The following is a 57,671-nucleotide window of genomic DNA, read 5'->3' as shown; positions in this document are numbered from 1 at the left end:
CGCGGGCGGCAGGCGGGCCCGGCACCGGGCCGGCGCGCAACGCGGTGCGTGACAACCGCGCGGCGTGCGGCGGGTGTACGACCGCGGCCGTACACCCGCTCGCTCAGCTCCCCGGCAGGCGGGGCCCGGGCCCCTCGTACGCCCCGGGCCCGTCCGGCCGTCCGCCGTGCCGGTTCACCGCCGAGAGCACCGCGTCGGCCAGCGCCCCGGCCGGGTCGGCCGCGATACCGACGCCCCAGCGCGCCACGCCCTCGACCTGGCACGCGGCGTAGACGCAGACCCGCTGACCGGCGCCCGTGCCGAGGAGCTGGCTCACCGTCTCCCGCACCGACACCCGCCGCAGGGGCGCCAGGGCGCGGGTGAGGGCCTCGGAGAGGTCGGTACCCGTACCGGTGAGCGCCGTGGGTGCGCCCTCGGGCCCGGCGGTCAGAGTGACGTGGCAGGTGCCGTCGTCGGCGGTCTCGATGCGGTGCTCCCTGACCGGTGTCCGGCCCGGCGAGGTGTCCTGCCCGGTGAGGTAGACGGCGGAGAACAGCTCCCAGATGCTCTCCGCCGTGACCTCGCCGCCGTGCGCCTCCGTGTGCTCCTGGACGATCCGGGAGAACTCGATCTGGAGCCGGCGGGGCAGGTCGAGCTGGTGGCAGGTCTTGAGCAGATAGGCCACACCGCCCTTCCCCGACTGGGAGTTGACGCGGACCACCGCTTCGTAGGAACGCCCGACGTCCTGGGGGTCGATCGGCAGATACGGGACGTTCCACGGGAGGTCGGAGACGGGCCGTCCCAGGGCGGCGGCCCGCTCGTCGAGCGCGGCGAACCCCTTGTTGATCGCGTCCTGGTGCGACCCGGAGAACGAGGTGTACACCAGGTCTCCCGCGTACGGGTGCCGGGCGGGGACCTCCATCCGTGTGCAGTGCTCCGCCGTGCGCCGGATGTCGTCGATCGAGGAGAAGTCGATCAGCGGGTCCACGCCCTGGCTGAAGAGGTTCATGCCGAGGGTGACGAGGTCGACGTTGCCGGTGCGTTCGCCCTGGCCGAAGAGGCAGCCCTCGATCCGGTCAGCGCCCGCCGGCACGGCGAGTTCGGCCGCCGCGACGGCGGTGCCGCGGTCGTTGTGCGGATGCGCGGAGAGGCACACGTGGGCTCGGCGCGACAGATGGCGGGACATCCACTCGAAGCGGTCCGCGTACGTGGACGGGGTCGAACGCTCGACGGTGGCCGGCAGATTGAGGATGATCTCCCGTCCCTCGTCCGGCTGCCAGATGTCCATCACCGCCTCGCAGACCTCCAGCGCGAAGTCCAGCTCGGTCTCGGTGAAGATCTCCGGGCTGTACTGGAAGCCGAACACCGTGTCGTCGCCGAGGAGTTTGTCGGCGTAGCGCATCACCAGGTCGGTGCCCTCGGTCGCGATCCGCCGTGTGGCCTCCCTGTCGTTGCGGAAGACGATCTCGCGGAAGAGCGGGGCGGTCGCGTTGTACAGGTGCACGGTGGCCCGGTCCGCGCCCACCAGGCTCTCCACGGTCCGCTCGATCAGCTCCTCGCGTGCCTGCGTCAGCACCGAGACCGTCACGTCGTCCGGGATCGCGTCCTGTTCGATGAGCGCGCGCACGAAGTCGAAGTCGGCCTGGCCGGAGGCGGGGAAGCCGATCTCGATCTCCTTGTAGCCCAGCCGGACGAGCAGGTCGAACATGGTCCGTTTGCGGTCGGGCGGCATGGGGTCGATCAGGGCCTGGTTGCCGTCGCGCAGATCGGTCGACAGCCAGCGCGGAGCCGCGGTGATGCGCTTCGACGGCCAGGTGCGGTCGGGCAGGTCCACGGCCTCGTACGGGCGGTACCGGTGCACGGGCATACCGGAGGGGCGCTGCCGGACGCAGGCCGCGGTGAGCGGTGTCGGGCGGCTCTCCCGCCGCACCACGGCCGGGTCGGCGGCGGGGGCCGTCACAGCCGCTCCATGGCGCTGTGGATCCGGTCGACGGCCTCGCGGAGGGTCTGCTCGTCCGTGGCGAACGCCAGCCGGATGTGACGCTCGCCGCCGGGCCCGAAGGCGGAGCCGGGGGTGACGGCCACCTTCGCCTCGCGCAGCAGCCAGGAGGTGAACGCGGTGGGGTCGGCGCAGCCGGTGCCGCCGATGTCGCAGAAGACGTAGAGGGCGGCGTCCGGGCTCGGGCAGACGAGGCCGGGGATGCCGGAGAGGCCCTTCACCAGGAGGTCGCGCCGGAACTCGTACGCCGCGCGCATCTCCTCGACGGGCTCCTGGGGGCCGCGCAGGGCGCCGAGCCCGCCGCGCTGCACGAAGGAGCCCGCACAACCCACCGTGTGCTGCTGGACCTTCAGCATCTGCGCCGAGACGTCCTCGGGCGCCGCCGCGTAGCCGAGGCGCCAGCCGGTCATGGCGTAGCCCTTGGAGAAGCCGTTGACGGTGACGGTGCGGTCTGCCATGCCGGGCAGCGCCGCGATGCTGAGGTGCTCGCCGCGGAAGCGGACCTTCTCGTAGATCTCGTCCGTGATGACGAAGAGGTCGTGGTCCCGGGCGACACCGGCGACCGCTTCGGCCTCGTCGGCGGTGAGGACGTTGCCCGTCGGGTTGTTCGGGTTGTTGATCAGCAGGGCGCGGGTGCGCGGGGTGAGGCGCTGCTCCAGCAGCTGCCGGGTGAGGCGGAAGCCGTTGTCCGCGCTCAGCGGCGCGAGGACGGGCTCGGCTCCGGCGAGCCGGGCCATGGCGGGGTAGCTCACCCAGCTCGGCGTGGGAACGAGCAGTTCGTCGCCCGGGCCGAGCAGCGTCATGACGGAGAGGAACAGGGCGTGCTTGGCGGACGGGGTGACGACGACCTGCCGGGCCGGGTCCACGGCCAGGCCGTTGTCGCGGAGCAGCTTGTCGCCGACGGCGGTCAGCAGCTCGGGCAGGCCGCGGCTGGGCGTGTAGTGGGTGAAGCCGCCGGACAGCGCCTCGATCCCCTCGGCGGTGATGTGGCCGGGGGTGTCGAAGTCGGGCTCACCGCCGTTGAGGTCGAGGATCGACTCGCCCTGGGCACGCAGTTCCGCAGCCAGATCGAGGATCGCGTAGGTGGGGGATTTCTCGATCCCTGCGAAGCGGGAGGCCACGCGAGAGACGGGCACAGTGGTTCTCCTGTCGGTAGCGCACGGGGTGAGGGGCGCGCCGCCCGCCGGGGGGTGAGGCGCGGACGGCGCAGGACCGGGAGCGCCGGCGGAGCCGGGCGGTCCGGTGTCAGTCGGCCACGCGGCCCCGTACGCCGTCGATCCACGCGTCCGCGTAGGAGTCGGCGGTGGCGGCGTCGCGGAAGGCGTAGGTCTTCAGCAGCCAGCGCGACTTGGCCTGCACCGGGTCGTGGATCTCGATCTTCTCCCGGCTGTGCATACCGTCCTGGTTGGCCAGCACGAACAGATCGCCGGTGAGGATGCGGTGGCGCTGCTTGTCGGCCTTGGCCAGCGCGTCCTTGACGGCGATGAGCGCGTCGCGGGCCTCGACGGGAGCGTCGGGGGCGAGCGTGGTCGCCGTGTCCATGTAGCGGAAGCTGTGGTCGTTGTAGAGGATCGCGTGCTTCTCGGACTCGGTCAGGTCAGCGTTGAACTCCCGGGAGAAGACGTCGAAGACCGTGACGAAGTGCGGCTGCCGCAGCGTCTTCTGCGTGTCCGCGTCGAGGTGTTCCAGCAGGGCCGTGCCGTCGACGTAGCCGGTGTAGATGACGTCGTCGGGGCAGCGCATACCGAGCAGCGCGATGTAGTCGGCGCGTACCGGGTGGGCGGTGCGGTCGTTGTGGAAGTACAGCTCGCTGTCGCTGTAGCCGGTGAACATCCCGTCGAAGCGGTTGTAGGCGACGACATCGGTGAAGAAGTCGCCCCGGTTGCGTGCGTAGGTGAGCAGCGGCGTCCCGACGAGCTGGTTGAACAGCTCCAGCAGGGCCTCAGCGACGAACGTCGTCTTCTTCCGGTGCTTGTCGCTGACCGGGTCGTCGTGGTCGAGGACCGGCACCTCGGCGTCGATGGGCACGTTCCGCAGGACGTGCGCCTGCGAGACGCCGGCGCGGCGCTCGTCCCTGACGCGGGCGCACATCTCGGTGAAGAAGCCGGGAACACGGCCCTGGTCGATCAGATCGGTGATCGCCCCGGAAAAGGCCGGGTAGTCCTCGTACGGATGCTTTCCGACGGAGTCGAGGAGGTCGTACAGCTCGTCGTGTTCCGACGTGTCCAGTGCGTGGATGGGTCGCATCGCTCGCTTCCTACTCCTGATCGACAGTCACCACGCGGATATACGGAACAGCGACCGCGTGGGAATTCGGGAAGGAATATCCGACGGGCGCTGCGACGGTGTCAACGGACCTCATCAAAAGGTGGAGGCGCCCATCAGAAAGGTGGAGGAATTCCGCGGGTCCTTCCTTCGTTCTGTGGGTTCCCCGAGAAGATTCCGGGCCGCCGTGATTACCCTGACCGGCGACTCATGAGCGTCCTGCATGATGAATTCCTCTTGAGGAGACCATGAAACTTTCACAGTGTTCCGCATTCGTCGCGGTGGCCGAGACGGAGAGCTTCACCCGGGCCGGACTGCGGCTCGGCATCAGTCAGTCGGCGGTGAGTCACGCGGTGGCGGCGTTGGAGAAGGAGCTGGGGGTGGCGCTGCTGCGCCGCGAACGCGGCGGTGTCGTGCTCACCCCCGAGGGCGGCAGGGCGCTCAAGCACGCCCGGGCCGTGACCCGGCACGCCGAACTGGTGGCCCTGCGGGCGCGCGACGCGCGGGCCGACGACGGTCCGCTGCGGGTGGCGACGGTGCCCACCTTCGCCGCGCAGCTGCTGCCCCGGCTGATGGCCGAACTCGCCGCCACCGGCCGGGGATCCGACCTCACCGTCCGGGAGGCCGACGACAAGCAGATATGCCGCTGGCTGCAAGCGGGCGTCGTGGACGTGGGCATCACCTACTCCGCACCGCCCGGAATGATCACCGCGCCCCTGGTGCGCGAGACGCTGTACGCCCTCGTCTCCCGGGACCATCCGCTGGCCGACGCCCGGGTCGTGCCGTACGAACAGGTCGCGCGGCTACCGCTGATCGTCCCCGCCTGGGATCCGGAGGCGGCGGTGCTGCGCGCCCTGCGCGAGGCCGAGGGCGGCCCGCTGTTCTCCCATCACATCCGGGACACGAACACCGTGCTGTGCATGGTCGGCGAGGGCCTCGGGGCGACGATCCTGCCGGACACCGTCCTGCCGGCGACGCTGCCCGGGCTGCGCGTCCTGCGGCTGGCGCCCGGCCGCTCGCGTCAGCTGTCCCTCAGCACCCGGGCGGCGGAGGGCGGCGAGGGCAGGGGGCGGGCGTTCGCGGCCGCCGCCCGGGAGATCGCCGGACGGCGTCTGCGCGAACTGCGTGATTCCGCCGCTTCTCAGACCGATGTCGTCGTGGGCATGGCCGACCGCCGGGTGCTCTCGTAGGCGGCGATGGCCTCCTCGTGCCGCAGGGTGTCGCCGATGAGGTCGAGGCCCGACAGCAGCCGTCGCCGGGCCCCCTCCTCGATCCGGAAGGAGGCGCCGACGTCCCCGCAGTCGAGGCGCGAGCGCGTCAGATCGACGGTGATCCGACGGGCCGGCTCGGCGGTGACCACATCCCACAGCCGTTCGACCGTCGCCTCGGGCAGCGTGACCGGGAGCAGCCCGTTCATCAGCGCGTTGCCGTGGAAGATGTCGCCGAAGCGCGGCGCCACCACCGCGCGGAATCCGTAGTTCAGCAGGGCCCACACCGCGTACTCGCGGGAGGAGCCGGTGCCGAAGTCCCGGCCGGCGATCAGCACGCTGGCGCCCCGGTACCGGGGCTGGTTGAGCACGAACCCGGGGTCGGTGCGCCAGTCGGCGAACAGCGCGTCGGCATGGCCGGTGCGCTCGGAGTGGTTGAGGAACCGCACCGGGATGATCTGGTCGGTGTCGACGTCGCTGCGCCGCAGCGGTACCGCGGTTCCGTGGTGGACGGTGAACTTCTCCAAGGCGGCTTCCTCACAGGTCGTCGGGGGCGGCCAGCCGCCCGGAGACGGCGGTGGCGGCGGCGACCGCCGGCGAGACGATGTGGGTGCGCGACCCGCGTCCCTGCCGCCCTTCGAAGTTGCGGTTGTTGGTGGAGGCGACCCGCTCCCCCGGGCGCAGCCGGTCCTCGTTGAGGGCCGCGCACATCGAACAGCCGGCGCCCGCCCGGAAGTCGGCGCCCGCGCGGTCGAACACCTCGGCCAGCCCCTCCGCCACCGCCTGCCTGCGCACGGCGGCCGACCCGGGCACGATCATCATCCGCACCCCCGCGGCCACCCTGCGGTCGTCCAGGACCTCGGCGACGGCGCGCAGATCCTCGATCCGGCCGTTGGTGCAGGACCCGACGAACACGGCGTCCACCGGCACGTCCCGCATCGCCGTGCCGGGAGCCAGCGCCATGTACTCCAGCGCGCGCCGGGCCGCCGCGCGCTCCGACGCGGTGGCGAACCCGTCCGGATCGGGGACGGCGCCGTCCAGCGGCACGCTCTGGGCGGGATTGGTGCCCCAGGAGGCGAACGGCCGGACGGCGGCGCCGTCGAGGACGACCTCCCTGTCGAACACCGCGTCCGGGTCGCCGGCCAGCGCCCGCCACCGCGCGGCCTCGGCTTCCCAGGCGGCGCCCCGCGGCATTCCGGGGCGTCCGGCGAGGTACTCCAGCGTCGTGGCGTCCGGGGCGATCATCCCGGCGCGCGAACCCGCCTCCACCGTCATGTTGCACAGCGTCATCCGGCCCTCCATCGACAGGGCGTCGACAGCGGTGCCGCGGTACTCCACGATGTGGCCCTGGCCGCCCGCCGTACCGATCTCCGCGATGAGGGCGAGGACCAGGTCCTTGGCCGTCACACCGGGCCGCAGGACGCCGTCGACGGTGACGGCCATGTCGCGGGGGCGCCTCATCGCCAGGGTCTGGGTGGCCAGTACGTGTTCGACCTGGCTGGTTCCGATGCCGAGGGCGAGCGCGCCGAAGGCGCCCTGCGTGGTGGTGTGCGAGTCGCAGCACACGACCGTCATACCGGGGCGGGTCAGACCGAGTTCGGGGCCGATGACGTGCACGATGCCCTGCTGCGCGTCCCCGATGCGCAGCAGCGGAATGCCGAACTCGGCGCAGTTGGCGCGCATCAGCTCGGACTGGCGGCGGGCCACCGGGTCCTGGATGGGCTTGTCGACGGCGACGGTCGGGATGTTGTGGTCCTCGGTGCCCAGCGTGAGGTCGGGCCGCCGCACCGCCCGCCCCGCGGCCCGCAGGCCGTCGAACGCCTGCGGGGTGTTGACCTCGTGCAGCAGGTGCAGATCGATGTAGAGCAGGTCCTCGCCGCCGTCTCCGCGGCGGACGACGTGTGCGTTCCATACCTTCTCGGCCAGGGTCGAGCCCATGGGCGCTCCTCGTGCGGTGGCGGTCAGCGGGACAGCGCCTGGTCGACGCTGGTCACGGTGGCGGTACGGGCCAGCAGGTCGACGGCGGCCCGGTGGAGCGCCGGGTCCGCGGCGGCGACCGCGTCCTCCAGTACCTCCACGCGGTAGTCGCGGTCGTGCGCCTCGCGGGCTGCCGACAGCACCACGAGGTCGGTGGACACCCCGCACAGCAGCAGCCGGTCCACCCCCTGGGCCCGCAGCAGCACGTCCAGCGCGGTGCCGTGGAAGGGGCTCAGCCGGTGCTTGGCGATCAGCACCTCGCCGGGGTGCGGGCGCACCGTCTCGTGCTGCTCCGTTCCCCAGGTGCCCAGTTGCAGACGCTTCTCGTCGCGGCAGGGCGCGAACACGGGCGAGTGCGCGGGCCATTCCGGATAGCCGGCGGAGAAACCGACGGTCACATGGACGAGCGGAATGTTCCGCTCCCGGGCGAGGCCGGCCGCGGCGGCGGCCCGTTCCAGTACGCCGCGTGCGGCGACCTGTTCCGCGTAGCCCTCCTTGGCATAGCTGCCGTCGGGATGGACGACGTCGTTGATGAGATCCATGAGGATGACTGCGGGGCGTCCCACGATGTGTCTCCACTGTCACTGGGGGCGATTCTCGGTATTCGCCGCTGCGGCGCAGCAATCGAGTGCGCCGCAACAATAGCCGTCCGACCACGGCCCCACCATTTCCATGAAGGCCGCTCATGCCGTCATGAAGGTATTTGTTTGGCCTGCCCGTCGGAATCCGGCTAGCCTGCATTCCGCGAAAGAAATTCGCCTCCCCCCTTCGAGGGCGTATCCAGAATCCCTCGGAGCCTGCCGGGGCCCTTGTATTCAAAAGACCCGGGGGCCCGGGCAGCATCTCGGACGAAAAGCCGAAAGGTCCCACGTGGTGGAAGACTCACATCGCATCGTCATCGTCGGAAGCGGCCCACGAGGGGTGGGGGTACTGGAGCGGCTGGCCGCCCGGCTGGCCGACGGCACATCCCGGAGGACGACCGTCTTCCTGGTGGATGCCGTGGAGGTCGGTTGCGGCCGGATCTGGCGTTCCGACCAGCCCGACTGGTTCCTGATGAACACCGTCTGCGGCGAGGTCACCATGTTCTCCGGCCCGCCCGACGACGGGCCCGACCGCCCCGGCGCCGGCCCCTCGCTGGCCCAGTGGTGGCAGCGCCGGGACCCCGACAACGCCGGGCCCAACGCCTACGCCCCACGCGCCCTGCACGGGCAGTACATGCGCCATGTCGTGGACACCGCGGAGGCGCACCTGCCGCCGTCGGCCACGCTGCACCGCATCACGGCCGCCGTCGAGGACCTCGTCCCCAGCCCCGTGGGATACACCCTGCGGCTGTCCGACGGCACCTGGCTGCGGGCGGACCGGGTCGTCCTCACCACGGGGCATCCGACGCCGGCGCTCACCGGCGTCCACGGCGAGCTGGCCGCATTCGCCGCCGAGCGCCCGCACTTGCGCTACATACGCGGCGACTCCCCCGCCGACATGCCGCTGGAGCGGATACCGGCCACCTCGACCGTCGGGATCGTGGGCATCGGCCTGTCCTTCTACGACATCATGTACGCGCTCACCGTCGGGCGCGGCGGCGAGTTCACCGAGGGCCCGGACGGTGAGGTCCGCTACCGGCCGAGCGGTGACGAGCCCCGGATGGCCGTCGGCTCCCGCAGCGGGGTGCCGCTGCCCGCCCGGGGCCGCAACCAGAAGACGGCGGCGTACAAGGCCGGCAGCACCCTGTTCACGCCCGCCACCGTCCGCGCGCACAGCCCCGCCGGCCCCCTGGACTTCACCCGCGACGTGCTGCCCTGGCTGCTGGCCGAGATCCAACTCACCTACTTCAGCGCGGTGTTGCGCGCCGAGGCCCCCGGGCGGGTGGACGCCTTCCGGGCCGAGGTGGTCGCCCGGTCGCGGCAGGGCGTACCGGACGTGCCCGCCCTCGCGAAGGAGCACGGCGTGCGCGACACCTCGGCGGCGCCGGACCTGTGGCAGCTCAGCCGCCCCTTCGCCCGGCGGACGTTCGCCGGGGTGGCGGACTTCGACCGGGCGCTGGTCGAGGCGATGCGGCGCGACCTCGAACACGCCGAACGCGGCAACGTGGACGACGCCCTGAAGACCTCGCTGGACGTGCTGCGCGACACCCGCTGGGTCATCCGCGAGCTGATGGACTTCGCCGGGTTCCACCCGCGGGCCCACCGCGCGTTCCTGGCCGACTTCGCGCCGCGCCACTCCTTCCTCGCGGCCGGGCCACCGCGGATCCGGGTGCGCTACGCCATGGCCCTCATCGAGGCCGGCCTGCTGCGCGTCGTCGGGCCCGGCACCCGCTTCACCGCGGACGCCGAGGCGGACACCTTCGTCCTCAGCTCCGACGCCGTCCCCGGGTCGGCCGTCCCCGCGGACGTCCTGATCGACGCGCGCATCCCCGACCCGGACGTGACGCGGGACCCCTCGCCGCTCACGGTCAATCTGCTGCGCCGGGGCGTGTGGACGGAGTTCGTCAACGGCGAGGGCGACGACGCCTTCCCGACGGGCGGGGTGGCCGTCACCCGCGCACCCTTCCACCCCCTGACGGCCGACGGCCGCCCGGAGACCGGGCTGACCGTGCTGGGCCTGCCGACCGAGCACACCCGCTGGTTCACGCTCGTCGGCAGCGGCCGGCCGGGCCCGTGGAACGAGTTCATCCGCGACGCCGACGCCGTCGCCGCGGCGGCCCTCGAAACGGCCCCGCGCACCGGCGCCGACACCACGCCAACAGCGCCCGCGGCAGCCACAGCGCCCGCGGCACCCCCTGTCGACCCCGCGCTCCCGGCCGCCGGGGAAGAGACCGCTCCCGCACCGGAACCGGAAGGAGTCCCGGTATGAGTGACACGCTCACCGCCCGGCCCGGAGTCCCCCAGCAGCGCGCCGTCACGGTGCTCCGGGGCCTGCTCACCGCCGAGGGACGCGAAGCCCTCGACTGGCACGGCTGGGACGAACCCGGCCGGGCCGGGGTGCAGATACGCCCGCTGTACACCACCCGGCCGCCGCACGCCGCGACCGCGTTCCTGGTGCGCTTCGGCCCGGGCGCGCACGGGGATCTGCACGAACACCTCGGCCACGAGCTGATGTTCGTCCTCGACGGCGAGCTGATCAACGACAACGGCGACCGCTACACCGCGGGCGACCTGATCGTCGAGGAACCGGGCAGCGTGCACCGGGTGCGCACCGAGACCGGCGTCACCGTGCTCGGCGTCCGCGAGGGGCCCACGGTGCCGCGGGAGGCCGGCTGACCGGCGCGGCCCGCCGCGGCCCCACCCCGGAGCCCGCCCGGCGCCCCATCGGACGGGCTCGGCCGGGCGGGCTCGGTCGGGCGGTCTCCCTGGTGGGCTCGGTCGGACGGCCTCCCGGGCGGGCTCAGTCGGCGGTCTCGATCGCGAACGCGTCCCGCACGCCGGCCTCCCCGGCGTCGGTGAGGTGGACCACGCGCGGTGAGATGCCGTACCGCAGCCAGTCCAGGTCGAAGAAGCGGGCGGCCACCGCGGCGCCCAGCGCGCCGGCGAGATGGTGGCTGCGCTCGCTCCAGTCGACGCAGTAGCGCACCACGGGCCGCCGCCCCCGGGCCAGTTCGTCCACGTCGATGCCGAATCCGGCGAACCGCTCGGTCCCCCGCTCCGTCAGGTGGTACGTCACCTCCCTGCCGTAGGACGCCGGCTGGTCCGCGCGGGCCGGCCGGGCGCCGGGCGGCGCGGTGTTCTCCTGCCGAGCCAGCAGACCCCGGTCGAGGAAGGACCCCATCAGGGCCACGCCCAGGGAGCCCGCGAGGTGGTCGTAACAGGTGCGCGACCGCCGCAGCGCGTTGTGCCTGCTGTGGGCGCGCAGCGTCGTCACCGGGGTGGGATCGGGCGGTGCGATGACGGCCAGGGCCTCCAGCGCGGCCGCGACATCGGGGCTCGCCAGCCGGAAGTAGCGGTGTCTGCCCGCGTGTTCGGCCCGCACCAGCCCCGCTTCGGCCAGCTGTGTGAGGTGCACGCTCGCCGTCGGCACGCTCACGCCGGCCTCGGCGGCCAGCACCGTGACCGACAGCGGGCGGCCGTCCGAGAGCGCCTTGAGCATCCGGGCCCGGGAGGCGCTGGCCAGCAGGCGAGCGGCAGCCGCCAGCTCCGGCTCCGTCCTGTCCACGGGCCGGCCCTCGCTCCGGTCTGAGGCTTCGTCCATGTCCGCCATACAAGCACAGTTTGACGTCCAGCTAACTGTTGAAGACCGAGGATTCCCGCATGAGTACAACGACCGGCACGGCAACAGCAGCCGAGGCGCCGAGCCCCGCGCCCGAGCGGCTCTCGTGGCCCCCGCTCATCGCCCTCAGCCTGGGCTATTTCCTGGTGATGCTGGATGTCACCGTCGTCACCGTCGCCGTGCCCGTCATCCGCGGCTCGGTGCACGCCGGTGCCTCCGAGATGGCCTGGGTCGTCGACGGCTACAGCGCCGTCTTCGGCGGTCTGCTGCTGATGGGCGGCGGCTTCGGCGACCGGCTCGGGCACCGCAAGGTGTTCCTCACCGGTCTCGGCTTCTTCGCCGTCGCCTCCGTCGGCTGCGCGCTGGCCACCACCCCCGCGGCCCTCATCGCCTCCCGCCTCGCCCAGGGCGCCGGCGGGGCCCTGCTGGTCCCCACGTCCCTGGCCCTGCTCACCGCTGCCTATCCGGCAACGGCCGTACGGGCCAAGGCACTCGGCGTCTGGGCCGGCATCTCCGGCATCGCGTTCGCCGCCGGGCCCCTCGTGGGCGGTCTGCTCGTGGCCGGGCTCGACTGGCGTGCCGCGTTCTGGCTGAACGTGCCCGTCGCCCTGCTCGGCGTCTGGCTCACCCTCCGGTACGTGCCCGCACCCGCCGGCCGGGCGGGCGCACGCGGCCTCGACCCGCTCGGCCAGGTGCTCGGCATCGTCGCCGTGCTCGCGCTGGCCGGCATGCTCAACGAGGCCGGCGCACAGGGCTGGACCTCACCGGTGGTGCTGGGCGCCGGAGCCCTCGGCGTGCTCGCGCTCGCCCTGTTCGTCCTGGCCGAGCGGCGGACGGAGACCCGGGGCGACGCGGAGAAGCCGCCGCTGCTGCCCATGTCGCTCTTCCGCTCGCCGGGCTTCTCCTCCACCGCCGCCGTGGGCATCCTGCTCAACCTCGGCTACTACGGCATGCTCTACCTCTCCACGCTCTACTTGCAGAACGAGCGCGGCTACGACGCGCTCGGCGCCGGCCTGGCCCTGCTGCCGACGGTGTGCATGGCCGTCGTCGCGGCCCCGCTGTCCGGCCGGCTCACCGCCCGCTACGGCCCGTACGTCCCGATGACCGCGGCGCTGCTGCTCGGCGCCGCCGGATTCGTCGGCTGGCTGCTCGCCGGTCCCGACACCTCCTACTGGCTGCTGCTGCCGGCCCTCATCGCGACCGGCCTCGCCACCCCCAGCACCGTCCCCGCGGCCACCGCCGCCATCGTGCAGGCCGCCCCCGCCCAGAACGCGGGCGTGGCCTCGGCGGTGTTCAACGTGGCACGCCAGATCGGCAATTCACTCGGCGTCGCCCTCTTCGCCTCCCTCACGGCGGGCCGGCAGCTCGTCTCCGGTCTGCACCTCTCGGCGCTCATCGCCTCGGCCGCCTTCCTGGCCGCGGCGCTGCTCGCCCTGTCCTCCTGGCGGAACGCAAAGGCGCGCGCCGCTGCCTGATCTTCTGGAACAAGGAGTACCGGCACCATGGCAACCCGCATCGCCATCAACGGATTCGGCCGCATCGGACGCACCGTCACCCGCGTCGCGCTCGACAGGCCGGACATCGACATCGTCGCCGTCAACGATCTGACGGACCCCGAACTCCTGGCGAACCTGCTGCGCTACGACTCCGTGCACGGGCGGCTGGCCGAGCCGGTCGCCGTCCGGGACGGCTCGCTCGTCATCGGTGGGCGCACCGTCCCCGTCCTGTCCGAGAAGAACCCCGCCGACCTGCCCTGGGCGGACCTCGGCGTGGACGTCGTCGTCGAGTCCACCGGCGCCTTCACCGACGGCAAGGCCGCCGCGGCCCACCTCGAAGCGGGCGCCGGCCGCGTCCTGATCTCCGCGCCGGCCACCAACACCGACTTCACCGTCGTGTACGGCATCAACGACGGCGCCCTGGACGCCTCGCACCGCATCGTCTCCAACGCGTCCTGCACCACCAACTGCGCCGCCCCGCTCGCCCAGGTCCTGCACCAGGAGTTCGGCGTCCGGCGCGGGCTGATGAACACCTCGCACGCCTACACCAGCGACCAGCGCCTGCACGACTCCCCGCACCGGGACTTCCGCCGGGCCCGGGCGGCCGCCGGCAACATCATCCCCACCACGACGGGCGCCGCGCGCGCCATCGGCGTGGTCCTGCCCGAACTCGCCGGGCTCATGGACGGGCTGTCCATGCGGGTGCCCGTCGTCGACGGCTCGATCGTCGATCTGACGGTCGAACTCCACCGGTCCGTCACGGTGGACGAGGTCAACGCCGCCTTCGCACAGGCCGCACAGGGCTCGCTGAAGGACGTGCTCGTCTACAGCGAGGACCCGCTGGTCTCCACGGACATCATCGGCACCGCGGCCTCCTGCACCTTCGACGCGCCTCTCACGATGGTCGTCGACGACGGCACGGCCGGCTCGCTGGTCAAGGTCGTCGGCTGGTACGACAACGAGGCCGGCTTCTCCCACCGCACCGTCGACGTGGTCCGCCTCCTGGGCGCCCTCGACTGACCCTCCCGGCCGAGCGCTCCCGGGGCCCCGCTCCGGAACCCTCCCCGGCCGCCGCCGTCACGGGCCCACGTTCCCGGCCTCCGGCACGGCCGGGCGAGGCCCCGCACCGGGACGAGGCCCACGTCCACGGTGGCCCCGGACCGGGTTCGGCGCCCTCGCGAGCGCTCGGCCGGCACCCTGCTCCTCGCCCGAGATTGTTTACTCGTACTTTGCCGCCTCCCCTGCGGTGGATGGGAAACTGTTGTGAAGCGCACTCGATGTGACATGCAGTCAGCCGGTCCCGTCCACCGGAAGTGGGGCAACGACGAGGTTGCTCTCTGCTGACTGCTCTTCAGTGCGGACACCACACGGGGGAATCACATGGCGGCGTACACCACGCCCCGCTGCTCTTGCACGGCTGCCCGGAGCCGGTGCGCGAAGACACCGGCCTGCGCGAAGAAACCGGCCGCGGCACCTGCCCGCCGGTCCCGCCGTGCGCGCCGACGCGCGCGCCGGCCACGCGCCAGGGCCCGGCCCGCGCGGCGCGGGGCGTACGACGGCGGCCCGCGTCTGAACCGCGGCCCCGGACCTCCGCCGCCCGGCCGCCGTTCCCCGCGCCGGGGCCCGCGCCCCGCCGCCGTCCTGGCGATCCACGGACTCCCCGGCTGCGACGAAGCAGCCCGGCCGGGGTGGTACGCCCCGGCACGTCCGCCTGTATGCGCAACCCCTCGTTCACGCCGACATGTTGGGGAAACAGACATGGCAGAGAAGTTGCTTCCAGGGATCACTGAGCACCTCCGTACCCTCCACGAGGACACGGCCGGACCCCGGCGTTCACCGGCCCCCAGCGTCCTGGTGGCCGACAGCGATCCGCTCTCCCGGTACATCATCGGCACCACGCTGCGGGACAGCGGCATGGTGCTGGCGGTGACCACCGTCGACGCGGGACGGCCGCTGCGTGAATGGCGGCTCGGCGGCGTGGAGGTGGTGCTGTGGTCGATCGGCCCCGGCACGGACGTGAGCCGTCAGGTACGCGCCCTCGCCTCCCGGAACATCCGGGTCCTGCTGCTGAGCACCCGCTGGACCGCCGGAGGGATACGTGCGGCGCTGGCCGCGGGCGCGGTGGGGCTGCTCAACAAGGACGCCGAACCCGACCGGCTGGTGGTCGCCGTCAGCGCCGCCGTCGCCGGCTACACCCTCGTCAACTCCGGCCTCGACGCCTTCGCTTCCCCGGCCGACCACACGGGACACGACGGAACGGACAGCGATGCGCACCCCTGCCGGCCCGACACCGCGCGCCCCGATCCGGCGCAGGAGTTGCTCAACCTCTCCGACCGCGAGTTCGAGGTGCTGTCCCAACTGGCCTCCGGACGCTCCACCGAAGAGGTGGCGCAGCTGCTGGCCATCAAGACAGCGACCGTCAAGAGCCATATCTCCCATCTGCTGGCCAAGTTGCAGGTGCGCAACCGCGTCGAGGCGGTCCTCCTGTACCAGCGGGTGATCGCCCAGCACACCTCCAGCATCGCCATGGACGCCCGCGCGTCGCCGCCACACCACCCGGGACAGCGGACGGACGACAGACCACGGACCCGCATCGCGTCCTGACCCCTCTCCCGGGGGCAGAACCGGCCGCACCCGGCACGCCGCAGCGGACAGCACCACGGACCGACGGGACAGCCACCGCACGGGCTCCCCGACTCCGAGGTGCTTCCGCCCCACCCCGAAACCGAACCCCTGGCGACCTCCCCCAGGTGCCCCGTGGGGAAGAGTGGAACCCATGCCTGCCTACGAGACGATGCCGGTCCACCTGGCGACCGAACGGCTCATACTGCGCCCGTGGTCGGAGACCGACGCCGCCGACTTCCGCGCCCTCCTCGCCGAACGCGGCAACGGCACCCCCACGCTCGAACGCGCCCGCACCGGCATCGCGGAACTGCTCCACACGGCATCGACCACGGGCATCGCCCTGCTGCCCGTCCAGCGCCGCACCGAGGGCGACTTCATCGGCTACTGCGGCCTGATCACCGGCCGCTGCACCCTGGACGAACCCGAGATCGCCTACGAGCTGTTCCGGCACGTACACGGACAGGGCTACGCCACGGAGGCAGCCGCCGCCGTACTCGACGCCGCCGCCGCGACGGGCCGCAAACGCCTCTGGTCGACCGTCGCCACCTGGAACACCCCCTCCCTCCGCGTCCTGGAAAAACTGGGCTTCACCCACGACCACCTCACCACCGAACCCAACGGCGAAGTGGCCTGGCTCACCCGGACGTTGGACTGAGGCCGAGGACCGGACGGGGCCGTAGCACGGTACGAGCCTCACCCCTCCCAGGCACACAGGTCGGGCCCGTGTGATGGTGCCCGGTACCGGATCGCCTCACAGCCGCGCGGCAACGAGCTCACGAAATCGGCCCGTCGAGGCCGAGGGGCGTGCACGCGGGCCCCTTGGCGTGCCAGGCCGGAAGATGGCGTCGGCCGCGCGGCCACGAATGTCGAACCCCGCCTTCCGTACAGCCGAAATCGTCGGATCCGCGCAGGACGAGCACGCCGGCTCAAGGAAGCGTCCGCGAAAGCGCGAGACTCCCTCGCGGGGATCACCCGGCAGCGCCTCCCGGGGCCGGACATGCCCACGCGGCGCGCCCCTGTCGCTCGGCCGACACCGCCCAGGCGAGAACCCGGCCCCGGCCGACCCCGCCCCACCGGGCCACTCCCCCTCGTGACACAGCACATCTCGGCCTCTCAGGAGTACCACCGTGTCCCACCCCGCCGCCCCGCACGGCCCCCACCACCCGACCAGCCCGTCCTTCCTGCTCGTCCCCGGCGCCTGGCACCGGGCCGCCTGCTGGGACCCGCTGCGCGACGCCCTCGACGCCCGAGGCCGGCGATCCCGCACCGTCGAACTGCCCAGCGCCGGCCCGCAGAGCACTCCCACCGCGGGCATGTACGACGACGCCGAGGCGATAGCCGCACAACTGCGCCGCATGGAAGGCCCCGTGATCGTCGTCGGCCATTCCTACGGCGGCATACCCGTCACGCAGGCAGCCGCCGACCACCCGCACGTCGTCCACCTCGTCTACCTCGCCGCCTATATGACACAGGAGGGCGAATCCCTCCTCAGCGTCCACGGCAAGCCCACCCCCGAGCCCGAGGACGAGGACCTCACCGGCACCTCCCCCACCGTCTTCACCGACCCCCGCACCTCGCTCTACAGCGACCTCACCGACGACCAGGCCGAGCACGCCATCGGCCGGCTCACCGAGCAGAGCCGCCGCTCGTTCCAGCAGCCGGTCACCCACGCGGCCTGGCGGACCGTGCCCTCCACCTACGTACTCTGCGAACGCGACCAGGCGCTCCCGCCGCAGCTCCAGAAGAAGATGTCCGCACACGCCACACACGTCGAACACCTACCCACCGGCCACTGCCCGTTCCTCTCCACACCACCCCGACTGGCCACCCTCCTCACCGACATCGCAACCGCCACCGCAACGGACTCCCCACACCGGGCCTCGGCAGACGAACAACACTGACCGCAGCCTGGACGAGCCGGGTTGTCCGATGCTCGCGCCAACCGGGTCGAGCCGTCACGGCAAGGTGCGCCGGTACCTGGTTTCGGGGAGTGGTGTGCCGCCGTAGGTGTCGCTCTGGATGGCTCCGTCGGTGGTGTAGCCGGTGTAGGCGGTTTGCCGGCCGCGCACCCGTATCGCGGAGACCGCGTCGATGCCGGCCTCGGTCATCTCCTGGACTCGCGCCATCCGGGCACCGTGGACCACGATCTCCTCGCGGTGCGGTGCGGTGCGGTGCGCTCACCAGCATGCCGAGCTGTGCGGGCCCGGTGCGCACACGGACTCGCACCCGGTCGTCACGGTGGCGGTCGGGGTCAACTCCCTTGTGTACGCGCACTGTTGGCTGAATCTCTCGCGGAGATAACACTCTTTCAGGTGGTTTCAGCTGTCGAAGTGGACGGCTCAACGCAGGTTGAGTTCGCATGGGAGAGCCCTCGGCGCTCACGGGGTACGCCACGGTTCGTACGTCACGGCACGCGCCCCGTCCTCGCCACCCTCCGTGCGCCGCTCCCGAAAAACTGGAGGCCCTCTTCTGTGTCGTTAACAAGCTTCGACCTCGCGATCGGGCTCGACGCGACCTCGCTCAACACCGGCATGGCCGAGCTGCACAGCAAGCACCACGACGCGGTGTTCACAGGCCGCGAAAGCACACAGTTCAACGGCGAGCAGGCCGTCCTCACATGGGACGTCAAGGGCGCGCCCACCGTCGTCCTCAGCGCGCCGAGCCAGGACGAATGGGACAAGGCCACGGACGCCGGAGGCAAGAGGCCACCGACGACGCCGCTCCCCAGCGAGAACGTTCTTCGGATCACGCTGACGAACACCGACGCGGCCCTCACCAACGCGGGGCAGACAACGAGCGTCACGGGCAAGGACATCGACGTCTACGGCGCGGTGTCGGCGAAGGACGGAAAGCTCTCCGTCACCGTTCTCGCCGTCCGGTTGGACACCGCGGGTATGGACAGCTGGAAGGCGTTCTTCGTCCAGCACCTGGTGATTCCCCACCTCGTCAAAGCCGGCGGAAACGCACTGTCCCAGCTCACGATCCCCACCCAGGAACTCTTCGGCGAGAAGCTCACCCTCGTCCCCGATCAGGCACTGATCACGGGAACCCACCTCGTACTGGCCACAGCCGCCGACATCGACGGCAACGCCACCCCCGACCCACTGGCCGCCGGATTCACCTGGCCCGACAAGCCACTGTGGGCACTGTTCAGCCGACGGTTGATCGAATGGGTCCTGGACAGGGCGATCCGCGAGAAGGCGCTCGGAAAGCAGCAGCACTTCTCCCAGTCTTCGAAACCCCTGACCATCTCGGCCGACTACCGGCTCCGGGGCTACACGGGTCTCCGGCTGGCGGCGGACTCCCTGACGAACGCCCAGGCCACCTTGGACATGGCGTACGGGGTGAACATCTCGCCCCTCGGTATCGACCCGGACAAGTGCGCGCTGTTCAACGCCACCAAGAGCATGTGACGGGAAGAGACGATGACGTCGTACGACCTCGAAGTGGCCCTGCACGAGGACGCCCTGAACTCCGTGGTGTCCTCCCTGTACGGCAGGGCGTCCCTGAAGGAAAAGCTGTTCCAGGGATCCCGGACTGCCTCCGGGCAAACGGCGACGTGGTCCGTGGAGGAGTGCCCGGTGGTCTCCCTGCGGGCGCCCGACAGCGGATTCTGGACACATGCCATCGCCCGCAAACCGCCCGTTCCGGAGCCGTACACCAATCCCTTCACCGTCACCTTCCCCAAGCTCAGGCTGACCTTCGACGGGGCGCCCTGGGAAAGGGAAGTCACGGCTCTGTGCACGCTCACCGTCTACAGCGGGAATCTCACCGTGGTGCCGGTGGCCGTGGCGATCGATCTGACCGGCGCCGACGCGTGGGCGACGTATTTCTACGAGCATGTGGTGGGCCCGAAGATGCTCGACCTGTCGTCCACCCTGCTCCGCGGTGTCACCGTGCCGCACATCACGTTCGCCGAGGTGGATTTCGGCCCGCCGGCCATCGCCGTGGGCGAAGGCGCCCTCGTGGCCGGCACCAACCTCGCCGACGGGGCAGCGCCTCCGGCTCCCGAACCGGCCGACGCCGCCGCGAAGTTCAGCGGCGGCACGCACTTCTATGTCCTGATCGGTCCGGAGACCGTGCGCCGTGTGGCGCAGGCCCAGATGGACGCGCAGACGGGAAAACGGAACCAGACGTCGGGCGAGGCCGGATTCGGCATCGGAAAAGCCACCTACGAGGCCGACATCACACTGACGTCCGCCACTGCCGCCGTCGACGACGCGGCGCCGGACACGGTCGGCATCTCGGCCGGTTTCACCGCGCACGCGGACGCCGAGCTGGAGCTGTACAGCATCGGCCACGACCTGGAGCAGGTCGGTGACGCCATCGGGCACTTCTTCAAGAGCTACTGACCGAGTGCACGAGCCATCTGCCCATCCGGAATCAACCTAGGACGTCTCTCGTGGAAAACGGCTCGGGCGCCGGCTCCGTCGGCGTCAACTACACCGCGACCCCCCTTCCTTCGCCCGTGCAAGGGCGTATTCGCCTCCAACTGTCCAGCGACTCAGGGCACTCCTGCGTCCAGGCCGTCGTCGAGCACATCGACCCCTTCGCCGTGAAGGTCGAACCGTCCGGCAGCGACGTCGGTCAGGAAGTCCTCTCCGGCCTCGTCTGGCCCCTGGCACAGGCCATCGGTGCCGTTCTGCCGCAGGCGGGCACCGCACTTCTGGCCGGTCACACCTTCAGCCTGTGCACGCTGCCGCCGGTGACCCAGAACGTCGCCGGGGAAACCGTGAAAGCCACCCTCTCCGACCCGTCGCTGGAGAACCACGACGGAGCGCTCATGGTGCGCGCGGCCCTCGAAATCGGCACCTGAAGGAGGACAGCATGCCGGCGCTCTTCCACTACGAGGTGGTGCAGGACCCTTCCGCGGTCACCGTCAAGGCAGGCATCACCGACATCTCCCCCACCGAGGTGAAGGCGGAGGTCACCTGGATCGAGCCCTTCTCCTGCACGCTCCACAGCAGGGACCAGGGCATCATCCAGACGGTCGGCACGGTGGTGGCGGCATTCGGCCTCCTGTTCCTGGAAAAGCCGTACACCTACCTGCGGGACCAGGTGGTCGGCGCGGAGCAGAAATTCTCGTTCGAGAAACCCATCGGATTCAGCTTCACGGCGAACGACGACACCGTCACGGTCAACGCCGCATCGCTGGCCGTCGAAACCCACCACGGCATGCTCATGGCCCACGGCAGCGTCGAGATCGGTTGACGAGCCCGTGCACACGCTCTGCCGCACGCCGCCGGCGTTCCCCTGCCGGACCGAAACACTGCGAGGAGTCTTTCCCTTATGACCGATCCCGGCCGCCCCGTACTGCGCCTCCCGGACACCCCCGGCTATCCGGTCGCCCGGCAGGTGCCGCTTCCGGAAGGGCATGAACACGGACCGACCGGTGCCCTCAGCCTGCGTCTGGGAGACCTGACCGTCGCCCTGGACGGTGAACTCGGAGAAGCCACCGCCGAGACGCTGGAGAACGGCCGCACTCAGTTCCATTACCCGCTTCCGCCACTGGTGCTCAGCGGCCGGTACTCCCTCGATGTGAAACCGGAACAACAGCAGCAGCTCGACACCGCGGGCGATCTCCGCCCCCTGTCCCGGGCGGAACCGTCCCCCGGCGAGCCCCGGCAGCCGGGGCTCCCCGACGAGGAGAGGGAGGGCTTTCTCGACACCGCGCGGGCCCAGCGCGAGCGTCTGGTCAAGGAGAGCGACAACGGCTATCAGCTCGTGAGCACCTTCTACGAGCACAACGAAGTCTTCAACGAGGTGTTCCAGCGTGGCGTCGAGGGCTGGGGCGGCCAGGGCACCCAGGAGATGGCCAGGGACACCGACGCCGCCGTACGGGAAGGCGGCCTGGTGAACGATCCGAACAAGCGGTACCAGCCGAAGTCCGGTAAGCCGGAACTCAGTTACAACGGGCTCGCGTTCACGCACAAGCTCGCCCTGGAGGCGACGCTCACCGTCATCGGCCAGGAGCCTGACCGCGACGCCCTCCAGCCGAAGTACCAGAAGGCCCTCGACGCCAGTGGGCGGTTCGCGAAGACCATCCGGGAGCAGACGCACAACGCCAAGGACGCGCTCCACCCGATGACCGCCGCCGAAGTCCATGCCGCGGTCCAGCAAACGCCCGCTCCCGCAGAGGAGTTCACCGTCGACCCGAGCCCCTATCTCGACCCCGACGCGCACCTGGAGCGCATCACCACCTACGGCGGCACGGCCCCCGGCGGTCTGGACGAGGACGACCTGCGGCACATCCGCTCCTGCCGAGCGAAGGGGCTCGCCAGGCTGGCGGCGGCGGAGGCGGCCGTGGGCTCCGTCCTCCACGAGGGGACCTGCGGCACCCGCATCACCGGCGGCACGATCACCGCGGAGACCGAGCAGGGCGACGACGGGCGCGGCACGGCGGTCGTCCATGTCGACCTCCCCGACCTCTCACTGGAACTCGACGACAGCGCCTGGGAGGCGGAGGCCGGCCGCACGGCGCGCGAGCGCGTCGCGCGTATGCACTTCGTGCGGACCCTGCTCCAGGACGCCCTCGCCGAACGGCTGCGGACGGCCGTACTGGACGGCCGACCGGAGCTGGCCCATCCCGACCTCACCGCATCGGAGTCCTGACCCCGTGCTGCTCTCCGCGCCCCCGCCGGGCCGGCAGCCTGCCGAGCCGGACCCCGTCAGCCGTCTGTCAACGGAACTCCTCGCCGAGGACTGGGACCGGTACGGGGAGGTTCTCGACACCACCCTCGCACCGCAGCGCGGCTATCTGACCGACAACGAACTCGCCCTGTACCGGGGCGGCAAACGGCTGCGGCCCCTCATGCTGCTCCTCAGCGCCCGGCTCGTCCACGGGCCGGGACCGCTGCCCGAGAAGGTGATCAACGGCGCCGTCTCCCTGGAGATGCTGCACGTGGCCACCCTCATCCACGACGACATCGTGGACAGTTCGCCGCTCCGCCGCACGCTGCCCTCGGTCAACGCCGCCCGCGGGACCGGGACCGCCGTGCTGGTCGGCGACATGCAGTTCGTCCAGGCCATCCGCGGCTTCGTGGACGCCATCGACGCACAGCGGGACATCGACCTGGTGAAGGCCGTCCTGGACACGGCGTTCCGCATCTGCTGCGGCGAGCTGGACGAACTGCGCGTCGACCCGGGCTGGGACACCGAGGCGCTGCTGAAGCACTACTGGGAGACCATCGAGCGCAAGACCGCCGTGCTCTTCGGCCTCGCCTGCGAGTCCGGCATCGCGCTCGCCGGCGGACGCTCGGCCGACTCCCGACGCATCGGTTTCCACGGGCGCCGGGTCGGCCGTGCCTTCCAGGTCATGGACGACCTGTTCGACCTGGCGCAGGAGGCGTCCGCCTCCGGCAAGCCCCGCGGGATCGACCTCAGCCGCGGGCGCTTCTCCCTCCCCCTCATCCACGCCATGGCCGAGCTGGGCCCGGACCATCCGGCCACCCGTATCGCCCGGGGCGCGCCCCACGACGCGGCGGAGCTCCACTCGGCCATGCGGGCCGTCCGCGCGACGACCGGATTCAGCCGGAGCTATGCGGACGCCCGGGCCCAGGCCCTGGACGCGCTGGAGTACCTGTCCCCTTTCCCGCCGAGCCCCTACCGGGACGCGCTGTCCGAGATCGCACTCCATGTGGTCGACCGCGCACCCTGACGACCGGATTCCTGGAGACTGCGAGTGAGCGACAACCTGGTCACGTTCCTGCACGCCACGATGCGCCGGCGGCTGAACGACCTGTCGAAACCGCACAATCTGCCGGAGCTGCTCCGGCAGGTGCGGCTGGACAACGGCACGCCGCTGCTGCCGGTGAAGGCCGAGACCTGGCGGCTCGGTGCCATCGGCGGGGACGGCGGCAACACCATCGCCGTGGCCGCGGCCGACAACTGGTACACCCTCGTGAAACTGAGGTACGCGCGGCACGCCCAACCCCCTTTCCACGCCGCGGACTTCTCGGCCATCCCCCTGCCCGAGGCCCCGCTGCCGGTCCTGACCCTCCCGACCGCCGAGCTGACCGGGCTGGACAACGTGCAGCTCGGCCCCCTGGAGAACGTCGAGACGCTGCCGGACGGCTACCGCGTGACGGCGCCGCTGTACTTCGGGAAGCACAGCGGCCTCCCGCAGACCATCACGGTGGACGGACGCTATCTGCTGCAACAGAGTGTGTGCGCGCGTGCGGGGGACGAGGTCCGGCCGACCTCCTTCGCGACCCGGATGCCCTGTGTGCACTGGCCGACGGACCAGATCAACGGGACGGGCGACTTCTCCCTCACCGTCTCCGGGCTGGTCCTCGTCGTCACCCTGCGCATCCAACTGGTCGGGGACGGCGCCGGGCGAAGCCTCGCCCTCGTCGTCGAGGCCGTGCAGCCCCGGGGTGACGGCACGGAGCAGCCCCGGTTCACCCTGGTCGAGGACAAGCTCACCATCGACGACCCCACGGACCCCGGCTGTGTGAAGAACACAGCGCTGAAGCAGGTCTGGCGGCAGAACGCGGTCGACGCCTTCAACTCCGAGTCGGCCCAGGCCGCCCTGCGGCAGCAGTTGCAGAACACGCTCAACCTCGACGACAGCCTCCGGCGGATCGGTACCACCTGCACCGAGCAGCTGGCCCACGTCCTCGATTCCGCGCTGACCGCGGTGCCGCCGGGGAAGCTGCCCGACGGCGGCTCGGAGGGCAACAATCCGGTGGACCAGTACCTCTTCGACCGGCTGCGGCTGGCGATCGCCGACGAGCAGAGCGCGCTGTACCCGCCGAAGATCCTTCAGTCGGTCACGGACCCCAGGATCGAGCCGTACACGCTCGGTGAGGTCAAGCTCGGCGACATCGACCTCGACGGCATGGGCAAGGCCGAGGACGTGACCTTCACGGACGTCACCGTGGTGGGCGCGTCCAACGCCGTCGTGCTGCCCGAGCAGGCGGCTCTCGACGCGGGAACGCTGCGGGCGAAGGTGTCCATGTCCTCCCTCATGGGCCGCCCCGGCATTCCCGGCCCGCCCCTGACGCTGAAGGGGACGTTCCGGTTCACCATGGACGGGGACCCGAGCCCGCTGGGCGGGCTCACCGTCGCGGTGCGCTCCTCGGCCCTCGTGAGCGCCCTCTCGTTCTCCGGCGCGGAGCTCGGCTCGCTGTCCCTCACCGTCGCCTCGCTCACCGTCGAGTTCACCGACCAGGACCTGGAACTCGCGGTCGACATGGGGCAGATGACGTCCTTCGTCAACGCGGCGCTACGGGCCGACTCGGTCAAGGAGGACGTCCGCACGAAGCTGAACGCGGCGCTCGCCAAGGATCTGCCACAGATCGGGGCGGGCCTCAGCGACGTCGTCCGCCGGGCGGTGGAGGAGCAGCTGGACCGCCCGGACGGCGGCCGGGCACCCGGCAGCGGGGAGGCCCGGGCGGGCGCGTCGCCCTCGGCGGAGTGACCCGCCCGGATGCCCACCCGCGCCTCACCCGGAGGTCAACCCCTGCCGGGCCAGGGAGACTTCCTGCCGCAGACCGGACAGCTCGGCGCGGCCGGCGGCGTCCTCGGCCTCGCGGAGCAGCACGGCGGCACGGTCCCTCAGCCGCGCCGCCGCTGCCCGCAGTTCCTGCTCCGGGACGGCGTCCGCGCGCCCCCGCGTCCACAGCTCACGGCTCCGCTCGCCGAGCGCGTACCAGACCCCGCTGCGTACCCGGTCGGCCGCGTCGTCGGGGAGGTCGGACACATCGTCGGTGAGCCGCCAGGCCACGGCCACGTTCCGGACGACGGCCACCAGCCCGCCGGGGGCGGTGCCCGTCTCCTCCAGGACCCGGGGAACCAGCGTCCACACCGCCGCCTGCCTCTCGAAGAGGGCGCAGTGGCCGGCCAGTCCCCCGGCCGGGTCGCCGGCGGCCGTGACGGCGTCCAGGTAGGTGTCGCCGTGTTCGCGCACCCGGTCCTCGGGGGCGCCCAGTCCGGCACAGAGGGCCCGCGCGGACGCCGTGAACGCGTTCCACACCGCACCGCGCAGATGGAGCCGCGCGAAGGTCAGCGGCAGCTGTCCGTCGACGAGGTGGTCGTCCCACAGGTGCAGCAGCAGGGCGAGGGCGTGCGCGCGCTCGGCGTGTGCACGCGGCGCCCCGTCCGGCAGCGCCCAGTGCAGGAAGGACCAGAGCGGAACGGGGAACAGACGGACGAAGTCCCGTGCCTCGCCTGCGAGATAGGGCCGCAGTGCGGCACGGACGTCCTCGGCGGCGGAGGCCGGGAGGCCGTCGGCGGCTCCGAGGACCACCTGATTCAGCCGGGCGCGCAGAGCCGCGACGTCCGGAGTCTGCAGAACGACACCGAAGCCGTGCGGGCCGGCCGTCCGCGTGGCCGTTCCGGAAAGGAGAGTTGAGCCACCATGGATGTCGCGGGACTCCAGCAACTGATCGCCTCCAGAATCACAGGGAAGGTCCTGACACTCCATACCCGGGACCTCGGCGGAGGGAAGGCCGCCGAACTCGTCGACACCTGGCTGAAAGGCACCTTCTCCCTGTGGAACGTGAGAGCGCGGAACGTCGATACGGGCGTTCTCCTCTCGGGGAAGACCACCGTTTTGGGCGTCGCGGACCGGCAGGTGACCGACGTCGCGCTGGCCGTCGACCCGAAGGACGGCACCCCCTCTCTCCACCTGCCGTTCCCGCTCGGGGACGGCTGGTCGTTCAGCGTCTCCTTCCCCGAGACGAAGGAATCCCCCCTCGCGTCCCTCGCGTTCCCACGGCAGCCCTGGCTCCATCTCAGCTCGGTGCCGCAGCCGGCGACGCCGGACCGGCCGGCGCTCGATGCCGGGCTCACGTTCCACGCGGCGCAGGCCGAGGTCCCCGAAGCGCTGGGCGCCCTGTCCGCGCTGCTGCCGGTCAGCGACGGCACACTCGCGCTGACCGGGCCGATCGGCAGGGCCGAGGGCAAGGCGGACATCCAGCTCTCGTCGGCCGCCCGGGACAGCGGGAGCAGCCTCGGGGCCGCCTTCTTCCTGTGGGCCGGCTCCCGCAAGGAGAACGCGGAGACCTCCTACGGGCTGCGGCTGGGCGCACAGCTCACCCTCGGGCAGGGGACGGGCGCGCAGCTCAGCGCCCCTGTCCGGAGCGGGACGATCGTGCTCGACGCGGACCGGCTGCCCGCGGGCGCCGGGGTCGGGGAGCTGGAGGCGTGGCCGGGGACGGGCGAGGCCGTCGCGCGGTTCGCCAGGCAGGGGTTCGCGCTGGGCGACACCGTGCAGCTCACCGAACTGAGCGTCACACTCGACCCGGCCGGGCTCCCGGACCTCGGGCAGGCCGTGACGAAGGTGACGGGCAAGGCCGTGGCGAAGCCGGAGGTCGCCTGGGAGATCGCCGGCGGCCGACTGAAGGTGACGGAGGTCGGCGGAGAGCTGGAGGTCGACAACCCGCTGACGTCCGGCCGTTCCGCGTCCGCTGTCGCCTACGGCGATTTCACCGTCGCGCAGAGCGTGCGGATGACGGCCAAGGGCCGGGTTCCGCCGGGAACGCTCACCCTCTCGCCGGCGGACGGAACCACCGCCGAACTGGCCGACGTCGTACGGAATTTCCTGCCCCGGGCCGACCTCACCGGGGTGCCGGAGATCACGCTGAAGAAGTTCGCCGGCGAAGCCACCCCCACCAAGGGCGAGTTCTCACTCGACGCCGAGGCCGAAGGCGAGGTGCCGCTGAATCTGGGCGCCGCCAGGATCACGCTCACCGACGCGGCGTTGGAGCTGTCCCGGAAGACCGAGGAAGACGGGAAGTCCGACACCGAGAGCGGGAAATCGGACGGGGCCCACGAGGCAGAAAAGGGCAAGGAGCTCAAGAAGGCCGAGGAGCCCCAGGGTGTCCGGGAGACCGAGGCGGGCACGGAGGGCCAGGAGACCGGCGAGAGCCGGAAATCCGGAAAATCCTCCCACGAGACGAGTGCCAAGCTTTCGGCGACCGCGCAGCTCGCCCCCGTCACCGATCTCAAGAACAGCATCAGCTTCGATGTGGTCTGGGAGATCCCCGGCAGGTTCAGCCTGACCGGGAAGCTCCCCGACGTCCGGCTCACCTCGCTTGTCCAGCAGTTGACGGCCGACGCCGGAGTCCCTCTGCCGGACGGGCTCCCCACCATCGTGCTCAAGCAGCCCAAGGCCACGGTGGGCGTGGGACACGGGTACGAACTCCTCCTCAGCACCGACGTCGATTTCGACGGCAAGGCGCTGGGCCTCCTCGGAAAGGCCGCCAAGAGCGGCGAGGACGAGGCGAAGACCGTTTTCGTGGCCGCCATCTGGCAGGACAACTGGTCCTGGTCGCCCGGTGACGTGCCGGGATGGGCGGACCACCTGGAGTTCCTGGCCCACCTCGGATTCCGCAACTCGGGGCTGGCCGTGTGCACGGCGGACGACCAGAAACTCGTCGACAAGGGACTTCCGTCCACGCTCCCGGAGAAGCTCGACAAGGGCCTGACCTTCTTCACCGAGATCACCTTCGGAAAGGAGCTGGCGTTCCTCACGCATCTCTTTCCCGACGCCCACTCCGTCAAGCTGTCCGCTCTCCTCGCCGCCGACGTGGCACGTTCGCGGTTCCGCGCGGTCATCGGTGAGGAGCAGTCCGCCGCGGGACTCGGCAGCCTGACGTTGACGGTCGTCCCCGCGGATTTCGAGATCGAGCTGGAGACGACGTTCGTCCTCGACCTCACCGAACTCGGCGTGCCGAAGCTCCGGTTCACCGGCGGCGGATCGGTACGCAAGGGCGACACCGGCTGGTCGGTCGCGTTGGCTCTCGTCCTCGCGCCGGCCGCCACGGCGGAAGCGGCTGCCGGGGCGCTGGAGCCGCACCAGACGGCGCTGGCCCTCGACGCTCCGGGCCGCACCCTGCTCACCGCCGACCCCTGGTACGGCCCGGACGGGCGGCTCGTCCACGACGCCACGGGCTCACCGGCGAGGTTCCTCACCGGCGACGGAGCCGTGGCCGGCGAGGCGGTTGCCACCGGTGCGAACCGACCCGCATGGAAGAACGCCTTCGGTATCGAGGGCTTCGACATCCATGCCTTCTACGTCGAGGTGATGCTGTCCGACGGCATCGTCTCCCTGGGCGGCGGCGGATCGGTCACCGTGGGTGAGGCGAATCTGGCGCTGGCGGTGTTCGGGAGTTTCGATCCGCCGTCCGTCTCGGCCTTCTACTTCGAACTCGACACCGGCTCCAAGAACAAGGGGGTCTCGCTGTACGACATCGTGCGGATCGTCGTGCCGGACCCGCCCTCGGTGCTGCACGTCCTCCAGCAGATCGTGCTGAAGGAGTTGCTGCTCTGTGCGGTCCCCGTACCCGGCGGCTGGGAGAACCCCGACACGCACGAGAAATGGGAACAGGGCTTCTACGCCAAGGGTGATGTCGGATTCTTCGGCAACGAATGGCGTTTCGAACTCCGCTTCAGCACCAAGGGGATCTACGCCAAGAGCGATATCGCCAAGCCGATCGAGTTCGGCAGCGTGCTCAAGCTGTCCGATGCCCAGGGCACCAAGGGCCCGCAGTTCCTGCTGGACCTCGCGGACATCAAGAACGGCACCGTTCCCGAGAAGATCCTTGCCCTCTCCGGCAGGGTGAAGTTTCTCGATCTGTCCCTCTCCCTGGACGCGGAACTCGGCCGCGAAGGCTTCCTCTTCGATTTCGACCTCGACCTCGGCTTCCTCAAGGCCACCTTGCAGTGCAGCGTGACCGGCGCCGGTCTTTCGGCGTCCGCCCATGCCTCCCTGTCGTTCAGGATCCCCGCCCCCGCGTGGTCGGCACACAGCGGGGACATGCTGGACGTCAGCGTCTCGGGCGGATTCTCCGTCGAAGCCGGCGCACGCGGCGTGCACGTCGGTATCGAGGCCAGCGGCACCGTCAAGGTCGGCGGCGTCACCCTGGGATCCGTGACGATCGACCCCGGCCCCTTCGGGATCGACACCTGGAACGGCACCACCGGGTACTTCGTCGAGCACCCCGACATCGTCCTGCGGGAGCTGGGCGAAGCCCTCTGGAACACCGCCAAGGACTGCGCCATGAAAACCGCCGCAGGCAAGATGTAGCCGCCTCAGCCCGGAGGCCGGCCCAGCACCGCGTGCGGGTCCAGTGCGGCCCGCACGCGTGCCAGGACCTGCCGGGTTCCCGTGTCCACGGCCTCCTCGGGCCATCCGCCGAGCACGGGCCGGTACGGGAACACCCCGATCCGGGCGCCCTCCTCGACGAGACGGGCATGGCAGCGTGCGCCGCGGGCGTCCGCCCCGGCCTCGTCACGGTCCCAGAACAGGCCGGTCACGCAGTACAGTTCACGCGGCCCGAGGCGCAGGGTGATGCCTGCCTCCTGCCCTTCCTCCGCGCAGATCCGGTCGACCGCCCCGACCACGCGCGCGACGTCCGCACCCCGCATCGGAAGGGCCGGCGCGTACCACAGCACACCGCAGCCGTCCCGGTCCGGGTCGGGCGCGGTGCCCGCTGAGCGTGCCGTGTGCCAGGCGTGGGGCCGGGGCCGGTACGCGCACGCCAGCCCGGCGTACGGGTCGGCGTCCCCGTCCTCGGGCGCGGGTGCGCCCGTCCGCGGGGGCGTCATGTGCCACCGGTCGCCGTGCGCGGCGGCCCAGGCCAGGGCCCTGCGGCGCAGCGACGAGAGGGCGTCCTCGTCCGGGGCCCACAGTTCGGCCCCGCCGGTCCACGCCCCGGTCAGCAGTTCGGGCAGCTCTTCGCCGGTGGCACCGGGCGGACGCTGCGAGGCGACCCGGGCGCGGTCGAGGACGTCCGCGGCCAGGCCCCCGCCGTGGCGCAGCATTTCCCGGGCCCCTTCGATCACCTCCGGCAGAGCCGCCGCATCGGGTACCCGGAACGTGACGCGCTGCCGCAGTGCCGGAGCCGCGCACAGCCGCAGCGTCAGGGAGGTCACCACGGCGGGCCCGCCCTGGAACAGAAGCCCGGCCGGGTCGGGCCCGGGCCGCCCGGTGGCCGCGCCGAACGCCGTCCCGTCCGGGCACAGCCCCGTCAACGCTTCGACGTGGGAGCCCAGTTCACGGTAGGGCCCCTGCCCCAGACCGCGCTGGAGGACGTTGCCGACGACCGACACATCGGGGCCGGCGCCCACCGAGGGCGGCCACCAGCGTCCGCCGTGCGCGCGGAGAAAGGCGGCCAGCCGGCCGAAGGTCACCCCGGGTTGCACCCGCACGAGCCCGCGCTCGTCGTCGAAATCGAGCACCGAGTCGAGCCGGGCGAGCCGCAGCACCACCGCTCCGGCCTCCGGCGGACACCCGGACCCGTAGCCCCAGTTGCGGCCCGTGCTCACGGGGTGGACCCGGATCCGCCGGGTGTGCGCCGCCCGGAGGCAGGCGGCGGCCTCCTCGTCCGTACCGGGCAGCAGGACGGCTTCCGGGGCCGGCGCCCCGGCGAACGTGCACCCACCGGCCGCCGCGGGTGCCGCCGGACCGGCCAGCACGTGCTCAGCGCCGATCAGCGCACGCCACACGTCGAGCGCCGCTTCCCTCATCGAACCCCCGCGGGCCGGTCCCTTACACGGCGGACGGCCGACGGCACCCTCCGCGGGAGGCCCCCGGCCCGGCCGCCGCCTCCCTCAACTCCACTGCCGGGAGGCGTCGTTGGCACCGCCGGACAGCGGCGAACGGTCATCGGGGAGTCTATCCCCGCCCGGCCCGCCGAGGTGCGCCGTTCGGCCATCGGCAAGGAGCGGCAGGAGTCCACGGGGCCACGCACCGGCCCCGGCGGGGCGGCGCGGATGCCGGAACGGAGGGGCCCGCGGACCGGCCCCGGGGGCCCGGCTGCGGGGAGGAACCGCCGCCCAGTCGGCCGGGCCGCGTGCGCTGTGTCGAGGGCGACCGCCCCGTCGGCCGGCACGGCGTCGGCGTGCGCCACGGGCTGGTTCCCCGGTGGCGCACGAAGGGGGTCCCTCGCAGGGGCGCGGGGCCCGCCCTTCGTGCGCCGGGTCGGTGTCAGCGCAGGGCGGCGATCATGTCCTCGGCCAGCCGGGTGCTGGAGGCCGGGTTCTGGCCGGTGAAGAGGTTGCCGTCGACGATGTTGTGCTGCTCGTAGGCCGCCCCCGCGACGTGGTCGGCGCCCAGCTCCCGCAGCCGGGAGGCGAGCAGCCACGGAGCGCCCTCGGCGGTGCCGAACAGCTGCTCCTCCTCGTCGGTGAACGCCGTCATCCTGCGGCCGGCGAAGAGCCAGTTGCCGTCCTCGTCCCTGGCGCTCAGCAGCCCGGCCGGACCGTGGCAGACCGCACCGATGAGCTTCCCTTCCCGGTCCGCCTCGACCAGCAGACGGCCCAGATCGGCGTCCTGGAAGAGGTCGACGACCGGGCCGTGGCCGCCGGGCAGCACCACCGCGGCGTAGTCGGCGCTCTCGACCTCGCCGAGCTTCAGCAGCGGGCCGAACTCCTCCAGCGCCTTCCGGGCGTGCGCCACGTAGCGACCGCACTCCTCCCCCGCGACCGCCGGGTCGGCGCTGTGCTCGTCCAGCGGCTGCAACACCCCGCCCGGAGAGGCGAAGTCGACCGTGTAACCGGCCTCCACGAACTTCTCGTGCGGAGCGGCCAGTTCCTCCGCCCAGTAACCCGTCGGATACTGCGATCCGTCGGTGCGCTCCCACACACGCGCGGCCGACATGACGATGAGAACCTTGCCCTTGATCATGAATCCATTCCTTTTCCATGGAGAGACATCCGGAGCAGACGGCACATCGCTCCGGGAAATCAGCGGCCGGGGCATGACGCAATGGGCACGGAAAACAACAGAGCGCCAACCGTCGGTCCGCTCATCGGCCGCCCGTCCGGAAAACGCCTCGGCCGCTCCTTCGTGCCGTGCGCATGCCGCGTTCCGTCCTCTGCCGCTCGCCCCGAGGACGTACCTCCAGCATGGCCCGCCACCGACCCCCGCGAGCGCCCCCGGCAGGCCCTGCACGACAGCGGACCCGGCAACCTAGGACGCACAGACCCACGCGGGAGAACGCCCCCGTTCGCGATACTGCGCGGCATGGCCGACAACAACCGTGAGCTGGGAAGCTTCCTGCGGAAGGCGCGCAGTCACAGGGATCCCGAGCGGGCCGGTCTGCCGCCGGACAGCCGTGCGCGGCGGGTTCCGGGCCTGCGCCGCGAAGAGGTCGCGCGCCTGGCCGGCGTGTCGACCGACTACTACGCCCGGCTCGAACAAGGACGCCCGATCACCCCGTCGCCCGGGGTCGTGGACGCGCTCTGCCGCGCCCTGGACCTCGACGAGGCGGGACGCGCCTACGTCCACACCCTCGTCGGGGTGACGGACGCGCCGTCACGGCGTCACAGCCGGAGCGTCCCGAGGCTCCGCCCAGGCCTCCACCAGCTCGTCGACGCGCTCGACGGCGAGCCCGTCCTGGTCCTCGGCCGCCGCAGCGACGTCCTGGCGGCCACTTGGATGGCGAAGGCCCTCTTCACCGATTTCGACCAACTGCCCGCCCGGCACCGCAACTACGCCCGCTGGATGTTCCTCGACGAAGAACCCCGGTCCCTGTTCGTCGACTGGGAGGAACAGGCACGCGCCGCCGTGGAAAACCTGCGCCTGGAAGCCGGACGGGCACCGGACGACCGGGCCACGAACGAACTCATCGCCGAACTCCGCGAAAAGAGCACCGCATTCCATTACTGGTGGGAACAACACCGGGTCCACCAGCGCACCCACGGCTCCAAACGCCTCCACCATCCCCTCGTCGGCGAACTGACCGTGGAATACGAGACGCTGACCCTGCCGGAAGACCCCGACAACACCCTTTTCTTCTACACCGCCGAACCGGGCTCCTCGTCCAGACAGGCACTCGACCTCCTGGCCATGTGGACCCTCACCGACACGGCCCGGGAGCCCGGCTGACACGGGGCGCTCGGCTCCCCCGTTCGCGAAGGCGTTCCCCCCAGGACGGCCTCCGGCTTCCGGCTTCCGGCTCCGCTGATGTTCCGTCCATGCCATCGGGCGGTGCGCCGCGTGCTCCGGGGCTGCGGACAGAGCTGATCGACACGGTCGCGTGCGGTGTCCGAGCCCCGGCGGGGGTTGGTCAGCAGTGCCCGCACCCCACCGGACAGAGGGCCGCGCCCCGCACGAAGCGACTGGAGCAGCCCGGGCCTCCTGCCGCCCCGACACGGCCCCGACCGGGTCCCGACCAGCCGGAACCTGCCGGAACCTTCGGAATACACCCCCACACACGCGGGTTGTCAGTGACGCCCATGCCACACCACCCCCGGGAGCACCCGCTCCGGGAAGCACAGCACGCCCCGGGCACGGCCCCTCACGGGCGGGCGAAGGACAGGTGAGAGATGAAATCCGTCATCCGGACAGCTCCCGGCGGCCCCGAAGTGCTCCGGTTCGTCGAGCGACCGCTCCCCGAGCCCGGCCCCGGCGAGGTACGCGTCCGGGTGCACGTCTCGGGCCTCAACCCCACCGACTGGCGCAGCCGCCGACGCGCACTGCCGCCCGGCGTCCACGAACAGGTGCCCCACCAGGACGGTGCCGGCGTGATCGACGCCGTCGGGCCGCAGGTCGATCCGGCGCGCGTCGGACAGCGGGTGTGGATCTGGGAAGCCGCGTGGCAGCGGCCCTGGGGAACGGCCCAGGAGTACACGCTCGTCCCCGACGCGCATGCCGTCGCCCTGCCCGACCACGCCCCGTTCGAACTCGGCGCCGCCCTCGGTATCCCCGCGCTGACGGCACACCGCGCGCTGACCGTCCACGAGTCCGGCCCGGGACGCCTCGCATCCGGCGCTCTGCACGGCACGACCGTGCTGGTGGCGGGCGGCGCGGGCGCGGTCGGCAACGCCGCGGTGCAGCTCGCCCGCTGGGCCGGTGCGCGCGTGATCACCACGGTCAGCAGCCCCGCGAAGGCCGCACTGGCACACGCGGCCGGCGCACATCGGGTGGTCGACTACCGCACGCAGGACGCGGCGACCGAGATCCTCTCGTTCGCGCCATCGGGAGTCGACATCGTCGTGGAGGTCGCACCCGGCGCCAACACCGCGCTCGACCTCGCGGTGGCCGCCCAAGGGGCCGTCATCGCCTACTACTCGGGCGGCGAGACCGAGGAACTGTCCGTCCCCGTCCTCTCCTCACTCTCGGCGAATCTGCGCTGGCAGAGCGTCTTCGTCTACACCGTGCCGCCCGCGGCGAAGCAACAGGCGCTCACCGACGTCACGGCAGCCGTGGACGCGGGCGCCCTGCGCGTGGGCGAGGACGCCGGACTGCCCTTGCACCGCTTCCCCCTGGAACGCACCGCCGACGCCCACACAACACTCGAACAGGGCGTCACAGGAAAGGTCCTGCTCGACATCGTCTGACGCCCGACCCTCCCCTGCACACGTCTCCCAAGCGCTACCGTCAACTCCCGCCCGGCCTCTGTCACTTGTCACCGCGCATCCCTGGAGGAAAATGGCCCAGCACCGCCTACGAGCCGGTCCGGCAGCGGTGGAACGAGGCGGCCACGACGGAAACCGGGAGGACAACGATGAGCCGCGCTGGGCGTGTTCGCCCGACATCACCGAAAAGCCCGAGCTTGGCAAAGTGGGTAAAATCCGTGCACCGCTGAGAAGAAACCCCTGGTCGGCTCCTGTGCTCCCCGCGCACGCGGGGTTGGTCCCTCCTGTAGATCGGCCCCGCTGACCAGCGCTGTGTGCTCCCCGCGCACGCGGGGTTGGTCCCCAGATGGCCTCCGAGCTGGGAGTCTCCCCCAAGTGCTCCCCGCGCACGCGGGGTTGGTCCCGTCACAAGGCTCCGGTTCACATCGCGGTTCACGTGCTCCCCGCGCACGCGGGGTTGGTCCCAGGCGCTTAGCCTCGTCGTCGGCGGTCAGCCGGTGGTCCCCGCGCATGCGGGGTTGGTCCCAGTTCTTCTGCGAGCGTGAAAGGCGCGGCCGAGTGGTCCCCGCACATGCAGGGGTGGTCCCGCGGGCAGGTCTTCTCGCCCTCGTGCGCAGGGGTGGTCCCCGCGTGTGCGGGGTTGGTCCCGTGCACACCTCCCCGCAGATGCACGACGTGGCGGTGGCCCCCGCACGTGCGAGTCAAGCCGGAACTCCCCCGGCCCCCAGAACCCTCCCGAGCCCCCGCCCCTCCCAGCCCCACATGTAAAACGAACGTTGTACACTGGGGAGCATGGCTGGTACGCGAGCAGAGATCGTCTCCTCCGCTGAGCGGGTCTTCGACCGTCACGGCTTCGCCGGGACGGGGATGGACCGGCTGTGCGAGGCGGCGAGTGTGTCGACCCGGACGCTGTACAAGCACGTCGGCAGCAAGACCGGGCTGATGGCAGCGGTGCTGGAGTCGCGGATGTCGAGGTTCTTCGAGCGGTTCGACGTGCACAGCATCGAGGAGCTGTTTGAGGCTCTGGAGACCTGGGTCGCCGCCGAGGGAGCCAGAGGCTGCCTGTTCCTGCGTGCTCAGGGCGAGACCGGCGGGCTGACCCCGGAAGTCTCGGCGGTCGTCGCCGAGTATCACCGGCGCCTGCTGGAGCTGGCTCGCCGCGTGATCGCCGAGGAGACCGGACGCCCCGACGAGGTACTCGCCGAGCAACTGCTGGTGCTGTTCGAGGGCGCCACCTCGGCGGCCCCCTACCTCGGCGCCGGAGCGATCTCTTCCGCTCGGAGCGCAGCCGTCAACCTGACACGGCAGGCGCGATGACCGCCGGCGCATCCCGGTTCCGACCACGCGCGTCGGCCGACACGAACCACACCCACCACCGGATGGAGCCGAAACGCATGCACTTGCTCACCGTCTTCTCCCACCCGCTCACCGACAGGTACCCGGCAGCCGTCATGGATGCCTTCCATGATCCGTTTCGTCAGGCCGGGCACTCCATCGACGTGCTCGACCTGCACCAGGAAGGGTTCGATCCCCGTTTCACCGAAGCCGACCACGCGCACTTCTGGGGCGGCCCGATCCCGCCGGGAATCGGCGAGATGCATCGTCGGGTCGAGGCGGCGGACCGGCTGGCCTTCGTCTTTCCCGTCTACTGGTGGAGCATGCCGGCGATGATGAAGGGCTGGATCGAGCGGGTCTTCACCGGCGGCTGGGCCTACCAGTACGGCAGCGGTGTCGACGATCGCGGGAAGCAGCCTCTCAACGCGCTGCTCCCCGGCATACCGACGGCGCTGATCGGCATCGGCGGGTCCAAGAAGCGCACGTACGACAAGTACGGGTACGACGAGGCGATGCGCACCCAGATCGACGTCGGCGTCTTCGCCTACTGCGGCATCAGCGACGTCGAAAGCCACCTGATCTTCGACGTCGAGGGTGACCACAACGCCCCGAACCGCACCGCAGGACTGAAGCAGGCCCGCGAGATCGGCGCAGCATTCCTGTCCCCTGACCGCCGGCCCCGGAACGCGAAGGAGGAGCACCTGCGCAAGCTGGCCGCATAGAGGTACCGACGGCCGGTGACCCGGCTCCGGGCGCGAGCCGACCTGGCGATCACCCCGGCGGGAGCCCACCCGGCGTGGCCCGCCACGAGGTCTCGGGGTGACCGGGACACAGCTCGGTCACGGTCACGGCCGACCCGTACGGCCGCCTGGCACAGGACGGGCGCGAGCGGTGCCGACAGGTGGTGGGCACCGCGCTCGCGCCGTACGGCCCGGCCCGGAGAGGCTCAGCGCGGACCGTGCTCACGGAGCAACACGCTGCTGGGCCGACGTCAGTCGGCGGGGCGCCGTGCGGTCACGCGCCGTCCGCCGCGTTCCCGGACGGCGCGTACGGACCCTCGGCCTGCGGTTCCTGGTCCAGCGGCGCCCAGGCGAAGGTGTCCCCGTCGCGCCGGACCCTGCCGAAGGGGACGTCGGCGAAGTGGATGCCGAACCCGACGATGTCCTCGTCGGCGAGCCGGGCGAGCACCTGACGCCGCAGCGCGGCCGAGGCGTCGGCCGCCGGTTCCCCGACGATCGCCCAGTCCGGGTGGGCCACTTGGACCGGGGAGTGCAGGACATCGGCGAACGCGAGCAGGCGGGCGTCGCCGGAGGTCACCTCGTACCCCATCTGCCCGGCCGTGTGGCCGGGCAACGCGACGGCGCGTACCCCCGGGAACACCTCGTCACCGTCCGCGACGACACGCACGCGCGGCGCGAGGGCGTCCGCGACCTGCTCGGTCACGCCGAACGTCGTACGGCGGTCCTCCCACTCCCTGGCCGAGACGAGGTACTGCGCGTGTCCGAAGGCGGGGTCGGCGCTGCCCGGTTCCGGGTGCGCGGCCCAGCCCAGGTGCTCGACGTGGAGGTGGGTGATCGCGACCGCCTCGATCTCGTGCGGACGGCGTCCGAGCGCGGCGAGGCTCTCCAGGAGCGAACCGCCGTACATCGACGCCATGCCGTGTTCCTCCATGGAGACCGGCTCGGGGAACGGGCCGTAGCCGGCGTCGACCAGCATGGCACGCTCGCCGTGCTCGATCAGCAGGCCGCCGGCGCTGATCGTCAACCAGCCGGACGCGTCGAGGTATTGACCGTTCCGCTCCCATGTCCCGTCCGACGTGGTCGGGAAGAGGCTGCGCGGAACCATCTTGACCGCCCCGTCCGGCACATAACTCACTCGCAGCTCGCCCACCCGCACGGAGCGGATGCGCGCCGGCCGACGCAGCCGGTCCTCGGAGCCCGTGTCCCGCATTTCTGCTGCCCTTCGTCGCGATTGACTACCCTGCATGAGACTACTAGTCCTACAGAGGGAGCGGGTGCCGTGCCTGTCGTTCGCACCCGCTCCCCCCGACTTCTGGGTCAACAAGGCGCAGAAACCCTGCGGTTCGCGGTATCGTCCACATCCAGGATTGAGGCATACCAGGTTGTGCGCTCATCCTCGGCGGGACTAATAGTCCAAGGAGATGGTGACTCCTCGTGCACGGAGGGCGCAACTGCCGCCTATGCTTCGCGCATGCAGGACCACAACGACACGCCCCGGACGGGAGCCGAAGGCGACGCGGCCACCGGGCACGAGTTGCACGAGGGGCACGACGTGCACGAGCCGCACGACACGCAAGACGCGCACGGCGCGCACGAACCGCCCCGGGCAGCCGAGGAGTTGACCGCCACCGCGTACGCCGTCCTCGGGATCCTGTCCGTCAACGGCGAGAAGCTCTCGGCGGGCGAGATCAAGCAACGGACGGCCTTCGCCCTGCGCTTCTTCTACTCGGCACCGGCCGTCAGCCACATCCGCCGCGAACTACGGCGGCTGCTGGCCCTGGGCCTGGTGCAGGACAGCGAGGTGTCGCTGGGCGGATCGCGCCGCGCCCAGGTGTTCCGCATCACGCCGGAGGGCGAGAGCGCGCTGCGGCAGTGGGTCGTCGAGGGGGGCGACGACACCGTGACGATCAAGGACCCTGTGCTGCTCCGGGTCTTCCTCGGCCGCGGGACGCCGCTGCCGAAGCTGCTCTCCCTCCTCGACGCCCGCCTGCGACGGGTGGACGAGGACATCCGCGACGTGGTCTGGGGGCACCGCCGCGCCGCGGAGATGGGGCTGATCCCGCACGAGGACCGCAGACACACCCTGGCCGTATCCGAGTACACCCTGCGCGCCCTCTACTTCGAGCAGGGCAATCTCCGCCAGCTTCGCGACACCCTCGCCGGCTTCGACGACGAAGCCTTCCAGCGGGACGACAGGTGGTCGCGCGACGAACTCACCTTCCGCCCCGCGGACTTCGCCCAGGAACCGGAGCAGGACCGGGACCCGGAGCAGGACCGGAACCCGGAGCAGGACCGGAACCCGGAGCAAGGGCACCGATAGAACGCGTACGCACCCGGCGCACGCTCCCGAGGAGAGCACGCGCACCGTATGACCAAGGAAGGAAATCAGCCATGCCCACTCTCTTCTCCCGCATCATCGCCGGCGAGCTCCCCGGACGCTTCGTCTGGCGGGACCCCGAGGTCACCGCGTTTCTCAGCATCGCGCCCCTGCGGCCCGGCCACACTCTCGTCGTGCCCCGGCGCGAGATCGACCGGTGGACGGATGCCGACGGCGCGCTTCTGGCGCGGTGCGTGGAGGTCGCCCAGGCCGTTGGGCAAGGGGTGCGGCGGGCCTGGGACGCGCCGCGAGCCGGCCTCGTCATCGCGGGTTTCGAGGTGCCGCACCTCCACATACACGTGGCCCCTGCCTGGGACATGTCCGACTTCGACTTCACCAAGGCCGAGCCGGAGGAGGACCAGTCGGCTCTGGACGACGCCGCGGCGCGACTGCGTGCCGCCTTGCTCGAACTCGGTTACGCACAGGCCCGGGACACCGACCGCGACTGACATCCCAGGGAGACGCCGAGCATGACGCACCGCCCCGAACAGGCCGGGACGACCACGACCAGGCGCTCGCACCGGCTCGCCCTCGCCGACCACATGGTCCAGGGCGCCACGTTCGACTACATCGTCTGCGGCGCCGGTGCGTCCGGTTCGGTGCTCGCGGGCCGGCTCGCGGCCGATCCCGCCGTCACGGTGCTGCTCGTCGAGAGCGGCGGCGACGACGAGGACGAGCGGGTCCGCGATCCCGACCTGTGGCCCGCCAACCTCGGCAGCGAGCGCACCTGGGACCACGTCACGGAGCCGAACCCGCATCTGAACGGGCGCCGGCTCGCCTGTGCCACCGGCCGCGGGCTGGGCGGGGGCAGCGCCGTCAACGCGGGAGTGTGGGCCCGTGGCCACCGCAGCGACTGGGACTCGTACGCCGAGGCAGCGGGCGATCCCGCGTGGGGCTACGCGCACGTCACGGAGCACTACCGCGCCATCGAGGACTGGCAGGGCGCGCCCGACCCCGGGCGCCGGGGCACCGGCGGGCCGATGCGGATACGGCCCTCGCAGGACGTGCACCCGCTCTTCACCGCCTTCCTCGACGGCGCCGAGGCCACCGGCATTCCCCGGTTCGACAGCGCCAACGGCGCCCTCATGCAGGCCGATTCGGCCTGTTCCGTGCGGGACGAGAACATCCACGACGGCGTGCGGCAGACCCCCTTCCGCCGCTACGTCGCCGACCGCGCGGGGCAGCCGAACCTCACGGTGCTGCCGCACACCACGGTCTCCCGCGTCCTGCTCGCCGCGGGCCGGGCCCGCGGCGTCGAGATCGTGCGCGACGGCAAGCCGCTGCGCGTGCACGCGTCGCAGGAGGTGGTGCTGTCGCTGGGTGCGCTCGGCACCCCGGCCGTCCTCATGCGGTCCGGGGTCGGTGACGCGGACGAACTGCGGGACCTGGGCATCCCGTTGGTCCAGCACCTGCCCGGCGTCGGCCGCAACCTCGACGACCACATGCGCCTGCCCTGCATGTGGGAGGCGAAGGACGTGCCGCTGCCGGTGCCCACCCGGAGCCAGGCCGTCTGCTTCTGGGAGGACGGGACACGCCCCGGCGCACCGGAGTTCGTCATGTACGTCTCGCCCGCGCCGTCCGTCTCCCCCGAGAGCGCGGCGCAGTACCCGCCGCCGGAGCGGTGCTTCACCCTGATGCCCGCCATGCGCCCGCGCGGCGGCAGCCGCGGCCGGGTCCGCCTGGCGGGTACGGACCCGACGGCGGGAGTGCGCGTCGAGACGAACTTCCTCGCCGACCCCGACGATGTGCGCTCGGCCCTGTCCGCCGTCGCCACGGCCCGGGAGACCGGCAACTCCGCCGCGCTCCGCCCGTTCGTCGAGCGGGAGGTGTCCCCGGCGTCCACCGCGCCGGACACGGTCGAGAGGTTCGTACGGAACGCCGTGGGAACCTACTGGCACCAGTGCGGTACGTCCCGGATGGGCCAGGACGAGGGAGCCGTGGTGGACGCGCGGCTCAAGGTGCACGGCGTCGAGGGCCTCCGCGTCGCCGACGCCTCGGTGCTGCCCCATGTGACGGTCGCCAACACCATGGCACCTTCGATGGTGGTCGGCGAGCGAGCGGCCGAGATCCTCACGGCCGACCGGGGCTGAGGCGGACCGGGCGCAGGGCCGCCCCCTCGACGACGACACGCGCACCGAGCTGGAAGCCCGGCTCGGCGCGGACTTCTCCCGGGTACAGGTGCACAGCGACGCCACCGCCCGACGCTCGGCGGCAGAGCTGGGAGCCCGTGCCTACACCTCGGGAGAGCACATCGTCATCGGCGCGCAAGGTGCCGACAAACGCACGCTGGCCCATGAGCTGACGCATGTCGTCCAGCAACGGCAGGGCCCGGTCGCGGGCAGGAACAACGGTGACGGACTCCGGGTGAGCGACCCCTCCGACCGCTTCGAGCGGGCGGCGGAGGCGAACGCGGCACGGGCGATGGCGGGACCGGTACCGAAGGACACCGGGCACCCGGACGGGGAGCACCACCACACACACGCGCCCGGACCCCATGGACCGGCCGGCGCCACGGCCGTACAGCGCGCCGTCGGCTTCGAGTTCGAGGCGTCCTGGGTGGGACCGGCTCCGCCGGGAGCCGGTACCGCGGTGGGACCGCCGGTGCGGGTGACGGCCGCGCATCCGGAAGGATCCGGGCGGACCCGGAGCTTCACAGTCGGCAGCATCTCCACGTCTCCACGGGGAGTACGTCCCGCGGAGCAGGCCCTGGTGGGCGGCGGCACGGTCACAGCCAGCCGTTGGCTTCCGCGAGCCGGGCCGCCTCGGCGCGGGTGCGGGCCTGCGTCTTGCCGATCGCCGACGACAGGTGGTTGCGCACGGTGCCCGGGGACAGCTGGAGCGCCCTGGCGATGTCGGCCACGGTGCCGCCCTCCGCGGTGGCGCGCAGCACGTCCGCCTCGCGCTCGGTCAGCGGACTCGCACCGCCGGCCAGCGCTTCCGCGGCGAGGGCCGGATCCACGAACCGCAGGCCGGCGTGGACGCGGCGGATCGCGTCGACCAGTTGTTCCGGCGGGGAGTCCTTCACGACGTACCCGGCCGCGCCCGCGGACATCGCCCGCACGAGGTAGCCGGGCCGGCTGAAGGTCGTGCAGATGATGGTGCGGCAGCCCGGCAGCGCCCGCTGTAGGTCGGCGGCGACGGCCAAGCCGTCCCGGCCGGGCATCTGCACGTCGAGCAGCGCGATGTCGGGCGCGGTCCGCTGCGCGGCGGCCGGCACCTCGGTGCCGGTGCCGACCTCGGCAACCACGTCGATGTCGGGTTCGAGCCGGAGCACGGCCGCGAGGGCGCCGCGTACGAGTGCCTGGTCGTCGGCCAGCAGGACGCGGATCATGCCGACCCGGCTTCCTGTGGCGGTGCGAGGTCGGTCGCCGGGGCCGGCCCGCGGGCGAGGACCCGGAACCCGCCGCCGGGGACAGACCTGTGTTCGAGGGTGCCCGACACGGCGGCCAGCCGTTCGGCGAGGCCGGTGAGTCCGTTCCCGGCGCTCGCCACGCCGGTGGAGCTGCCGTTGTCGGTGACCTCGACCCAGTCGGGCCCGAGGCGGACCGTGCACAGTTCGGCGTCGGAGTGCCGCAGCACGTTGGTGACCGCCTCCCGCACGACGTAGCCGAACACCTCGCGCAGGTCGGCGCGCACAGCGTCGGTCGCGGCGGGCAGATCGGCCCGGATGCCGCCGGCCCGCAGCGCCACCCGGGCGCCGGCGAGCTCGCTGTCCAGGGACAGAGTGCGGTAGTCCGAGATGGTGGCCCGCACATCGGACAGCGCCGTGCGCGCCATGTTCTCCAGCTCGGTGACCTGGCCGACGGCGAGGGCCACATCTCTCGAGGACTCCAGGATGCGCCGCGTCAGACCCAGTTTGACGGTCATGGTGGAGAGGCTGTGGCCGAGGACGTCGTGCATGTCCCGGGCGACCCGTTCCCGTTCCTGGTTCACGGCCAGCCTCTTGATCTGCTCGCGCGCGGCCCGCAGATGGCCGACCGTGAAGCTGAGCGCGAACACGGTGCCGAGTGCCGCGGTGACACCGACGAGGACGGCCACCTGCGCCCAGGCCACCTCGCCCCGCGCGAGACGCATCCAGACGATCTGTCCCAGCACCGTGGCGAGGCCGAGCAGCAGCGCGTGGCGCAGCGGCAGCAGCATGAGTCCGATCGAGAGGGCGAAGGTCAGATCCGTCAGGTAGGACGGCGACGCGAGAAGCACGGCCGGTGCCGCCCCGAGGAGGAACATCACGGCCACGACGGCGACGCGGCCCCGGTGCAGCGCCACCGGCCCGTACCAGGGCGCCAGCACGCAGCCGACGACGTAGCAGGCGAGGAGGCCGAGCGTGAGCGAGGTGAGCAGGGGAGGTGCGGTGCCGTGTGCGATGTCCCTGGCCCGCGCGATCAGGGTGAGGGAGGCCAGCGCCGTGGCCGTGGCGACGGCCACGCGGCCCCTGGGGCCGCCCGGCTGGTTCTTCCAGAAACTCCAGTCCGGCCACTGGTCGGCGGAGAACTCGTCCGGATCGCGTGCGCCCACGTCGCTCATGTTACGGCCCGGCTGCTGTAGGGGCGGACAGGGAGCGGTCGGGGAGACAGGGGGCATGCGGGCAAGCATGGCCCACCCGTGACCGGCGCCCCCGTCCGTTCTGTCGCCCGTCAGGCATGACAGATGGCATGGGTCCGGTCGGCGGGGCGATGCTGGGATGAAGCCATGTTGCACGCGAAGAGGGTCCATCTGCCGAGCCAGCAGTACGAGTTCACCGAGGACGGCCGGGCGCTGACGGCGTTCTCCTTGCGCCGAGGCGGCACCGGTGCGCGGTTCACCCTGCACGGGGTCGGCTACCGCGTCCGCGTGCACCGCTTCAGTGGTGTCCACGAACTGCTCGACGCCGACGGGACCGTCCTCGCGACCACGGACCGGGTGCGCCGAAGCTGGCACATCACGTGTTCCGGGCGGGTCATCCCGTTCCGGCGGACCGCGCCGGCAGACCGGGAGTACACCATGCTCGGCGGCGACGGCGAGCCCGCCGGCACGATCCGCCGCACCGGCCACGTCCGCTCGGAGGCGACCGCCGACCTGCCGGGCCTGGACCTCGTGCTCCAGGTCTTCGCACTCGTCGTCGTGCTGCTGCGCAGGCGGCGCAAGCGGGCAGCGGCGGCCGTCCGGTCGACCGCCGTGGGCGGCTGACGCCCGGCCACAGCGGCGCCGACTGGCCCATGAAGACCTGGCCGGCATGACCTGGCCGGCATGTTCGACGCCGAATCGACCGTCGCCTTCGCCCCGAACGCGCCGATGCTGTCCATCGACCTCTCCCGCCTGGGCGGCGCCGCCGACGACGCTCCACGACCTGGAGCCCGCCGTTGATCCCGCGGCGCAGGTCCGCGTCGGCGAGGTGGTCGCAGATGAACGCCGCACGGACCGCCCGCCCGAGTTCCTCGATCGCCCGGTACGTCGGGTGCCTGGGCCCCGCTGCGGGAGGAAGCCGCGCAGGACCTGCTCGGCCTCGGCGGCGCCCAGGCGCGGGGCGGGGGTGTGCTTCCCGAAGCGGTCGTGCTGCCGGCGGATCAGGTCCCCGTCGCTCGCTCGCCCGGCCTCACCCACATCGCCCGGCCCCCGCACAGCCGTCCCTCGCCCCTCGCCGAACTGGTCCGTAACGACCGCACGGCTGCCGACGGTCACCCTGACCGTGGTGGGGACGGGGCCAGAGGTGCTCAGGGCACGCTGACGACCGTCTTACCGACGAGTCGTCCGGCATCGGACTCCTCGTGCAGGGCGGGCAGGTCGGCCATGGGGCGGCGGGCGGCGACATGGAGCCGGAGCGTGCCCGCGTCCACCTTGGCGGCCAGTTCGGTCAGTTGGGCTCCGTCGCTGCGCACCCACAGGCCGGCGCTGCGTACTCCCCGGGCGGGGTCCTCGGGGACCGGCCCGGCGCTGCTGGCGACGGCTCCGCCGTCGGCGGCGTACTGCGTCAGACGCGCCAGCCCGTCCGGGGAGAGGCGTACATGGTTGACCACGACCTGGAACGGACCCCCCACGGCGGCCGGACCCGTGTCGAGGTCGAGGGGGCCGACGACCCGGTCAGCGCCGTACTCCCGGAGGCGGTCGGCGTGGCGTGGCACGTCCACCGCGGTGACGTGCGCGCCCGCGTCGACGGCGAGCTGCACCACGAGGCCGCCGACCGCGCCTCCCGCCCCGTTGACCAGGACGGTCTGGCCGGGCTTCAGCTCGGCCAGCTCGAACAGCGTCTGCCAGGCCGCGAGGCCGGTCAGCGGCAGCGCCGCCGCGTCGACGAGGTCGATCGTCCGGGGCGCCGGGGCCAGGGACCCGGCCGGAACGAGGACGTACTCGGCGGCGCCGCCGGCCGAGTCGAGGGGCAGCATGGCCACGACCGGCGCTCCGAGTTCCCACCCTGTGACGTCCGGGCCGCATCCGGCGACCGTGCCCGCCAGGTCGATGCCGGTCACGTAGGGGAAGGTGATCGGCAGCAGCTCGCCCAGGGCGCCGGCGCGGATATGGCTGTCGACCGGGTTGAACGACGTGGCCGCCACCCGCACCAGCACCTGCCCGGCGCCGGGGACCGGACGGTCGACGTCCTCGAAACGCAGGACCTCGCTGCCGCCGAACTCGTGGAAACGTATGGCTTTCATGGCACTCGTGACAGTCATGACAGTGTTCTCCAAGGTGTGTTGATGTCGTCGCCGGCATCGCGGAGGGATGCGGCGGTGCGGTGGGTGGATGGATGGATGGGTGAGCTGGGCGGAGGGCGTCCTACACCATCGCCGTCACCGTGCCCCGGATGCCGAAGAGCGACTTGCCGTAGATCTCGGCGGCCACCTCGGGGTTGAGGACGGCGTGGCGGCTCGCGGTCTCGATGTCGCGCCAGATGCGCTGTAGCGGGTTGGACTCGCTGAAGCTCGACGCCCCCTGGGCCGAGCACACGACGCGGACCGCTTCGCGCGCGTGGACCGCCGCCACTCCCCCGTCCATACGGATCCGTGCGCGGGCGTCGTAGCCGGGGGACACCCCGGTCCGTGCGGCCTCGTCGAGGTCGTCGGCCGCGCGGTAGGCGTGCAGCGTGGCGGAGTCGGCGAGCGATGCCGCCCGCGCTGCGGCGAGTTGGACGGTGGGCGCCTCGGCCTGCGTGGTGTAGCCGGTCATGGTCAGCGCTCGCTGTGGGGCCTTCTCCAGCAGGAGGTCGACGGCCGCCGCGGCCAGGCCGAGTGGGGGCCCGGTCAGTACCAGCGCGGCGACCGATACGAAGGGTGCCCGGTAGAGCGCCTCGTCGGTGAAGGGGGTGGCGTAGCGGCTCTCGACGGCGCGGGGGACGGAGTGGAAGCGGTGCGCGGGTACGAACAGGTCGTCGCCGACGAGGGTGTTGGACGCGGTTCCGCGCATACCCGCCACGAACCAGGTGTCCTCGACGGTCAGTTCCGACATCGGTACGAGGACGATGCCGACGGCGTCCGGTGTGTCCCCGGCGTCCGGCCGCTTCACCCCGAGGACCGCCCAGTCGGCGTGGGCGCACCCGGAGGCGGGAGCCCATCGCCCGCTCACCCGGTACCCGCCGTCGACCGGGCTCGCGGTGCCCGAGGGGGTCACGACGCCGGCGACCAGGGCGTCGGGGGTGGCCGCCCAGACGTCGTCCTGGGCCTGGGCCGGGAAGAGCCCGACGAACCACGCGTTGCCGTTGAGCAGCGAGGTCACCCAGGCGGTCGACCCGCAGGCGCGGCCGACCTCGCGGCCGACCTCCAGCAGGGTGCGCAGGTCGGTCTGGAGACCTCCGTAACGGGCGGGCCGCGTCAACGAGAGCAGCCCGGCCCCGGCCAGGGCGGTGATGTTCTCCGCGGGCACCTCGCGCTCGCGGTCGGCACGGTCGGCGTTGACGGCGAGCAGCGGCCGCAGTGCGGCAGCACGCGCGACGAGGTCGGACCGCACGAACCGCGGTGCGTGCGTCGTGTCGCCCGTACGCGGAGAGGGCGGGTCGTGGGGATCGTGCGGGGCGCCCATGATGGTTTTCGTCATTGTTCCGTTGTTTCCGTTGATTCCGTTTCTGCGGTTCGGGGGGGGTCAGCTCGCGACGGCGAGCGGGGAGGGCGTGGCGAAGGTCCGGCGCGCGTAGACCAGCGGGGCGGCGGTGGCCGGTTCGACCTCTTCGACGCTCACGATGAGCAGGATGTGGTCGCCGCCGTCCACATGGCGTTCGACCCGGCCGGCCGTCCAGCCGGCCGACCGGGGCAGGTGCGGCAGGCCGTTGCGGACGGTCCAGGTGACACCGTCGAACTTCGAGTCCCGGCCCGGGCGCCGACGGGCGAACGTGGACGCCAACCGCTGCTGATGAGCGCCGAGTATGTTCACTCCCACCCGGTCCCCCGGCCGCGCACGGGCCAGCAGTCCGGAGGTGCGGTGCAGGGCGAAGCTCGCCAGCGGTGGGTCGAGTGAGAGCGAGATGAAGCTGGACACGGTGCTGCCGTACGGCCGTCCGTCGACGGACATCGTCGTCACGACGGTGACCGGGGAGCACACCCCGCTCATCAGCTCGACAAAGGTATCGCGGTCGATCATCGTTCGCCTCCAGTTGCAGGTCAGGGCGTAGGAACCTGCGAACAACACGTTGAATGTTCACGTTGAAGGTAGACACGCCCAGCGTGAAGCGTCAACCTGTACAGCGTGAACGTTCAACCCGATGCGGGTGTTGCCCGCTGGGATGCGCACATAGAATCGGCGCATGGACGCAACCGAGCCGAAGTGGCTGAACGAAGAGGAAACCCGCACCTGGCTCGCGCTTGTCGCCCTGGCCACCCGTCTTCCCGCCGCCCTCGACACCCAGATGCAGCGCGACGCCGGCATGACCCACTTCGAGTACCACGTGATGGCCGCCCTGAGCATGGCGCCCGAGGGGGCCCTGCGCCCCAGGGACCTCGCCGCCACCGCCGGCAGCTCCCTCTCCCGCGTCTCCCACCTGCTGCGCCGTCTGGAGAACAAGGGCTGGATCGAGCGCACCCCCGATCCCGACGACAGCCGCTACAGCTACGCGTCACTGACCCCCGCGGGACAGGAGAAGATGGCCCGCACCGCACCGGACCATGTCGCCACCGCACGCCGCCTCGTCTTCGATGCGCTCACCCCCGCCCAGCAGCGGCAGTTGACGACCATCGGAGAGCGCATCTGCTCGGCGATCGAGCAGAGCGACGCGCGCGACCGTTGAGGGCTGCGGGGTTCTCCGACCGCCGCGGCCTCTCGCGGCCACGGCCGAGCCCGGTGACTCCGACACGGGCGCGAACGGTGCCGACGAGTGGGTGGGCACCGCGTACGCACCGCACCTTGCGCAAAGGCTCAACTCAGACCGTGCTCGCGGAGCACCCGCTGCTGGGCCGACGTCAGCTTCAGGCCGAAATGCACCTTCGCTGCCCGGGTCGAGGGCGGTTCGGAAGGAGCACTCCGTGTACAGCCTCAACCAGATCAGCAACGCCGCCGCCCAGCTCACCGGTGAACTGCTGGAAGGCGTCCGCCAGCGCCGGGCCGCCGTTTGAGAAGTCCGGCAAGGCGTGGCTGGTCGACCGCACCCCGGCGGCTACCTTGCAAAACACCGTCACCGACGCCGACGGCGACAAGTCCACGCTGACTTTCCAGGTGTGGACCACCAAGGCCGATGGCACACCGGACAAGCAGGTCATGCTCAAGGGCCCATCCGTTCCGAACGGCGGGACGGTCAACGAGGAACACGGCGTCGTCGTATCCGACTATGTGGCCTCCGGTAAGACAGCTCAGGTCACCGTCCCTTACGGCAACCTCAAGCCCGGCCAGACCTACACCTTCCGCACCTCTGCCTACGACGGCAGCCTGTAGGAGACCGACTGGTCATCCTGGGCGGCGTTCACGACCCGGAAAATGGCGGTGGACATCCAGCTGCCAGAGCCCGACAAAGGTGCTCCGGCAGTGGATCTGGACGCCTACCAAAAGCCGCAGGACGGACGGCGCAACGAACCGGTGAAGTCCAGCTCCGGGACCTCCGACGGCAAGCCGGAAAAGAGCTGCCCTGACCACGGCAACAAGACAGTCTGCCTCAAGGCCGGCAGCCCCAACGACCTGTCCGCCGAGCAGAAGGCCAAGCTCGACAAGCAGATCGAGGCCACTCCCGGAATCGTCGACTGGTGCGATGACGTCCCAGTCGGCAAGGACATGCTCAAGCGCACCGCTGCCGGTGCTCAACGAACAGAGAGCTGTGATCATGAGTGACGGAATCGAGTGGATACAGGACGCCTGGCAGCGCGGAGGGCCCGACTTCTACGTCACGTGTGCCCGTGGGCTGATTCCCCAGGCACTGGTCGAGCGCATGAGCGACCACGAACCGGTCCAGATGCTTCCGGAGGCTGCCTCCTGGACCCGGAGGTATCGAAGGATGCGGAGGTGCTGGTCTTCGACCCGCAGCCGGACCACCCCCTGCCCAGTTCCGCTACCACCGCAACGGACAGGTCGTCATCAACTCCTCGCTGTTGGGCGCCGAACGACTCGCCAGAGGGGAGGACGACCTCGTCGAAGCGATGGAACGAGTCGAGGAGGCCGAAGACGAGCCGCAGGACCAGGTGCGAGGTCTGCTGCGTGTGATCGGGAACCACTTCGGTCTCAGCCTGCCGAAGACGGACATCGTGGACGGCACACTGCCCGCCCTCGTCACGCGCACTTCGGCCTGACGCAGCTGGTGAGCGCGGTATCGCGAAGCTTCGATCAGATGGTGACCATGACGTCGGCGGCTCCGTCCGTGTCGTCGGTGCCGGTGGCACCGAGGCCGGTCAAGGCATCGAGACCAGCCCCACCCGCCGACGCCGGCGTTCTCGTTGTGGCGGCGGCGTGGCTGCGCTCTCACTGGCCGGTCCGACTTGGAAGCGATGGCAGGCGAAGGTGGGCAGAAGTCCCCGAGCCTCGACGCAGTCATCCGGGAGGCGGGCGACAACACCGTCTCTGCCTCCACCGGCTGCTGCTAGAACCAGATGATCGTCGGCGAATACTAGGTCCGCGGTCCGCTGTTCCTCTTATTCACCAATAAGAAGGGGTACTTGACTTGTGGGTCTCCTCACCCCCGACCCTCCCTGGCAGCTCCGGGACACTTCCGGTCCGTGCCATTCGGGGGCGCAGCGGCAGCGGAGGTAGATCTGGTTGCGGCGGTCGCAGATGACCGGCCAGTCGCGGCGGGCGCCGCACTTCGGGCACATCACGGTGATGCCGGTGATGGTGATCGGGTCGGCGTGGGGTGGTGGTCTGTGTCCGGACGGAGTCGTCCGGTTCGCCTTCTTCTTGGCCTGGCCAGTCCACCGTGGCCGCACCACCCGCGGTGTGAGTCTGAGCCTGATTCGCTGGCTCAGAACGTGCTTGACGGCATGGAATCGCTCGTCCTGCAGTGGGTAAGGTCGTGATACCCAAGGGAGGGGTGTGCTGGTGGGGGGCTTGAGCCGTGGGTTGCGGCTGACCGCATCGCAGATGATCAAGGGCTCGGTGGGGATGACGGGAGTGATGAAGGGCGCGCGGGACACCGCTATCGCCCTCTCCCACGAGTTGGGGCGCATCCAGGGTGGGATGGCTGGAGACGACGACGCCGGTGAGGCGTTCGCCAAGGTCTACAAGTCGGCGTCGACCACGACACTGGATCAAGTCGGGTTCAGTGCCTATCTCCTGGGGCACTGCGGCTCCGGACTCATGCGCACGGCCCGAGAATTCATGTCCAACGAGAGTGACGTTGTCGCGCAGATCACCGGCCAGCAGGTGGACTTGACCGCGGGAATGGCCGATCCCAGCGACGGTTGTGAGGAGGCGTTCCTCAACCTCGGCCAGGAGCTGCCTGAAGTGAAGGGCGACACCTCAGCACTGATCAAGTACTTTCCCCGCGGCGGTGACCGCTACCGCGGGGACGAGGACAAGGCCCGGGAAGCCGCTGGGGTGTGGCGCAAGGCGGGTCACCTCATGGAACGGGTGCTCGGCAGCGCCCAGGCATACGCCTCGACGGCGAAAAAGGCTCACGGGGGTGAGGCTGCCGACGCCTTCGACCGATACTTCAAGCGCTGCGTGGGCTTCGACGATCCGCCGCCCAAAGCCCAGTCGGACGAGACACTGGTGGCGAACCTTGTCGCGGCCTGCTTGCAGATAGCCAAGGCCTGTGATCGTTACGCTGACCACGTCGAGGACGCGAAACGTGCGATCGTACGCCACAAGGCAGACATCTTCGCTTCGGACAACCCCTTCAACGCTCCGATGTTCGGCGGCAATGGATACGACGGTGGCCTCAACGCGGCCGTCACCGGGGACCCCCATATCCATGCTTTGGGCTCTGTCGCGCACGCCCTGGACAGCTCACAGGCCCGCATCCGGCTGCCGGCCCCACCAACGGAAACGGACCGGCTGTGGAACCCGCCCGTGCTCCCCCCGCTGGCTCCCGCCCCCGCCCCGAGCGGGCCGCCCATGGTTCCCGCAAGCTTCAACGGCCCCGCCCCCGGGCTTGCACCCACCGGGGGTGGTGCCGACCCGAACATAGCCGCCAGGGACCCGATCCCGCCCGACCCGAACTCCGGACACACTTTACTGAGCATCGCCGAACAGAAGCAGTTCCGCTCTTGGCGTGACAGTCTCCCGGCGGGCGGTTTTGCAGGCGGAGGAGGAGTCTCGTCGCCGGACAACGCCTATCAGTTGAAGATAGCGGGATATCCCGAACGCGACCTCGCGTTGCCGCCCGAGGCCAAGGGCCGTAGTGGTAAGGGGCTGGCCGTCGACGGGATGCGGCCCTCGGACGGCTACCTTGTGGAGGCCAAGCATGTGCGGAACCCCAACTGCGAGAATCCAAAGACGTTCCGCTCCCTGGATGCGGTGAAGGAGACCCTGGCGACCGAACCCAAGTACGACAAGAGCGGGAAGATCAAGTTCAGCCCCAGGGTAGACGGTATGTACGGGGGCGATGAGAGGGAGCTGAGGCGTTACCAAGCCGCGATGGACTACCCGCCGAACAAGCAGGTCCAGGGGCTGGAGATCGTCACCAATGACAAGGGATCCGCGGCCTATTGGCAGAGCATGCTGGCCATGACCGGCGTCAAGGGCGACGCACGCTACGTACAGTGAGGGAGATCAGGCCGATGTACACCCCGCCGGCGCGTCGGGTGAACTTCATCTTTGTGCCGCCCGAAGATGACGCGGGAGCATGGAACTTCCGCATGGACGACTTCACCCAGCGGCTGCAGAACGGGTTTCCCGGGGCCTGGCTGCAGGACGAGGGCCGAACCGGTCCGCGCGGGGCGGAAACCTTCGCCTTCGAGATCGAGCTGGACCCCGGCGAGTGGATCGAGGGCCTGGTGACTTCCCCTTTCGAGAACATCGCATCGGTGACCGTGGAGAAAGCGACCACACGCGAGGGCGCATGTTTCGCCGCTTGGCTCCGCGACATCTACGTTCCGACTCCCGATCTGGTCCAGTTCACCACCGAATTCGCCCTCGGCAACGGCATCGACGGCCAGTGGCCGCTGCCGGCCGATGGCGACGCGGACGCACTCGCAGAAGTGCTGCAGGCCCACATCGACGAGGTCGAGGAGCTGCTGGGCGAGGAGGGCTGACGCAATGGCGGACGCCAAGTCCGGGCCCTGCCGGCGTGGAGGGCGCGGTACGCATCCGCCCCAACGGACGCCACGCACCGTGCTGGAAGAGTGGGCCTACCACCGGCCCTGCACCTCAGACGCACAACACCATGCCGCCTTCCCCGCCCGGCTGAACTCGTACAACTACCACCGCCCCCCACCGCAATCAGTGGCCACACCCCAGCAAGCCGCATCACCAACCCGTCCGGACAACACACCTGGACGGTTTCGTTTGGACCAGTCAGTCGTTGGTCCGGGCGTGCCGTTGACTGCTGCGCAGTGGGCGCGGAACGAGCCGTTGTTACCGGACCGGCCGCCCAAGCGGGGGGCCGCTGGCGCGACCACCGTGAGGTGATCGGCGCGGTCGCCTTCAAGTTCCAGAGCGGTACCCAGTGGGTGCACCTGCCGGAGAAGTACGGCAACTGGCGGGGCGCCTACAACCGGCTGGGGATGTGGACCGTCGACGGCACGTGGGAGCGGGTGTTCGCCGCCCTGGTGGCCCAGTTCGACGCGGATGAAGACCTCAACCGGGCTGTCTCGGTGGACTCCACGATTGTGCGGAGCTACCAGCGTGCTTAGCACACTGTGCGGCGCCCGGGAACTCGGCGTCCGCACGGGCGCGACCATGACGGTCACCGCACAGAACATTGATGAAGTGCGCCGCTGGCGCGTACCTTGCAGGACTGCGGAGCCGAGCAGCTGAAACTGCACCGGCTGAGGCCGGCCTGCAACGCCGCCTCCCATCCGGAGCTGCAGGTTGCCGAGGTGTCCGCATTTCGTGCTGGCTCTGGCGCTGTTCCAGCAGGACTCCTACGACGACGTCGCGGAGAACCTGGTCGGGAGCCTGGGCGGGATGGACCGGGCGGTCCCCAACAAGTCGTCGTTCACCCGGGCCCGGCAGCAGCTCGGGGCCGCGCCGTTGGAAGGGTGTCTTCCGGCGTGTGGCGGGAGCGATCGCCCCGCCCACCGTGAAGTCGGCCTTCTGGCGCGGGATGAGAGTCGCCGCGGTCGCCGGGTTCCGTCTGGATGTCCCCGACAACGAGACAACACGTTCCACCTTCGGCGGGGAGGCGGACAGCTCCCCTCGTCCCGAGAACCTGCAGAAGATGCTCGCCGCTATCCCCTGACCGACGACGAACGCGCTGCCGTCGACGACCGCCAGGCAGCCCTCGACCAGCTACTGGAGCGACTCACCGGCGTCCCCACGCCAGCAGGGCTCACTCCACGTCAGGTCGGCGTTCCCGCCACCGCGACCCTGCTGCCGATCGTCGACGTCAAACAGGGCAAACCAGCAGGAAGTTGACAGATCTGATTCCACAGAACGCCCTGGACGGCCGTCTACGCCTTCTTTCGCCGCTGACGCGACCAGGACCTGAGCGCCGAGCTGCACGACCGGCTGCGCGGCAAAGTCCGCGAAGCGGCCGGCCGAGCCGACCGCCGGCTCCATCGACGCCCAATCGGTACGCGCCGCGCCCACCATCCCAAGGGCCACCAGCGGATTCGACGGCGCGAAGAAGGTGCCGGGCCGCAAACGGCACACCGTGGTCGACACCCTCGGCCTGCTGCTGGCGGTCGCCATCACCGCCGCGAACGCGGTCGACCACCGCATCGGCCACACCCTGCTCGACCGCGCCATCGAGCGCCCCCGGCCTTGAAGCAATCTTCGCCGACGGCGCCTTTCCCGCCGACCTGGTCGACTACGCCGCGCAGGTCCTGCACGTGGGCCTCGTCGTGGTCTCCCGGCCGGCCGGGCAGCACGGCGCCTTCGTGCCGCTGCCGCGGCGGTGGGTGGTCGAGCGCACCTTCGCCTGGCTGATGCGCACCCGCCGCCTGGCCCGCGACTACGAACGGCTCACCGCATCCGTCGCGGCGATGATCCGCTGGTCGATGACCTTGCTGATGATCCGCCGGCTGGCCCGCCAGGATGAACGCGTCCGTGGCGGTGCGGGCCAGCCGGCCGCGCGCGGCCAGGCGCTCGGTCCGGGAGCGGACCACGCCTTCGATCTTGGCCGGGGTCAGCTCGATGCCCATGGCCTCGGCGATCTGTCGGCAGGTCAGCCCCTCGCCGCCGATTCGGTGGTGGTCGGCTAAGACGGCCATGATGCGCTGGTCGTCGAGGACGAGCCCGGTCGGATCGGCGCCCGGTCTCCAGAGCGGGACGATTGATCGGGGCGGAGCTGCGGCAACGGCGGGCGACCGCTCGGCCCCGGCCCCGGGTTCGGGTTCGGGTTCGGTGAGGATCTCGTGGACGGTCTGGCGGGTGATCTGTAGGTGCTGCCAGGCCCGTTCCGCCTCCGACAGCTGCTCGCGCGGGTCATCGAGTTGCTCGCGCAGCTTCTCCACCCCTTGCGGGCGGTCTGCTCGCGGTTTTCCAGCAGTGCGGTCAGCGACGGCATCGCATCCTCCCGGCTCGATGACGTGTTGTATCGTCCCTGCCGGCAGAACGGCCGGTTCATGCCTGACCAGGCCAGATACCGCTCACACGCTCGGTTCGACAACGACCTCTACAGCGAGGTGATGCCGGAACCCCATCCGGCGCGTGCGACTGTCGGGGCGGATCTGATCATGGGGCCCTGGTCGAGATCGAGGTCGTGGCAGCGCTCCGAATCCGAGGAGAACCTCCGGCGACCTGGCGCCGGAGGCCCTCGACCAGACCGGACGTGGCGGCGAAGGGTGAGTAGTGGGCGAAGGGTGAGTAGTGTCTGTCGTACTGAGCCAGCTCCTCGCACTGGGCCGTCTTGACCCGTACACCGTGGTGGCCGGTGCCAATGGGCTGGATGCGCAGGTGACCGGGGTACGGCCGGGCGAGTCGGTATCCGCTCTGGGATCGGCGCCGGCGGGCAGCTTGATCGTGTTCACGCGCGAGCAGCTGCCTCTCGACGGTCCCACAGCCGATCTTGCGGTCCGATTCGCTGTTGCCGCATCCGCTGCCGGCATCATCACGGAGACGCCTCTCCACGGTGTCGCGCTCTCGACGACGAGACTGGCGGATCGGCACGGGCTGGCCGTCATCACGGCCGAGAGGATCGACCAAAGCGCCGTTGTTCAAGCCATGGACGCGAACGTGCGCGCACCCGAGGTGGTCGGGTCCGATCTTGTCGCCCGTGTCCTCGACGAGCTCGAACGCAAGGGCGGCTCCGCGCCGGTCGTGCTCGGGGTGCTTCGTGACGTCCTGGCCGCGCACGTAGGACTCCTCGACAGCTCGGGACGTGTGGTCGAGGGTGATGACCTGTTCTTCGACCTCCGATCCGACGAGAATCCCGCTCCGGCTCTCCCAGACACCATCGTGAGCGGCCTCTCAGCGTCTCATCCAGCTGCCCGGACCATCGATCTCACGAACGGCTACCTCGCGCTCCATCCAGTGGTGGTGCCGCCACGAGCGCGCGCGGAGCTGTGGTTCGGTGTCTACGCCCCCACAAGTGCTGGTCTGCTGCGGAAATCGGTTCGCCAGGCGCTCTCCATCGGGGCGTGGGCGTTCACCGCTGACTTGACAGCTGGATCGCTGGCGAACGAGCTGGAGAGCCGAAACCGGGCCATGCTCCTCTCGGAGATCCTCGAACATCCGGAGTCGATCTCGCGTCGGGCTGCCGAGCGAGCGGTTCTTCTCGGTTGGCCACTCTTCGGTTGGCACACGGGTGTTCATGTTTCGCTCTCAGCCGGCGATCCGGCAGATCTGCCATCCGGTACCGGGCGCGACTTGGAAGCGGCCCTGGCGGACGCGGGTCTGGAGGTGTCGGTCGTCGACCGTCCCGACGGTTGGGTGTGCTGGCTGACCGACGAGGTCGCTCTGGACACTGCTGAAGTGAAGACTCTGGCGGGCAAGGTGCGAGCAGGGCTCCTTGCCGTCGAGAGTGACAACGACGGCATTCGCCTCTGCGCCGGGATCGGTACACCGGCGCAAGGCCCTGAAGGCCTGGCGAAGTCGCTCCGGGAGGCGCGGAGTTCTGGACTGTTGGCTGCGTCGAGGGAGACCATGGCAGCCGTTGAACGAACCGACCGGGTGGGCTTCAGCCGAGTGCTCTTTGCCTGGTACTCCTACCAGCCGGCCCGCGATATCACGATGTCGGTGCTTCAGCCTCTGTACGATGCCGACCCGTCCGGCCAACTCGTACGTACCCTCGCCTGTTACCTCGACTATGAATCGTCAGCGACCGGCACGGCCGCCGTGCTGGGCGTGCATCGCAACACGATCGTCCAGCGCGTCGGTCGGATCAAGTCGATCCTCGGCATCGACCTCACCGACCCGATCGACCGTCTGGCAGCTCATTTGGCCACCAGGGCCGAACAGCTGACGGACCTGGACGGGCCGGGCTGAGGACTTCGCAGGATCACCCCCTGGCTTGAGACGCCTCGGTCCGCGCGCTCTCGCGACCTGCTGAGTCCGGCTGTGTGCCTTTCGCACATTCAAGGGCAACCCCTGTGTGACATGCGTCGGCTGCGCCGTGTCGCGCCCGGTGGCCGTATCCGTCTACTGCATCGCGTCACCCACAGAAAGCCGCGACTACCGATGGGCCCTCATGCAGTTAGGCGCTACAGATTCCATTTCAGACATCGCCGTTGCAACAGCATCCAT

General features: G+C 71.0%; 53 protein-coding genes and 1 pseudogene (1 of these 54 running past the window's edge). 37 read left to right on the top strand and 17 right to left on the bottom strand.

What is annotated here, in order from left to right; genetic code table 11:
• On the top strand, positions 1-52 hold the end of the coding sequence (locus tag SCA03_RS11050) for an MFS transporter (protein ID WP_086816890.1). The gene continues 1,607 nt to the left of window position 1, outside the view; 52 of the gene's 1,659 nt are visible here — the last part of the coding sequence; its start codon lies off the left edge, out of view; the stop codon is at positions 50-52.
• Between the two features lie 51 nt (positions 53-103).
• Here the strand turns inward: SCA03_RS11050 and leuA are convergent, their stop codons facing one another.
• The 3 genes from leuA to SCA03_RS11035 all read right to left on the bottom strand — a co-directional run bounded on the left by leuA (position 104) and on the right by SCA03_RS11035 (position 4,225).
• Entirely contained in the window at positions 104-1,846 is a 1,743-nt protein-coding gene (gene leuA, locus SCA03_RS11045; RefSeq protein WP_086816903.1) for a 2-isopropylmalate synthase, read from the bottom strand.
• Positions 1,847-1,935: 89 nt separating this feature from the next.
• Entirely contained in the window at positions 1,936-3,114 is a 1,179-nt protein-coding gene (locus tag SCA03_RS11040) for a pyridoxal phosphate-dependent aminotransferase (RefSeq protein ID WP_199918924.1), read from the bottom strand.
• Between the two features lie 109 nt (positions 3,115-3,223).
• Positions 3,224-4,225: a TauD/TfdA family dioxygenase gene (locus tag SCA03_RS11035; protein WP_086816892.1), complete on the bottom strand. Its 1,002-nt coding sequence runs from the start codon at positions 4,223-4,225 to the stop codon at positions 3,224-3,226.
• A 266-nt stretch (positions 4,226-4,491) separates the two neighbouring features.
• On the opposite strand from SCA03_RS11035, the gene SCA03_RS11030 reads away from it, so the two are divergent.
• Positions 4,492-5,433 carry a LysR family transcriptional regulator gene (locus SCA03_RS11030; protein ID WP_086816894.1) on the top strand — a complete coding sequence of 314 codons (942 nt, stop codon included), beginning with the start codon at positions 4,492-4,494 and terminating at the stop codon, positions 5,431-5,433.
• Here the strand turns inward: SCA03_RS11030 and leuD are convergent.
• From leuD to SCA03_RS11015, 3 genes are read right to left on the bottom strand one after another with little or no spacing between them, the layout of a single operon-like run.
• Positions 5,385-5,978 (bottom strand): 3-isopropylmalate dehydratase small subunit, encoded by a 594-nt coding sequence (gene leuD, locus SCA03_RS11025; RefSeq protein WP_030880964.1) that lies wholly within the window; start codon positions 5,976-5,978, stop codon positions 5,385-5,387. The two genes, SCA03_RS11030 and leuD, sit on opposite strands and share 49 nt — an antisense overlap.
• A 10-nt stretch (positions 5,979-5,988) precedes the next feature.
• Positions 5,989-7,389, bottom strand: coding sequence for a 3-isopropylmalate dehydratase large subunit (gene leuC, locus SCA03_RS11020; RefSeq protein WP_086816896.1), 1,401 nt, complete (start codon positions 7,387-7,389; stop codon positions 5,989-5,991).
• A 23-nt stretch (positions 7,390-7,412) separates the two neighbouring features.
• Complete coding sequence (locus SCA03_RS11015) at positions 7,413-7,994, bottom strand: cysteine hydrolase family protein (RefSeq protein ID WP_199812900.1); 582 nt, start codon at positions 7,992-7,994, stop codon at positions 7,413-7,415.
• A gap of 307 nt (positions 7,995-8,301) precedes the next feature.
• On the opposite strand from SCA03_RS11015, the gene SCA03_RS11010 reads away from it, so the two are divergent.
• Both SCA03_RS11010 and SCA03_RS11005 read left to right on the top strand, forming a co-directional pair.
• Complete coding sequence (locus SCA03_RS11010; RefSeq protein ID WP_158102331.1) at positions 8,302-10,278, top strand: FAD/NAD(P)-binding protein; 1,977 nt, start codon at positions 8,302-8,304, stop codon at positions 10,276-10,278.
• A complete protein-coding gene (locus tag SCA03_RS11005) occupies positions 10,275-10,685 on the top strand; it encodes a cupin domain-containing protein (protein ID WP_051856511.1) in 411 nt (136 codons plus the stop codon). The genes SCA03_RS11010 and SCA03_RS11005 overlap by 4 nt, the downstream gene beginning before the upstream one ends.
• Positions 10,686-10,809: 124 nt before the next feature.
• Here SCA03_RS11005 and SCA03_RS11000 read toward each other — a convergent pair whose 3' ends face one another.
• Positions 10,810-11,610, bottom strand: coding sequence for an ArsR/SmtB family transcription factor (locus tag SCA03_RS11000; RefSeq protein ID WP_030888067.1), 801 nt, complete (start codon positions 11,608-11,610; stop codon positions 10,810-10,812).
• 59 nt (positions 11,611-11,669) lie between these two features.
• Here SCA03_RS11000 and SCA03_RS10995 point away from each other — a divergent pair, with 59 nt between their 5' ends.
• The 5 genes from SCA03_RS10995 (at position 11,670) to SCA03_RS10975 (ending at position 17,650) form a co-directional block, all read left to right on the top strand.
• Entirely contained in the window at positions 11,670-13,103 is a 1,434-nt protein-coding gene (locus tag SCA03_RS10995; RefSeq protein ID WP_086816900.1) for a DHA2 family efflux MFS transporter permease subunit, read from the top strand.
• 27 nt (positions 13,104-13,130) lie between these two features.
• Entirely contained in the window at positions 13,131-14,144 is a 1,014-nt protein-coding gene (gap, locus tag SCA03_RS10990; RefSeq protein ID WP_030880949.1) for a type I glyceraldehyde-3-phosphate dehydrogenase, read from the top strand.
• Positions 14,145-14,882: 738 nt separating this feature from the next.
• A complete protein-coding gene (locus SCA03_RS10985) occupies positions 14,883-15,728 on the top strand; it encodes a LuxR C-terminal-related transcriptional regulator (protein WP_086816902.1) in 846 nt (281 codons plus the stop codon).
• 172 nt (positions 15,729-15,900) lie between these two features.
• Positions 15,901-16,404 carry a GNAT family N-acetyltransferase gene (locus SCA03_RS10980; protein WP_030888075.1) on the top strand — a complete coding sequence of 168 codons (504 nt, stop codon included), beginning with the start codon at positions 15,901-15,903 and terminating at the stop codon, positions 16,402-16,404.
• A 472-nt stretch (positions 16,405-16,876) separates the two neighbouring features.
• The gene (locus SCA03_RS10975) at positions 16,877-17,650 is read left to right on the top strand and encodes an alpha/beta fold hydrolase (RefSeq protein WP_141275342.1); all 774 of its coding nucleotides are present in this window, start codon (positions 16,877-16,879) and stop codon (positions 17,648-17,650) included.
• Positions 17,651-17,704: 54 nt separating this feature from the next.
• On the opposite strand, the gene SCA03_RS35060 is transcribed toward SCA03_RS10975, so the two are convergent.
• Positions 17,705-17,875, bottom strand: coding sequence for a hypothetical protein (locus SCA03_RS35060; protein ID WP_158102271.1), 171 nt, complete (start codon positions 17,873-17,875; stop codon positions 17,705-17,707).
• 345 nt (positions 17,876-18,220) lie between these two features.
• Here SCA03_RS35060 and SCA03_RS10970 point away from each other — a divergent pair, with 345 nt between their 5' ends.
• The 7 genes from SCA03_RS10970 to SCA03_RS10945 all read left to right on the top strand — a co-directional run bounded on the left by SCA03_RS10970 (position 18,221) and on the right by SCA03_RS10945 (position 25,170).
• Positions 18,221-19,162 (top strand): hypothetical protein, encoded by a 942-nt coding sequence (locus SCA03_RS10970; protein ID WP_086815037.1) that lies wholly within the window; start codon positions 18,221-18,223, stop codon positions 19,160-19,162.
• Between the two features lie 12 nt (positions 19,163-19,174).
• On the top strand, positions 19,175-20,101 hold the full coding sequence (locus SCA03_RS10965) for a hypothetical protein (protein ID WP_086815038.1): 927 nt from the start codon (positions 19,175-19,177) through the stop codon (positions 20,099-20,101).
• 50 nt (positions 20,102-20,151) lie between these two features.
• Positions 20,152-20,565, top strand: a complete 414-nt coding sequence (locus SCA03_RS10960) for a hypothetical protein (protein ID WP_086815039.1) — start codon at positions 20,152-20,154, stop codon at positions 20,563-20,565.
• A gap of 11 nt (positions 20,566-20,576) precedes the next feature.
• Positions 20,577-20,960, top strand: coding sequence for a hypothetical protein (locus tag SCA03_RS10955; protein WP_086815040.1), 384 nt, complete (start codon positions 20,577-20,579; stop codon positions 20,958-20,960).
• A 78-nt stretch (positions 20,961-21,038) separates the two neighbouring features.
• A complete protein-coding gene (locus tag SCA03_RS36100) occupies positions 21,039-22,361 on the top strand; it encodes a hypothetical protein (protein WP_086815041.1) in 1,323 nt (440 codons plus the stop codon).
• A gap of 4 nt (positions 22,362-22,365) precedes the next feature.
• Positions 22,366-23,406, top strand: a complete 1,041-nt coding sequence (locus SCA03_RS10950) for a polyprenyl synthetase family protein (RefSeq protein ID WP_230988592.1) — start codon at positions 22,366-22,368, stop codon at positions 23,404-23,406.
• Between the two features lie 24 nt (positions 23,407-23,430).
• Positions 23,431-25,170 carry a hypothetical protein gene (locus tag SCA03_RS10945; RefSeq protein ID WP_086815042.1) on the top strand — a complete coding sequence of 580 codons (1,740 nt, stop codon included), beginning with the start codon at positions 23,431-23,433 and terminating at the stop codon, positions 25,168-25,170.
• 24 nt (positions 25,171-25,194) lie between these two features.
• On the opposite strand, the gene SCA03_RS10940 is transcribed toward SCA03_RS10945, so the two are convergent.
• Positions 25,195-25,998 (bottom strand): hypothetical protein, encoded by an 804-nt coding sequence (locus SCA03_RS10940; RefSeq protein ID WP_141275341.1) that lies wholly within the window; start codon positions 25,996-25,998, stop codon positions 25,195-25,197.
• A 111-nt stretch (positions 25,999-26,109) separates the two neighbouring features.
• Here SCA03_RS10940 and SCA03_RS10935 point away from each other — a divergent pair, with 111 nt between their 5' ends.
• Positions 26,110-29,781 (top strand): hypothetical protein, encoded by a 3,672-nt coding sequence (locus SCA03_RS10935; RefSeq protein WP_086815044.1) that lies wholly within the window; start codon positions 26,110-26,112, stop codon positions 29,779-29,781.
• Positions 29,782-29,786: 5 nt separating this feature from the next.
• Here SCA03_RS10935 and SCA03_RS10930 read toward each other — a convergent pair whose 3' ends face one another.
• Positions 29,787-31,223 (bottom strand): FAD-binding oxidoreductase, encoded by a 1,437-nt coding sequence (locus SCA03_RS10930; protein ID WP_086815045.1) that lies wholly within the window; start codon positions 31,221-31,223, stop codon positions 29,787-29,789.
• 460 nt (positions 31,224-31,683) lie between these two features.
• A complete protein-coding gene (locus SCA03_RS10925) occupies positions 31,684-32,382 on the bottom strand; it encodes a type 1 glutamine amidotransferase domain-containing protein (protein WP_086815046.1) in 699 nt (232 codons plus the stop codon).
• A gap of 339 nt (positions 32,383-32,721) precedes the next feature.
• On the opposite strand from SCA03_RS10925, the gene SCA03_RS10920 reads away from it, so the two are divergent.
• The 4 genes from SCA03_RS10920 (at position 32,722) to SCA03_RS10905 (ending at position 37,114) form a co-directional block, all read left to right on the top strand.
• Entirely contained in the window at positions 32,722-33,585 is an 864-nt protein-coding gene (locus SCA03_RS10920; RefSeq protein ID WP_086815047.1) for a helix-turn-helix transcriptional regulator, read from the top strand.
• A 440-nt stretch (positions 33,586-34,025) separates the two neighbouring features.
• Positions 34,026-35,039 carry an NADPH:quinone reductase gene (locus tag SCA03_RS10915; protein WP_086815048.1) on the top strand — a complete coding sequence of 338 codons (1,014 nt, stop codon included), beginning with the start codon at positions 34,026-34,028 and terminating at the stop codon, positions 35,037-35,039.
• Between the two features lie 810 nt (positions 35,040-35,849).
• Positions 35,850-36,374 carry a TetR/AcrR family transcriptional regulator gene (locus tag SCA03_RS10910; protein WP_030896105.1) on the top strand — a complete coding sequence of 175 codons (525 nt, stop codon included), beginning with the start codon at positions 35,850-35,852 and terminating at the stop codon, positions 36,372-36,374.
• A gap of 77 nt (positions 36,375-36,451) precedes the next feature.
• Positions 36,452-37,114 (top strand): NAD(P)H-dependent oxidoreductase, encoded by a 663-nt coding sequence (locus tag SCA03_RS10905; RefSeq protein WP_086815288.1) that lies wholly within the window; start codon positions 36,452-36,454, stop codon positions 37,112-37,114.
• Between the two features lie 292 nt (positions 37,115-37,406).
• Here the strand turns inward: SCA03_RS10905 and SCA03_RS10900 are convergent, their stop codons facing one another.
• The gene (locus SCA03_RS10900) at positions 37,407-38,342 is read right to left on the bottom strand and encodes an MBL fold metallo-hydrolase (RefSeq protein WP_086815281.1); all 936 of its coding nucleotides are present in this window, start codon (positions 38,340-38,342) and stop codon (positions 37,407-37,409) included.
• Between the two features lie 261 nt (positions 38,343-38,603).
• Between SCA03_RS10900 and SCA03_RS10895 the strand changes: the two genes are divergently transcribed.
• The 4 genes and pseudogenes from SCA03_RS10895 to SCA03_RS37200 form a co-directional block, all read left to right on the top strand.
• Positions 38,604-39,452 carry a hypothetical protein gene (locus SCA03_RS10895; protein WP_086815282.1) on the top strand — a complete coding sequence of 283 codons (849 nt, stop codon included), beginning with the start codon at positions 38,604-38,606 and terminating at the stop codon, positions 39,450-39,452.
• Between the two features lie 71 nt (positions 39,453-39,523).
• Entirely contained in the window at positions 39,524-39,958 is a 435-nt protein-coding gene (locus SCA03_RS10890; RefSeq protein WP_030875962.1) for an HIT family protein, read from the top strand.
• A gap of 21 nt (positions 39,959-39,979) precedes the next feature.
• Entirely contained in the window at positions 39,980-41,599 is a 1,620-nt protein-coding gene (locus SCA03_RS10885) for a GMC family oxidoreductase (RefSeq protein WP_086815283.1), read from the top strand.
• 49 nt (positions 41,600-41,648) lie between these two features.
• Positions 41,649-41,777, top strand: a pseudogene (locus SCA03_RS37200) (eCIS core domain-containing protein); the annotation flags it as partial.
• A 457-nt stretch (positions 41,778-42,234) separates the two neighbouring features.
• Here the strand turns inward: SCA03_RS37200 and SCA03_RS10875 are convergent.
• Both SCA03_RS10875 and SCA03_RS10870 read right to left on the bottom strand, forming a co-directional pair.
• Entirely contained in the window at positions 42,235-42,840 is a 606-nt protein-coding gene (locus SCA03_RS10875) for a response regulator transcription factor (protein ID WP_030875955.1), read from the bottom strand.
• Positions 42,837-44,033, bottom strand: coding sequence for a sensor histidine kinase (locus SCA03_RS10870; protein ID WP_086815284.1), 1,197 nt, complete (start codon positions 44,031-44,033; stop codon positions 42,837-42,839). The genes SCA03_RS10875 and SCA03_RS10870 overlap by 4 nt, the downstream gene beginning before the upstream one ends.
• A 165-nt stretch (positions 44,034-44,198) precedes the next feature.
• Here SCA03_RS10870 and SCA03_RS36095 point away from each other — a divergent pair, with 165 nt between their 5' ends.
• Entirely contained in the window at positions 44,199-44,675 is a 477-nt protein-coding gene (locus SCA03_RS36095) for a hypothetical protein (RefSeq protein ID WP_030875949.1), read from the top strand.
• Positions 44,676-45,199: 524 nt separating this feature from the next.
• On the opposite strand, the gene SCA03_RS10860 is transcribed toward SCA03_RS36095, so the two are convergent.
• From SCA03_RS10860 to SCA03_RS10850, 3 genes are all read right to left on the bottom strand, one after another.
• Entirely contained in the window at positions 45,200-46,153 is a 954-nt protein-coding gene (locus SCA03_RS10860) for an NADP-dependent oxidoreductase (RefSeq protein ID WP_230988591.1), read from the bottom strand.
• Positions 46,154-46,256: 103 nt separating this feature from the next.
• Positions 46,257-47,510, bottom strand: a complete 1,254-nt coding sequence (locus SCA03_RS10855; RefSeq protein ID WP_230988590.1) for an acyl-CoA dehydrogenase family protein — start codon at positions 47,508-47,510, stop codon at positions 46,257-46,259.
• A gap of 45 nt (positions 47,511-47,555) precedes the next feature.
• Positions 47,556-48,050 (bottom strand): flavin reductase family protein, encoded by a 495-nt coding sequence (locus SCA03_RS10850; RefSeq protein WP_086815287.1) that lies wholly within the window; start codon positions 48,048-48,050, stop codon positions 47,556-47,558.
• A 163-nt stretch (positions 48,051-48,213) separates the two neighbouring features.
• Here SCA03_RS10850 and SCA03_RS10845 point away from each other — a divergent pair, with 163 nt between their 5' ends.
• The 11 genes from SCA03_RS10845 to SCA03_RS10785 all read left to right on the top strand — a co-directional run bounded on the left by SCA03_RS10845 (position 48,214) and on the right by SCA03_RS10785 (position 57,413).
• A complete protein-coding gene (locus SCA03_RS10845; protein ID WP_030875936.1) occupies positions 48,214-48,693 on the top strand; it encodes a MarR family winged helix-turn-helix transcriptional regulator in 480 nt (159 codons plus the stop codon).
• A 281-nt stretch (positions 48,694-48,974) separates the two neighbouring features.
• The gene (locus SCA03_RS10840) at positions 48,975-49,334 is read left to right on the top strand and encodes a hypothetical protein (RefSeq protein WP_143665105.1); all 360 of its coding nucleotides are present in this window, start codon (positions 48,975-48,977) and stop codon (positions 49,332-49,334) included.
• Between the two features lie 42 nt (positions 49,335-49,376).
• Positions 49,377-49,724 carry a hypothetical protein gene (locus SCA03_RS10835; protein ID WP_141275340.1) on the top strand — a complete coding sequence of 116 codons (348 nt, stop codon included), beginning with the start codon at positions 49,377-49,379 and terminating at the stop codon, positions 49,722-49,724.
• Between the two features lie 257 nt (positions 49,725-49,981).
• Positions 49,982-50,179: a hypothetical protein gene (locus tag SCA03_RS10830; RefSeq protein WP_141275339.1), complete on the top strand. Its 198-nt coding sequence runs from the start codon at positions 49,982-49,984 to the stop codon at positions 50,177-50,179.
• A gap of 736 nt (positions 50,180-50,915) precedes the next feature.
• Positions 50,916-52,589, top strand: a complete 1,674-nt coding sequence (locus tag SCA03_RS10820; protein ID WP_230988589.1) for a restriction endonuclease fold toxin-2 domain-containing protein — start codon at positions 50,916-50,918, stop codon at positions 52,587-52,589.
• Positions 52,586-53,077 (top strand): hypothetical protein, encoded by a 492-nt coding sequence (locus SCA03_RS10815; RefSeq protein WP_141275338.1) that lies wholly within the window; start codon positions 52,586-52,588, stop codon positions 53,075-53,077. Before SCA03_RS10820 ends, SCA03_RS10815 begins: the two co-directional genes overlap by 4 nt.
• A 90-nt stretch (positions 53,078-53,167) precedes the next feature.
• The gene (locus tag SCA03_RS37195) at positions 53,168-53,677 is read left to right on the top strand and encodes a transposase (protein WP_086814880.1); all 510 of its coding nucleotides are present in this window, start codon (positions 53,168-53,170) and stop codon (positions 53,675-53,677) included.
• A gap of 199 nt (positions 53,678-53,876) precedes the next feature.
• Positions 53,877-54,401: a transposase domain-containing protein gene (locus tag SCA03_RS36085; RefSeq protein ID WP_201453786.1), complete on the top strand. Its 525-nt coding sequence runs from the start codon at positions 53,877-53,879 to the stop codon at positions 54,399-54,401.
• Between the two features lie 142 nt (positions 54,402-54,543).
• A complete protein-coding gene (locus tag SCA03_RS36080; protein WP_086814881.1) occupies positions 54,544-54,753 on the top strand; it encodes a transposase in 210 nt (69 codons plus the stop codon).
• Between the two features lie 64 nt (positions 54,754-54,817).
• On the top strand, positions 54,818-55,189 hold the full coding sequence (locus SCA03_RS36075) for an IS5/IS1182 family transposase (RefSeq protein WP_063764793.1): 372 nt from the start codon (positions 54,818-54,820) through the stop codon (positions 55,187-55,189).
• A gap of 607 nt (positions 55,190-55,796) precedes the next feature.
• Positions 55,797-57,413, top strand: coding sequence for a PucR family transcriptional regulator (locus SCA03_RS10785; protein ID WP_030896154.1), 1,617 nt, complete (start codon positions 55,797-55,799; stop codon positions 57,411-57,413).
• Positions 57,414-57,671: the final 258 nt, after the last annotated feature.

This window comes from Streptomyces cacaoi, assembly GCF_006539165.1.
Classification (GTDB): Bacteria; Actinomycetota; Actinomycetes; order Streptomycetales; family Streptomycetaceae; genus Streptomyces; species Streptomyces cacaoi.
This window is presented reverse-complemented; position numbering and strand designations above follow the sequence as displayed.

Coding starts and splice junctions, on each gene's coding strand:
- leuA (WP_086816903.1), bottom strand. CDS start 1,846: ATGCCCGTGCACCGGTACCGCCCGTACGAGGCCGTGGACCTGCCCGAC.
- SCA03_RS11035 (WP_086816892.1), bottom strand. CDS start 4,225: ATGCGACCCATCCACGCACTGGACACGTCGGAACACGACGAGCTGTAC.
- SCA03_RS11030 (WP_086816894.1), top strand. CDS start 4,492: ATGAAACTTTCACAGTGTTCCGCATTCGTCGCGGTGGCCGAGACGGAG.
- leuC (WP_086816896.1), bottom strand. CDS start 7,389: ATGGGCTCGACCCTGGCCGAGAAGGTATGGAACGCACACGTCGTCCGC.
- SCA03_RS11005 (WP_051856511.1), top strand. CDS start 10,275: ATGAGTGACACGCTCACCGCCCGGCCCGGAGTCCCCCAGCAGCGCGCC.
- SCA03_RS11000 (WP_030888067.1), bottom strand. CDS start 11,610: ATGGACGAAGCCTCAGACCGGAGCGAGGGCCGGCCCGTGGACAGGACG.
- SCA03_RS10995 (WP_086816900.1), top strand. CDS start 11,670: ATGAGTACAACGACCGGCACGGCAACAGCAGCCGAGGCGCCGAGCCCC.
- gap (WP_030880949.1), top strand. CDS start 13,131: ATGGCAACCCGCATCGCCATCAACGGATTCGGCCGCATCGGACGCACC.
- SCA03_RS10985 (WP_086816902.1), top strand. CDS start 14,883: ATGGCAGAGAAGTTGCTTCCAGGGATCACTGAGCACCTCCGTACCCTC.
- SCA03_RS10980 (WP_030888075.1), top strand. CDS start 15,901: ATGCCTGCCTACGAGACGATGCCGGTCCACCTGGCGACCGAACGGCTC.
- SCA03_RS35060 (WP_158102271.1), bottom strand. CDS start 17,875: ATGGCGCGAGTCCAGGAGATGACCGAGGCCGGCATCGACGCGGTCTCC.
- SCA03_RS10965 (WP_086815038.1), top strand. CDS start 19,175: ATGACGTCGTACGACCTCGAAGTGGCCCTGCACGAGGACGCCCTGAAC.
- SCA03_RS10955 (WP_086815040.1), top strand. CDS start 20,577: ATGCCGGCGCTCTTCCACTACGAGGTGGTGCAGGACCCTTCCGCGGTC.
- SCA03_RS36100 (WP_086815041.1), top strand. CDS start 21,039: ATGACCGATCCCGGCCGCCCCGTACTGCGCCTCCCGGACACCCCCGGC.
- SCA03_RS10935 (WP_086815044.1), top strand. CDS start 26,110: ATGGATGTCGCGGGACTCCAGCAACTGATCGCCTCCAGAATCACAGGG.
- SCA03_RS10930 (WP_086815045.1), bottom strand. CDS start 31,223: ATGAGGGAAGCGGCGCTCGACGTGTGGCGTGCGCTGATCGGCGCTGAG.
- SCA03_RS10925 (WP_086815046.1), bottom strand. CDS start 32,382: ATGATCAAGGGCAAGGTTCTCATCGTCATGTCGGCCGCGCGTGTGTGG.
- SCA03_RS10920 (WP_086815047.1), top strand. CDS start 32,722: ATGGCCGACAACAACCGTGAGCTGGGAAGCTTCCTGCGGAAGGCGCGC.
- SCA03_RS10915 (WP_086815048.1), top strand. CDS start 34,026: ATGAAATCCGTCATCCGGACAGCTCCCGGCGGCCCCGAAGTGCTCCGG.
- SCA03_RS10910 (WP_030896105.1), top strand. CDS start 35,850: ATGGCTGGTACGCGAGCAGAGATCGTCTCCTCCGCTGAGCGGGTCTTC.
- SCA03_RS10905 (WP_086815288.1), top strand. CDS start 36,452: ATGCACTTGCTCACCGTCTTCTCCCACCCGCTCACCGACAGGTACCCG.
- SCA03_RS10900 (WP_086815281.1), bottom strand. CDS start 38,342: ATGCGGGACACGGGCTCCGAGGACCGGCTGCGTCGGCCGGCGCGCATC.
- SCA03_RS10895 (WP_086815282.1), top strand. CDS start 38,604: ATGCAGGACCACAACGACACGCCCCGGACGGGAGCCGAAGGCGACGCG.
- SCA03_RS10890 (WP_030875962.1), top strand. CDS start 39,524: ATGCCCACTCTCTTCTCCCGCATCATCGCCGGCGAGCTCCCCGGACGC.
- SCA03_RS10885 (WP_086815283.1), top strand. CDS start 39,980: ATGACGCACCGCCCCGAACAGGCCGGGACGACCACGACCAGGCGCTCG.
- SCA03_RS10875 (WP_030875955.1), bottom strand. CDS start 42,840: ATGATCCGCGTCCTGCTGGCCGACGACCAGGCACTCGTACGCGGCGCC.
- SCA03_RS10870 (WP_086815284.1), bottom strand. CDS start 44,033: ATGAGCGACGTGGGCGCACGCGATCCGGACGAGTTCTCCGCCGACCAG.
- SCA03_RS36095 (WP_030875949.1), top strand. CDS start 44,199: ATGTTGCACGCGAAGAGGGTCCATCTGCCGAGCCAGCAGTACGAGTTC.
- SCA03_RS10860 (WP_230988591.1), bottom strand. CDS start 46,153: ATGACTGTCACGAGTGCCATGAAAGCCATACGTTTCCACGAGTTCGGC.
- SCA03_RS10855 (WP_230988590.1), bottom strand. CDS start 47,510: ATGACGAAAACCATCATGGGCGCCCCGCACGATCCCCACGACCCGCCC.
- SCA03_RS10850 (WP_086815287.1), bottom strand. CDS start 48,050: ATGATCGACCGCGATACCTTTGTCGAGCTGATGAGCGGGGTGTGCTCC.
- SCA03_RS10845 (WP_030875936.1), top strand. CDS start 48,214: ATGGACGCAACCGAGCCGAAGTGGCTGAACGAAGAGGAAACCCGCACC.
- SCA03_RS10835 (WP_141275340.1), top strand. CDS start 49,377: ATGGCGGTGGACATCCAGCTGCCAGAGCCCGACAAAGGTGCTCCGGCA.